Source organism: Prochlorococcus sp. MIT2304 (assembly GCF_059772405.1).
The window spans coordinates 1,006,924-1,064,594 of record NZ_CM186286.1 but is presented as its reverse complement, the minus strand read 5'-3'; the positions used below and the strand labels follow the sequence as shown (position 1 = coordinate 1,064,594).

Genomic DNA, 57,671 nt, shown 5'->3' with positions numbered 1-57,671 from the left:
ATAAGATCTTCGACTTTTGCTACACCAACTTGACTCATCAATTGTCTTACCTCCTCAGCTACGAAGATAAAGAAGTTCACCACATGTTCTGGTAAACCTGGGAATCTTTTTCTTAAGCCTTCTTTTTGAGTTGCAACACCGACTGGACATTTATTTGTATGGCAAATCCTCGCCATGATGCAACCCTCGGCGATCATTGCGATTGTTCCAAAACCATATTCTTCTGCTCCAAGTAAAGCCGCAATCAGGACATCCCATCCTGTTTTTAAACCTCCATCTGCTCTTAACAAAACCCTTTTGCGCAGACCATTTTCTAATAAAGATCTATGAACCTCAGTTAATCCAAGTTCCCATGGCAAACCAGCGTGTTTAATTGAACTCAGTGGCGAGGCACCCGTTCCGCCATCATGTCCTGAAATCTGGATTACATCAGCATTTGCTTTGGCTACTCCCCCTGCAATTGTGCCAATACCTATTTCGGCAACTAATTTTACACTCACTTTTGCAGTTGGATTTATTTGATGTAGGTCGTGAATAAGTTGAGCCAGGTCTTCTATGGAGTAAATATCATGATGAGGAGGAGGTGAAATAAGAGCTACACCTGGCTTGCTATTGCGAAGCTTGGCTATGTATTCATCAACCTTTGCTCCAGGTAATTGTCCACCTTCTCCAGGTTTTGCTCCTTGGGCTACTTTGATTTCTAATTGCTTTCCGCTAGTTAAATATTCAGGGGTTACACCAAATCGGCCAGACGCAATTTGTTTAATTGCAGAACAAGCTGTATCTCCATTTAAAAGTCCTTTGATATTGGGTAAGGTTTTTGACTGATTATTTTCATCAACATCTTCAAGGATATTGAATCTAGCGGGATCTTCTCCTCCTTCACCACTATTACTTTTGCCTCCAATTCTGTTCATTGCTATTGCAAGAACTTCATGGGCTTCCCTTGATAGTGCGCCAAGACTCATGCCACCGGTGCAAAATCTTTGACAAATACTCTCAACACTCTCTATTTGATCGAGAGGTAAAGGCTGTGCAGCTTTTTTAAGAGTAAGTAGATCTCTTAGGGTTGTTGCTGGACGACTTTCTAGTAGTTGTTGATAAGTTTTGAAGTGGTCATATCCTGGCCCAGCTTTGACTGCAGCATGAAGAATTTTTGACATTTCAGGATTATTCAAATGAAATTCTCCACTATTTCGATATTGAACAAATCCATTAAAGTCAAGTTTTTTTTGCTCTAGCTCTGGAAACGCTTTTTTATGAAACGAAATTGTCTCGATTGATAATTCTCTAAGAGTGAGTCCAGCTATGCGACTTGTCGTTCCTTTGAAAGCTAAATCAATTAAATCTGCACCAATACCTATGGCTTCAAAAATTTGTGCTCCATGATAACTTGCTAAAACAGAGATTCCTATTTTTGAAAGTATTTTTCTTAATCCATCCTCCATTGCTTTCTTAACATTTTCTTGAGCAATCTCTATGGATAAATTAGACAACTTCCCATCGGAAATCAGTTTTTGAGTTTTAGGTAGTTGCCACCAATGGCGAGTAGTTTCCCATGTTAACCATGGACAAATTGCACTTGCTCCAAATCCAATTAGACAGGCTATGTGGTGGGTACTCCAGCATTGAGCTGTATCTATAATTATTGAAGTTTTTAGCCTTAGTCCCTTGCGAAGTAAGTGATGGTGAACTGACGCAACAGCTAGAAGAGGAGGAATGTATGATTTTTCTCGATTAATATTTCTATCTGAAAGGATTAGTACTTCTCCGCCATTAATTACACAATTTTCTGCTTCCTGGCATAGATATTTAATTCCTTTATCTAGGCTTAGTTCAGGGTTATCTGTAGGAATTAATGTAGATATTTTCTTGCAATTAAGACCAGATTTTGTTATTGAAGTTAATTCTTTCTCATTAATAACTGGTGATTTAATATGAACTAGTCTTGCAGATTCTGCTTTTGGAGATAATGGAGCTTTCCTAACACCAAGGTGCATTTCTAAGCTCGTAACAAGTTTTTCTCTGAGAGGGTCAATTGGAGGATTAGTTACTTGTGCAAACCTTTGTTTGAAATAGTCATAAAGAATATGTGATTTCTTGGAAAGTATGGCTAGTGGAATATCATCTCCCATGCAATAAGTTGGTTCTTTTGCATTTGCAGCCATGCTATTGATTATATAATCAAAATCTTCTGCACTAAATCCAAATGCAATTTGTTGCTGTAGTAACTCTTGCTTATTAAATTTATTATTTACTTCCCAATTTTGGTTGTTGAGATTAATACGATTTGCTTTTAACCAATCTAAGTATGGATATCTGTTTGCTGATTCTTCTTTGACATCCCAGTTTCGTAAAATCCTCTTCTTTTCTAAATCTACTGACAGCATTTGACCGGGTCCTAGCCGACCTTTTTCTTGAATTTGATTCTCATCTAATTCAACAACACCTGTTTCAGATCCCATAACAACATATCCATTTTTAGTGATGCAATAGCGAGCTGGTCTTAGACCATTTCTGTCAAGTGTTGCTCCTATGTTTCTTCCGTCAGTAAAAACTATTAATGCTGGCCCATCCCATGGCTCCTGAGTCCCTGCAGCGTATTCATAAAAAGCAGTGATTTCAGGTTTGTTTATTAACTCAGGTTGGTCTCTAAAAGCCTCAGGTATAAGTGTTAATAAGCTATCAGTTATTGGTCGGCCGCTTCGAACCAATAGCTCAAGAGTTAAATCAAGATTGGCTGAATCACTAAATAAATTATTGACAATCGGTTTTAGATCACTTGCATTGTCTTCCCATACTGAACTTATATCCGTTTCAGCTGCCTTCGCCCAATTTATATTTCCTAGCAGTGTATTTATTTCTCCATTATGACCTAAAAGTCTCATGGGTTGAGCTAATGGCCACTTTGGTAAAGTATTCGTACTAAATCTTCTGTGGTAAACCGCATATGAAACTTTAAATCTGTCGTCCTGTAGATCTTTATAAAAAGGAGCCAGTATCTCAGATCTGACCATTCCTTTATATACAATTGTTTTGTTACTTAAAGAGCATATATAGAGACCTAGTTTATCTTCTTTTAATTCTATATTTGCCCGATTGGAAATCCTTTGCTTTAGTCTGAAAAGCAAAGCTTCAAGACTAATTTCTTGATCTTGAATATCAACTATCCATTGTGTAATAAAGGGTTCATTTTCTTTTGCAAGTTTTCCTAAAACTTCATTATCAACTGGAACATCTCTCCAGCCTTTAGAAGTTAAGCCTAAATATTCAGCTTCTTGTTCACATATTTTTTTTGATATTTCCCTATTCTTTTCATCTTTAGGCATAAAAATCATCCCTATTCCTGATGATTTAGTCTCACATTCTTTAGCGGTTTGCCAAACTTGCTTTAGATATGACCATGGAATTTCGCATAAAATCCCAGCGCCATCACCTGAATCGCTATCTCCCCCGCATCCGCCTCTATGCTCCATGCAACTCAGCCCACGTAAAGCCTGAGACAAGACCCAATTGTTTTGCTTGCCCTCGACGCTCGCTATGAATCCAACTCCACAAGAATCTTTTTCCCCAGAGAAGGCATCTGGATAGGTGCTATCGCAATAAGGCCAATTTGATCTTGAGGGTCGTTGATGCATGTTTTTTAACTTACTATTTTTCTTTTCTTGCAAAAGTGCTATCGGTAAGCTTTGAAATGAATGATTAGATTGATTTGATAGTTCCTAGAGTTACATCTTAAACATTTTTGTCGACCATCAAGTTTTTTCTTCAATACTTTCTTTAAAAATTCGTCCCTTATGCTTAAACCTGAATAAAAATAAAATGTTAATTAAAAAAAAATCCTAATTTGGGTGCTTGACCGAGTAATCTAGACAATTGTTGAATCTGGTCGAACTCAGACCAAATATAAAATTAATGCCAACCATTCAACAGTTGATAAGAACAGAGCGAAAGACTCTAAAAACAAAGACCAAATCTCCTGCTTTGCGAGGTTGTCCAGAAAGGAGAGGCGTTTGTACCAGGGTTTATACCTCAACTCCCAAAAAACCTAACTCTGCTTTAAGAAAAGTTGCTCGTGTCAGATTAACCTCAGGTTTTGAAGTTACTGCTTACATAGGTGGTATCGGTCACAACCTTCAAGAACACTCTGTAGTTTTGCTGAGGGGTGGAAGAGTTAAGGATCTACCAGGTGTGAGATATCACATAGTCAGAGGAACTCTTGATACTGCTGGGGTTAAAGACCGTAGACAGTCAAGATCAAAATATGGAGCTAAATCTCCCAAGGAATAAAACTTATTTTTGATTCATTGAATTTCTCCCTTATACAAATTTAATTTCATGTCAAGAAGAAACGCAGCAGAAAAAAGACCTGTTCTCCCTGATCCTCAGTTCAATAATCGTTTGGCAAGTATGATGGTCCATCGATTGATGAAGCACGGTAAGAAATCAACAGCTCAAAGAATTCTTTCTGATGCTTTTGGTTTGATTAACGAACGAACTGGTTCGGATCCCATTGAATTGTTTGAAACAGCAGTGAAAAATGTTACTCCTCTTGTTGAAGTAAGAGCTAGAAGAGTAGGCGGAGCTACATATCAGGTTCCCATGGAGGTCCGTCAAGAAAGAGGGACTGCGATGGCCCTCAGATGGTTGGTAAATTTCTCAAGATCAAGAAATGGTAGAAGCATGGCTCAAAAACTTGCTGGGGAGCTCATGGATGCAGCTAATGAGGCTGGGAACGCAGTGAGAAAGAGGGAAGAGACGCATAAAATGGCTGAAGCAAATAAAGCTTTTGCACATTACCGCTACTGATTTTTTCAAATTTTTCTATTCAATTTCAAAAAATATTTCTTTTTTTGCATGCTGAGTTGTAGAGTCCACCAGCATTTTAAAGCCCTTTAGTCGGAGAATTTTCTGTGGCACGAGCCTTTCCTTTGGAACGAGTAAGAAATATCGGGATTGCTGCACATATTGATGCTGGTAAAACCACTTGTACTGAGAGAATTCTCTTCTACTCGGGTGTTGTACACAAAATGGGTGAAGTCCATGACGGTGCCGCAGTTACCGATTGGATGGCCCAAGAGAGAGAAAGAGGCATAACAATTACTGCAGCAGCAATTTCAACTACTTGGGATGATCACCGTATCAATATTATTGATACGCCTGGACACGTTGACTTCACAATCGAAGTCGAACGTTCGATGAGAGTACTTGATGGCGTTATTGCTGTTTTTTGTGCTGTGGGCGGCGTTCAGCCCCAATCCGAGACTGTTTGGCGACAAGCCGATAGATATTCCGTCCCAAGGATGGTTTTTGTTAATAAAATGGATAGAACAGGCGCTGATTTCCTAAAGGTCCATGGACAAATCAAAGACAGATTGAAAGCTAATGCAGTGCCAATTCAATTACCTATAGGAGCCGAGAATGATCTGAAAGGTATTATTGATCTTGTAGGTAATAAAGCATATATATATAAAGATGATTTAGGCAAAGATATTGAAGAGACTGAGGTTCCCTCCGACATGGTTGATTTAGTTTCTGATTGGCGCTCTAAATTAATGGAGTCGATAGCTGAAACTGATGAGGAATTACTGGACGCTTTTCTAGAAAATGGTGAGTTAACTGTTGATCAATTGAAGTCTGGGATAAGGGAGGGTGTTCTTAAACATGGCTTAGTTCCAATGTTATGTGGTTCAGCTTTTAAAAATAAAGGTGTTCAGTTGCTTCTTGATGCTGTTGTTAATTATCTACCCGCCCCCGTTGATGTGCCTCCTATTCAAGGTCTGCTTCCTAACGGGAAAGAAGCTGTAAGGCCCTCAGATGATTCTGCACCATTTAGCGCGCTTGCATTCAAGGTAATGGCAGACCCATACGGGAAATTAACTTTTGTACGTATGTATTCTGGCGTTCTTGAGAAAGGAAGTTATGTTCTCAATTCAACCAAGGATGCCAAAGAGAGAATATCAAGACTAATTATTTTGAAAGCTGATGACCGTGAAGAGGTAGATGAACTAAGGGCGGGGGATCTTGGAGCCGTACTAGGACTTAAAAATACAACCACTGGAGATACGTTATGTGCTTCTGATGAAGCAATTGTATTAGAAACGCTCTTTATCCCTGAACCTGTTATTTCGGTTGCTGTTGAACCTAAGACCAAAGGCGATATGGAAAAACTTGGGAAAGCTTTAACCTCACTTTCCGAAGAAGATCCAACATTCAGAGTAAGTACTGATCAAGAAACAAATCAAACTGTTATCGCTGGAATGGGTGAGCTTCATCTAGAGATTCTGGTTGATCGAATGTTGAGAGAATTCAAGGTTGAGGCAAATATTGGTGCTCCACAAGTTTCCTACCGTGAAACTATTCGAGCCAGTTCTTCAGGAGAAGGAAAGTTTGCGAGACAAACAGGGGGTAAAGGTCAATATGGACATGTAGTTATCGAAGTTGAGCCAGGTGAGCCAGGCACTGGATTTGAATTTGTCAATAAAATTGTTGGGGGATCAGTTCCAAAGGAATATATTAAACCTGCGGAATCTGGCATGAAGGAAACATGTGAATCTGGAGTGATTGCAGGCTATCCTCTTATTGATGTCAAAGTCACTTTGGTTGATGGCTCTTATCATGATGTTGATTCATCAGAAATGGCCTTCAAAATTGCTGGCTCAATGGCTTTCAAAGATGGAATCAAGAAGTGCAATCCTGTCCTTCTAGAACCTATGATGAAAGTTGAGGTAGAAGTCCCTGAGGACTTCCTAGGCTCTATAATTGGAGATCTGTCCTCTAGACGAGGCCAGGTCGAAGGTCAGTCCATCGATGATGGGCAGTCCAAAGTCCAGGCAAAAGTGCCATTAGCCGAAATGTTTGGCTATGCCACTCAACTCCGATCAATGACTCAAGGTCGGGGTATTTTCTCAATGGAGTTCAGCACTTACGAGGAAGTTCCTCGTAATGTTGCTGAAGCAATTATCTCCAAGAATCAGGGCAATTCCTGATCTCTAAAATTTACTAACCATCCCCCGATTCTTTAAAAAAAATGGCTCGCGAGAAGTTTGAGAGGAACAAACCTCACGTCAACATAGGTACTATTGGCCACGTTGACCATGGCAAAACAACCCTTACTGCTGCAATTACAAAGGTTTTAGCCAAGAAGGGTCAAGCCAAAGAACAAGACTATGCAGATATTGATGGTGCCCCAGAAGAGCGAGAGCGTGGAATCACAATCAATACTGCTCACGTTGAATACGAAACTGATGGGCGGCATTACGCTCACGTTGATTGTCCAGGCCACGCAGATTATGTAAAGAACATGATCACAGGAGCTGCCCAGATGGATGGTGCAATCCTTGTTGTAGCTGCGACTGATGGAGCAATGGCTCAAACTAAAGAACACATTCTTTTAGCTAAGCAAGTTGGTGTTCCAGCATTGGTGGTTGCACTCAACAAGTGTGACATGGTCGATGATGAAGAAATGATCGAACTTGTCGAAATGGAGATTCGTGAACTCCTTACAAGTTATGATTTCCCTGGTGACGATATACCTGTTATTCAAGTTTCAGGATTGAAGGCTATAGAAGGCGAAACTGATTGGGAGACAAAAATAGATGAGTTGATGACTGCTGTTGATGCTTCAATACCTGAGCCAGAACGTGAAGTTGATAAGCCATTCTTAATGGCGGTTGAAGACGTCTTTTCAATTACTGGTCGTGGAACAGTCGCTACAGGTCGAATTGAAAGAGGAAAAGTAACTGTAGGTGAGGAGGTTGAAATTGTAGGAATTAGAGATACAAGACTCACAACTGTTACCGGTGTTGAGATGTTTAGAAAGCTTCTTGATGAAGGTATGGCAGGAGATAACGTTGGTCTTTTATTACGCGGTGTTCAGAAAGAAGATATTGAAAGAGGAATGGTTCTTGTTAAGAAAGGATCGATTACGCCTCATACTAAATTTGAAGGTGAGGTATATGTATTAAAAAAAGAAGAAGGTGGTCGCCATACCCCTTTCTTTGCTGGTTATCGTCCTCAGTTTTATATCCGTACTACTGACGTAACAGGTCAAATTACTGCATTTACATCTGATGATGGAAGCAATGTTGAAATGGTTATGCCTGGTGACAGAATAAAAATGACAGGGGAATTGATTGCACCTGTGGCTATAGAGCAAGGCATGAGATTCGCAATTCGCGAAGGTGGACGTACTATTGGTGCTGGAGTAGTTTCTAAAATTATTGAGTGATAGCTCTGAGGATGACTTGTAATTTATTCAGGTCATCCTCTAGATTAATTAATCAAATGAACTAATCAGTTCATATTTTAAAGAACCTCGAAAACCTAATTAGCTTTTGGTAATTCAATTATGTCAACTGCAATTGCACAGCAAAAAATACGCATACGCCTCAAGGCTTTTGATCGAAGAATGCTTGACTTGTCTTGTGAAAAAATAATAGAGACTGCAGATACAACAGCTGCTTCTGCAATAGGGCCTATTCCTCTACCTACAAAACGAAAAATTTACTGTGTTCTGCGTTCCCCACATGTTGATAAAGATTCCAGAGAGCATTTTGAAACACGAACACATAGACGCCTTATTGATATTTACAGCCCTTCAGCAAAGACTATAGATGCTCTAATGAAGTTGGACCTCCCAAGTGGAGTTGATATAGAAGTTAAGCTCTAGATCTTTTTCTCTCAAACAAGAGATTGATTATCTAGGATATGTTTAATTAGGAATACCCATTTGAGCGAACTTTCAGTTAGGGAGCTACCACTTTTCCCATTGCCTGAGGTTGTGCTTTTTCCTCAGGAGTACTTGCCTCTTCATATTTTTGAGACTCGATATAGGGTTATGCTTCAATCTGTTTTGAAGTCAGACAGCCGTTTTGGAGTAGTTAGATGGGATCCAATCGCGAAAAAAATGGCTGATGTTGGTTGTTGTGCTGAGATCATTAAGCATCAAACTTCACAAGATGGAAGAAGCAATATTGTTACTATTGGACAACAAAGATTTCGAATCCTAGAAATCATTACTGAAACGCCTTTTATTAACGCCTTAGTTAGTTGGGTTGATGATGATCAAACTTCAGATCAAAAAAAACTTTTAGAACTTAAGAATTCCGTCTCTATTGCCCTTAGGGATGTCGTTTCGCTAACCTCAAAATTAACTGAATCAGAGAAAGAGCTCCCTGATTCTTTGCCGGATATCCCCAGAGAATTGTCTTTTTGGATCGCAGCTCATCTTGGAGGTCCCGTAGCGAGTGAACAGCAAAATTTATTAGAATTAACAAATACTTATCACAGACTGGAAAGAGAATATGAACTTCTTGATCACACTAGAAGGCAACTGGCTGCAAGAACAGCTTTAAAAGATACTTTCTCAAACGCAGATCAAGCCAACAATTAATTATGCAATGGATATTATTTTTTATATTTAGCCTTTTCTTTATACTAACTTTAAGTACTCAATGGCTCAGGGGAAGTCGTAAATATGAGTCTGTTAGTACTGTTGCATCCTCATATGATTCTTGGACTAATGACCGTTTACTAGAAAATCTCTGGGGGGAGCATATTCATTTAGGCTTTTACGAAAAACCAAGATCAAAAAAGGATTTTAGAAAAGCGAAGGTTGATTTTGTTCACGAATTAGTGCGTTGGAGTGGTTTGGATAAATTACCAAAAGGATCAAGAATATTAGATGTGGGATGCGGGATAGGGGGAAGTTCAAGAATATTATCTAATGATTATGGATTTGATGTTGTTGGTATTTCTATTAGTGAGGCACAAATTAGAAGAGCAAATGAGTTAACTACCAATAATGACTTTTGTCGCTTTGAAGTGATGAATGCTCTTGACTTGAAGTTTGAGAAAGGAAGCTTTGACGGTGTTTGGAGCGTTGAAGCGGGGCCTCATATTGTTGATAAACAAACTTATGCAGATGAGATGCTAAGAGTACTTAGACCTGGTGGCATTTTGGCAATAGCAGATTGGAATCAAAGAGATTCAATAAAGAATCCATTAAATTTCTTGGAAAAGTTCATTATGCATCAACTTTTAGTTCAATGGACACATCCTGAATTTTCAAGTATTGAAGGATTCCAAAAAAATTTATTAAATAGTCCTTATTGTGGAGGCTCTGTAGAAACCTCTAATTGGACGAAATATACAATTCAATCTTGGAATGAATCAATATATGAAGGGTTTAGAAGACCTTCATCTATATTGAAATTAGGCTTTAGATCTTTACTAAAAGCATTCAGAGAAATACCAACAATTTTAATGATGAGATGGTCTTTCTCAACAGGTTTGATGAAATTTGGAGTTTTCAAGTCAAGAGGATAAATTACTCAGCTTCTGAACTGAAATAACATCCAAAATTGATTATTTGATTGCAAAGTGGAGATAACTCTTCAGTTATTTTCGTAAAGTCTTTTTCACTAGAATTATTTAAATCAAGGTCTATGAAAAAGACATACTCGCCTAGTTCTCTTTTAGAGGGACGAGATTCAATTCGACTCATGTTGAGACCCAGATTTGCTATGCAATTTAATGCTTTAAGTAATGCACCTGGACTATTTGACTTAAGAGAAAAAGCTATGCTTGCCTTATTGCCATCAACTTTAATGTTCTTTTTTCTCAGAAGAATGAATCTAGTGCAATTGCCTTCAATATCATTAATAGGATAAGCAAGAATATTGAGTTCCTCATTTGCATCTTTGGATCCTATTGCTGCTCTAAATGAGCTTCCTTTGACCATCCTTATTGCTTCTGCTGTTGAATTAGTTGGCAAATGAACTGCATTTGGAAGATTGTCATTTAGCCACTGGCTGCATTGAGCTAATGCCTGAGGATGAGAGAGGACTTCTGAAATAGTTGATAATGATCCGCTGCTCATTAATGAGTGTTTGATGGGAAGTACTAAGGCTCTATGAATAAATAAATTTTTATGTATCCATAGAGAATCTAATGTTGTAGTAACGCCACCTTCTACTGAATTTTCAATTGGTACTACGGCTGCTTCACAAAGATTGTTTGCAAGATTTTCCACAACAGATCTTAATCCTTTGCATGGAGCGAACTGTGGTGAGTCAATATTTTCTAAGGCTGCTAGGGCTTTTGCGGCCTTCTCAGCGTATGTTCCTTTGGGTCCAAGGTAAGCCACTCGAGTTGACATTAGAATAAAAAAAAGGGGTAAATGCCGATAAGATCAAACTGAGCAAGTTTTTGATAATGGCTCTTGCCTTTACAGCACGACAAAAAATTGATCTAGTTGTTCAAGAAAATGAGGAGCAACTATCTGATTATCTCTTACAACAGGAAAGAGTTGTAGGAGCAATGCTTGATCCAAAAAAATTGACTCCTTTGGGGCCAGGGAGCTTTAAGTACGAAGTCACAAGTTTTAAGGTTTTTCAACTTCAGATAAATCCAGTGGTATCAATAGGAGTAGAAAATAGTGATAGAAAAATAAGAATGTATGTCACTGAAAGTCATCTAGAAGGCTTAGGGTTTGTTGATGATTTTGATTTAACCTTAGATGCAACTTTGGAGGCAAAACCATCAAGTCTTGAAGGGGAAGCGCTTTTAGGCGTAACAGTTAGTCAGCCTCAACTATTGAGATTAATTCCTCCCAAAATGCTCGAGACCACTGGGCACTCGATATTGAATGGAATATTATTAGGAATAAAGAGCAGAGTTCAGAAGCAGTTAATTGCTGACTTTAAAAATTGGTGTAATGAAAATTAGTTACCAAAATTAATCCATTTTCAGTCTGGAGAGAAAACTTTTTCGATGGAGTCTTGTTGCGCCTGAATGGATTAATTGTTTTCTATGGAATGCAGTTCCATAACCCTTATTTTTTTCTAGTCCATAAAAACTGTATAAAGGAGCTAGTCGTTTCATTAATTCATCTCTTGCTTCTTTTGCTAAAACGCTGGCAGCGGCAATTGAAGGGAAATGACTCTCTCCTCGAACTTGTGTTTTCTGTTTTCCTGCCCACAGGCGAATGGGTAGTATTCCGTCTACCAGAAGTAAGTCTGGTGGGGAAGAAAATTTTTCTAATGCTCTTACCATTGCTTTTTCAGTAGCCTCACGGATGCCGAAACTATCAATCTCTCTTGCTGAAGCTTGGCCTATTGACCAGGCTATTGAGTTCTCTTTGATTAAAGGAACTAATTTATATCTTTGCCTGGGGCTTAATTTTTTGCTGTCCTTTAAACCATGAGATAAGAGTTTTGATTCGTTTTCTTTGCTTAATATCACAGCCCCTGCAAAAATAGGGCCAAATAAGCAACCTCTGCCTACTTCATCAACACCCGCAATCAGATATTTATAATTACACATGCTCAAGAAGAAGCTGATGATCTTCTTCTCTTTCGTCTTGGATCCTCAGTAACTTCTTTTGATTCACAAGAGTTTAAATCAATTGTTTCTTCATCAAAGGAAACATTAATATCTTTTCCTTCGGTATGTTCTTTTTCTTCAGAGGTAATTAGATCTTTCTCAATGGTGTTATTTACTTTAAGAGGAATCATATCTTCATAATTATTTTTAGTATCAGATTGAACAAGGTTTTTTTGTTGATCGTCCTCAAGAATCTTATTAATCTCTTTTCCACTTTCCTGATTTCCAGGACGAATTATATTAACCGTATAATTTTTATATAATGGAGGCTCATCTAAAATTAAGATGGGGTTAAATCCCATTGAGCTATATACAATCTCCTCATGCTCATTCATATTTATATTTATTAATTTATTTTCTTGTTTTTTATTTTTGATCTCTTTAGAAATATCATCTCCAATGTTCTCTTTGGAGAAAGATTTCGAATTGTCTATTGATAGTTTGTTTTCTTCGTTGATTAGATTTGTGTCTATATCTTTTGTCTTATTTATACGCCTCTTTTTTAAATTATTCTCTTGTGAAGGTTGGATTTCTTCACTTGATATTAAAGTTGAATCGATCACACCCGCTTCTGATGAGGTTGTCGGATTTATGTCTTGAATAGTGATATTTGGAAGATGAGCTTGACCTTGGGAATGAGTTGAGTTTTTCCCAAATAGTTCGTATATATTTTGACCTTGTCTTTTTCTCGTTAGCTCAACAAGTCCAAGCTCTGTTAGCGAAGCAATTTGTGGCCTAGCTGAATCTCCATTTATGGCAGATGTGAAATGTTCCAATAATTGCAGTTGATCTCTTCTCGTATCCATATCTATAAAATCAATAATAATAACCCCACCAATATTTCTTAATTTTAATTGTCTTGCTATTTCTATGGCTGCTTCACAATTAGTCCATAAAACTGTTTCTCTAGAATTTGCAGATCGTGTAAATGAGCCTGAGTTAACATCTATAACCGTTAATGCTTCTGTTGGTTCTATTATTATATACCCGCCAGAGGGGAGCTCAACTCTAGGTTTTAGTGCATCATTAATTGCAGAAATAACTCTATATTTTTCTAAGATATTTTGTGAATCACTATGCAACTCTATTGCTAATTCTTTATTATCCTTGCCAAGGAAGTTCTTAACTCGACCAATTGCTTCAGTATTATCTACTACAATTTGAGTTACATTTTGGCCGATATTATCTCTAAGAATTCTTTGAATAAAGTCTTCATCTCTATTTAAAAGAATTGGTGGGGTACAACTCTCAGAGGCTTGTTGAATAAGCTCCCAATGCTTGAGAAGATTTTCAAGATCATCAATTAAAAATTCCTCAGAAATATCTTCTGCTTCTGTTCTTATTAAAAGCCCAGTACTAGGAGGCTTGACCAATACTCCCAATGCTCTAAGTCGATTTCTTTCACTTTCTGTACTTATTCTTCTAGAAATATTTACACCTTGCCCATAAGGCTGGAGTACGAGATATCTTCCAGGTAGAGCGATGTTCCCAGTCAATCTTGGTCCTTTTGATCCAGTAGGTTCTTTCATTACTTGAACCAAAACCTTTTGCCTTGGTTCGAGAAGCTCTGTTATTCCTGAAGTTGCTTTTTTTAACCTAAGTGGACCTAAATCATTAACATGAATAAAACCATTTTTTTCTGTCTCACCAATATTGACAAAAGCAGCATCTATCCCTGGAAGAACATTTTCAACTGTCCCTAAGAAAATATCTCCGATTTGGTAGCTACCTTGAGCCACGATTAATTCATCTATTTTCTCATCAGTGAGCAGAGCGGCAATTCGCAAATGCTCAGCAATCACAATTTGCTGGGGCATATACAATGTTGAGCTTTTTCAAGCTATTAAAAAATTGATTAGCAGAAAAACTGCAAGTAGAACATTTTGATAGTTATGACGCCAAGCCTAATTAAAGAGATTTTTGAATACTGTTCGGAATTGGAATTAAATATAGTCCGGTTGAAAATGCTGGAGTTGCCAGCGTTTAATTTAGGTGTCCCTTTAAGAAAATCTGGCGTTAATTAAGAACATTAAGGGCTTAAACCCTTTTCTTTGCTCTAAAAATATACTAACACAAGATCACTTTTTGGTTAATAATTTAAGGATCTGATCTTCTTAAAAAATTAGTTCTTAATTATGGAATAAACTATGTTTGGAGATTTAAAGGTGTTTCAGGGATTATCCTTGAATTAAATCTTACCGATTTTCCAGTGGTACAAGTTAATGCTGATTACCTGAAATTAAAAGCAGGCTATCTTTTCCCAGAGATTTCTAGAAGAATTAAAGACTTTAACTCTAAGAATCCCAATATTGATTTAATCCGGCTCGGAATCGGTGATGTTACTGAGCCTCTGCCTTTGGCTTGTCGTGAAGCGATGAAAGCAGCTATTGAAGAAATGGGAACCTTGGAGGGCTTCAAGGGCTATGGACCAGAGCAGGGTTATCAATGGCTTCGCGAAAGTATCTCTGAGAATGATTATTTATCTAGGGGTTGCGAAATTTCACCAGAGGAAATTTTTATTTCAGATGGCTCCAAATGTGATAGCAGCAATATCTTGGATATTCTTGGTAAGGCTAATAAAATAGCCGTAACTGATCCTGTTTATCCAGTATACGTTGACACAAATGTCATGACGGGAAGGACAGGAGAAGCAAACTCATTTGGAGAATATAAAGGTTTAAGTTATATCCCAATTAATTCAGAGAATGGATTTGTGGCAGAAATACCAAAAGAAAAATTTGATTTAATTTATCTTTGTTTCCCTAACAACCCAACTGGGGCAGTAGCAACAAGAGAACAATTAGTTTCATGGGTTGAATATGCAAGAGAAAACGATTCTTTGATTCTTTTTGATGCTGCTTATGAGGCTTTTATTAAAGATGACTCAATTCCGCATTCGATTTTTGAAATTGAGGGATCTAAAGAATGTGCAATTGAGTTTCGTTCTTTTTCAAAAAATGCAGGATTCACAGGGACAAGATGTGCTTTTACAGTTATTCCAAAGTCTTTAGAAGGTAAAGCAGGTGATGAAAAAGTTGATTTGTGGTCCTTATGGAATCGTCGACAAAGTACCAAATTCAATGGAGTCAGTTATATTGTTCAAAGAGGTGCGGAAGCCGTTTATTCTGAAGAAGGGCAAATTCAAATCAAAAAATTAGTAAGTTTTTATATGGATAATGCTCAAATAATCAAAGCCAATTTGACTTCCGCAGGATTTGAAGTTTTTGGCGCAATCAATGCCCCGTATGCATGGATTAAAACTCCTAATAACTTGAGCTCATGGGATTTCTTTGATTTATTACTAGAAAATGCAAATATCGTTGGCACACCAGGAAGTGGCTTTGGAGCTGCTGGGGAAGGATATTTTCGATTGTCCGCCTTCAACAGTAGAGAAAATGTCGAAAAAGCTATGCAAAAGATCGTAAAACTTTAATGCGTAATCTCATGGTATGTTCCTTCTTAAAAAGTGCTGTTCATCCCGGCAGTTTAATTATGGTTGATTCTACAAATAAAACAGATGGTGATACTGCAGTTATTGATAGGGAAGTTCAGCGAGTTCGAAAATTATCACCCAAGTATAAGGTTTTACTTCACAATGATCCAGTCAATACAATGGATTATGTTGTTGAAACTTTAAGGCAGGTTGTCCCACAATTAAGTGAACAGGATGCCTTGAGTATTATGTTGGAAACGCATAAAACTGGTATAGGACTTGTTATAGTCTGTGACTTAGAACCTGCTGAATTTTATTCTGAATCTTTAAAGTCAAAAGGCCTAACAAGTTCTATAGAAATAGAAAGCTGAAATCATCAATTAAAAGGTTTTGGAATAGTTGGTTGCATCAAAAGATGCAATGGATACCAACATTTTCTCTTTTTTTGTTTCTATATCCTGCAGGATGGTTTATTAGTCAATTTTTTTCCTTTTTTTATAGAGATATTACTTCCAATAAGTTAAGTATAATAGGCACCATAATTACATTCATTTTATTTCTAAGTCTTTTACCAAGTTGGGGAAAAATTAGATGGAAAACTGATCACTTATGGCTATCTATAGGATTAGATTTTAAAAATAAATTTGCATCATTAAAACTATTTCTCAGTGGATTTATATTTTCAATTTTTTTAATAATTATTCTTTTTCTGTTTTTGCTATTATGTGGTTGGATTGATAGAATTGACTATATCAAGTTTGATCAACTAATAAATGCAACATTATTAATAGCTGGTATTGTTTTTGCTGAAGAAATAATTTTTCGTGGATGGTTAATGGAGGAAATGGTTCTTCTGTATGGTTTTAGAAGAGGAATGATTTTTCAATCTGTAATTTTTAGTTTTGCGCATTATAGATCTGATATTGGTTTATTAGCTTTAATTCCTTTTTTGAGTGGTCTATTTTTATTTGGAATAGTTCTAACTTTAAGACGAACTATTGATAGAGGTTCGTTATGGGGATGTGTAGGTTTGCATGGAGGGTTGGTTAGTATTTGGTATCTTATTGATTCAGGAATGGTAAGTTTTTCTATTGATACTCCTTATTTTTTAATAGGACCAAGCAAAAGTATGGTGAATCCGATTGGAAGTGTCTTTGGGATAATAGTTTTGTTAATTACTATATTCTTTCAACGAAGACTTTTTTCTAGAACCGGCCGGTTTTTAGCTTCGACAGTTAATGCTTCGTCTAACGAAGAAACCCCATAATCTCTTTCTAACAAGTCCATAACAGTTCTACCGAAATCATTTGGATTTTTATCAAAGGCCTCCAAGCAAATTCTTCCAAATTCTTTGCCCATTGGTTCTGGATTCCAGAGAAGTTTCCTTGCTGTCCAAGGCATTAAACTCATGGGGTTATACCCAGGTTTTAATAAACCTTTTTTTAGTCCATACTCCTCGAGTAGAGTATGTGGCTGAAGTCCTATAAAAAATATAGAAGGCTCAACAATATCAGCACCAAAAATCTTCTCTAATTCTCTATGGTAAGCAACTGTTTGTCTTATTGTTTCTGGACGCTCGTCTATAACATTGAATGAATAATTTACTGAAACCTGTGAATTAAAACCGGCTTTTGCTAAAAGTTCACAATTTTTCAGAACTGTTTTTAAGTTGTATCCCATTCTCATTTTTCTGACAAGTTCTTGAGATCCAGAAGTTATTCCAATTTCGAAATAGCTCATACCTGTTTTAACCATTAACTCTGTTAATTCTTCATCTAAATTGTCAGCTCTTATGTATGCGGCCCAATGAATATCATTCAACCCTTCATCACATATAGCTTGAAGAATATCTTTGGCGTTTTGAATATGTCCTCTGGAAGGTATGAATTGGGCATCAGTAAACCAAAAGCCGCGAACACCTAGGTTGTAAAGTTGTTTGATTTCTTTAATAACCTCACTTACTGGGTTGATTCTTACTTTTTTACCTTCAATAACTGTGTAGATACAATAACAACAATTATGTGGACATCCTCTTTTTGTTTGTACTCCAATATAGAAGTCGCCACCATCTAAATACCATTTAAATTCAGGCCAGATAGATTGAATATAGTCATAATCGCATGCTGTTTTAATGATGTTATTTGGCTTCTCATGAATCAATTTGTCTCTTGGAGACTCGCCAACGATAAAACATCTTTCATCAATTATTGAGTCATTTCTTATTAATTTTTCTATTAAAAGCTCTCCTTCTCCTAAAGAGATAATAGTACCTTTGGGAAGTGAATTTTTTAATTGATTATAAAAAACACTAACAGCACCTCCGCCTACGATTGCATTAGCATTTGGATTATATTTCTTTGCATATTTTAATCCCTTTCTAATTAATCTTTGGTTTCTCCATATCTCTCCATAATGACTTTTTAATAGTTGAAAACCACCTAAAGCACCGCGAATTTTCTTGAGAGGGTTTCGAGCGTAAAAAACTTCAAATGAATTTTGTAATGGATTTCCACCTCTTCCATCTACAGGTGCATAAATTTGTATATCTCTCCATGAAAAAACTAGTAGTGTTGGTTGAAATTTTTTAATACTACTTATCAATATTCTTTCGACATCTAAAATTGGTAATGAAGCTAAATCTATAATTAGTTGTTGAATTTTCGGAAAGCATTTATGTACATGATCTGCTAGATAAATTGGTCCGATGGGGAAAATAGGATTACAAGGGAGTCTGACGTACAATACCTTTGCCCTTGGTTTAGGTCCAAGAAGTTTTAACTCAGTAGTCAGATTTGCTTTCATCAGGACATCTATTGACAACGAAAAATAATCATTTTACGACAAACACTAACAATTTATTGACCTTTTTGAATGAAAATTAGAGTAATGGTTAGAAGCAAAAAAACTCAAGCCCATTTAAAATTTAGGCAAAACTTAGTTATGGAGGCGTTTTTATATTTTTTTCAATTTTGATGATCTACAACTAATTTAAAGGAAAAGTTTTTATTGACGCTTTTTTAATTGATATTGATCAATTGATTGAAAAAACAAAAAATAGACCAGACTAAATTTATTGCTTTAACGATTGGATTATGAATCCTCCAATGACTTTGATTATATACATGCTCAGTGGCGCTGCTCTTGGAAGTTTGATGCTTCTAACTGGCATCCCTGCGGCTCCTCTTCTGGGCTCGATTTTGGCGGCAGGATGCTTAAGCATAAGTGGTCAATTTGAGCCTGCTCAATGGCCGATGGGTACCAAAACTTTGCTTGGAATTGGTGTGGGCACAGTTATTGGCACTGGAATTAATCGAGATACTCTTTCAGAGCTACAAACTCTTTGGAAGCCAGCTATGGTAATTACTTTTACTTTGATTCTTACAGGTCTCTTGGTTGGGTTTTTGGTAGTACGTTTGTTTGGAGTTGATCCATTGATAGCTTTGTTGGGTTCTGCTCCTGGAGGGACCCTCGGAATGAGTCTAGTCGGAGCAGATCTTGGAGTAGGAGCTGCCGTAGCAGCAATCCATGCATTTAGATTGATAGCTGTTTTATTAATCACTCCAGCTGTTGTTAAGTATCTAGCTCCTCTTTTTGGTGTGAACCTGAATTAGAGTTTAGTAAAAAAGTTTGAGATGATTCATGAATTTATAAAATTTTCCAAACAGAATTTTCAGGTATCTTTGGTCCTATTGTTTTATCTGGGGGCTCTGTAGTGCTAATTCTCCAGTCAGGTACTCGACATTGTACATATCCTGGATTTTGAATAAGCACTCCAGGATTACAATCTTTTTGATAAGTGAATCCTCCCTTCCATATCCCTCCATCTTTGATTGAACCTTTGAACCAAACCCAACAGTTTTCTCTTTGCATTTGATTTCCTAGGTAGAACTTTCTAATTTTATTTATCTTCTTCTACTTCTACGTCTTTGTTGCAATTTACGCTTATATTTTTCAACAGGAGTCTCATGATGACGCAGGCGCTTTAATTCTCCAAAGATGCCGGCCTTGGAAACTTGACGCTTAAAGCGGCGAAGTGCTGATTCGATGCCTTCGTTTTCTCCAACAGTTACTTGAGTCAAAAAGATAAAAAATTCTATTAGATAATTTTACAGGACGATAAAGCATATTTTTGTTTTGTCCTTTTTGGGAGAAAAAGATCTAGAGTCATAACTGAATTATCCAAATAGCTTTCTTCAAGTTTTGCTTATTAGCCAAATCATTGAGGTTTTCCCCTTTTCGGACCATTCATTATTTCTTCATAGGTCCGTTACCCAATGACTATTTACATAGGGAATCTCTCATTTGATGCTGAGATCGAAGATATTGTTGGTGTTTTTAGCAGTTATGGTGAAGTTACTAATTGTAAGCTGCCATTAGAAAGGGAAACAGGAAGAAAAAGAGGGTTCGCTTTTGTTGATATGGGCGATGATGCTCAAGAACAAAAAGCAATCGATGATCTTCAAGATGTTGAATGGATGGGTAGAGCTATTAGGGTTACAAAGGCTAGACCTAAAAATAGTTAACCTGAATTTTTCATGCCACTCAAAATAAAGCTGTCTGCAACTCGATTAATTGTATTTTTTGAATTTTAATTAGTTTTAGATTTCAGTCTATTAGCGAATTAAGCATTTTCTCAAATTAATGCTGTAATGATAAGCAGTTCAGAGCAATGCCTTTTTTAATGGTTTACTCAACAATTCCTTTTTCAACAATCACATTTGGCGGGTTTAATCCTTTAGCTGCAATAGCAGGTTTGGTTATCTTTTTTCAGATTTCTCAAATTTATTATTATGGATTACCTGAGAATGAACCATCAGTTGAGCTTTCTGAAACTGGTTCATATAAATATCTTCAAAAACAATTTATTGGTGTTCAAGTAGTAACTGCTCTTATTGCTGCTTCAGTCATGCTTGCAGGCCCTGATAAGATATTTTTCCCGTTTAAATATTTCTAAGTTAAAAATAGACAAAATTAATTTTTTACCTAAAAAAGACAGCTAATTGCTGTCTTTTTTAGGTATGAGGAATTAAACTTGAATTAATAACTGATTTTGAAAAATAGTTTTAGAAAGTTAATTTTTCTGATTGGATAATTTTCGTTGGAAAATCATTACTTTGTTCATTACGGACATCAATTTATGAATTTACTGTTTTTAATAGTTTAGTCAAATTATTTTTTATGCAATTTAATCAAAACAAGACTGATTATTCTCAAGATATTGTTAATGAATATGAAAAGGTGATTACAAGCGAAACTATTGAAAATCTTAATTACTTTTATCCCAATGGGGATCGTATTACTCATCAAATGAGATGGTTTAAAGGCAGCAATAATAGGGGCTTAAGAAGTCATAAAGCTGCATAAAAGAGAAAATTATGCTCAATTTTTACCGATAACTTTTATATAAAAAAAACTAAAAGACATGAAAAAAAGAAATCTTTCTGACCCATATGAAGATTTTGTGAGAATAGAGAAACTCGATGCTTATGAAGCGCAAATCAAATCCAATCAAATTAGATCAAATTCAAGAAAAAAGAAAAAACCTCTTGAATAATATTAGTTATTATTATTTATTAAAAGTCTGAAATTTGTTTTCTATATATTAAAAGCCTCCTGATTCAACAGGAGGCTTTTGTCTAACTTTGCAGGGTTAGAAGCTAAATGCAGTTTCAACAACAACACCAGAATCATCATCACCAGTACTTGTATCTTCTACTGTGAAGAAACCAGGAGTGATAGATACATTGTCGTTCAATGCATAAGTGTAAGAAACTTCAAATCCTGTTGAATCTAAAGAATCACTACCATCAACATCAGTTGTGTTGTAAGCAGCACTTAATGTTCCAGGACCAACTTCGTAGTCAACACCGATGAACAAATCAGTTGAATCAGCACCAGTTTCTGGATCATTTGTGTCATAAGCCACGCTGAATGTTGCATCAATTGACTCTGGGCTGTAGTAGATACCACCACCAAATGTGTCGTATCCAGCGCCAGCATCGCCGTCGTTAGAAGCGATTACTAGACCGCCACCAAAGCCGTCTCCGTTGTAGCCAAGAGTGAAAGTTGAAACATCATCAGCATCATCAGCATTGATACCTTTGGTTGCGTCAGTACCACCAAGAGAGATGAAGCTAGCAGAAGCAACTACGCCGTTGTCGTTAGAGTAAGCAACAGCAACACCAGGACCAGTTTCGTTACCAGCTAAAGAGTAAGGCATAGCACCTAGTCTAAAAGCATCTGAGTAAGCAGATGGTGTTGCAGCAACAACATCATCCTGATCAACCAAAGGACCAGCAGTTACTTCTAGATCGCCAACTGGGAATGCATAAAATAAAGACTGAACATCTAGATCGCCTGTCTCAGCACTATCCATGCTTGCGAGTGGGCCACTAGCATTACCAGCTACGATACCTGCGTAGAAAAGATCTTCGCCTGTGAAGCTAGAAGATACATCAAGGCTGTATGCATATTGCATATAAAGCTCTTCTTCAGTGTCTGTTGTTCCGCCGTCAGAAACAGAACCAACAGTGAAATAAGCACCACCAGAAAGAGATGTGGTAGATGAGAATGCAGTATCTGCGTTAACTGCAGCAGGAGCCATTAGGCCCAAGGCAGCAGGAGCTACTAATAAACGTTGAAAAAGCTTCATTGTGTCCTCACAAAATTAAGATCAATTTATTTTCGTTATTAACAATTAAATAAGATGTATTTTTAATAACACTATTAAAAAATATTTAGTAACGACGAATACAATTTTGATTTGTATGAATATTTGGCCTTTTAATTTAAAATTAGTTTATCGAATTCTATAAAGAAATTTTTGGATAGCATTTTCTTGCAAGAAACAGAAAATAATTATTTAATGGAATACCCATTTTTGGGTCGGAGTAGTCTAATTAATGAAAAGGTTGAAAAATTAAGCTGCTTGACTCTAATGATTAATCATTATCTATAGAGTTAGCCTCAGGACCTAAAGAAGCTGTAACCCATTACGATACGACATAAGAGATACTGGATAATTTAGTTAGAAAAATTCGCTCTTCTAAAATAACTGATTGATCACTTTCTAGTTTTTTCAGTATGTTTTGAATTCGAATTCTTGTTGTGGTGGAGAGCATGAATTTTTTTCTTTTTGTAGCTAACCGGCCCTAAAGGGTTGGTTCTTGGCGGATTTTTTTGATTTTATTTTATACTTTAATCTTTGTTTTTGGTATAAAAAAGTACAAATACTTTTATATTTATTTGTTTTAATTTCGCCAAATAATAGTACGTTATGGTTGATTTCTCATACAAAAATCTTAGCTCTAGTATGGTCATATTGAAATGCATTGGACCAGATAGATTTTTTATAGAAAGAGCTATTTTCCCCCAAGAAATTTTTTCTTCTATGGCACCAGAAGGTTCTAATTTAGAAATTTGGGGTATAGAGTCTTATGGGCCAAATTTAGAGCAACGACTCAGAGTATCTGCTTCTAAAAAAGAAGGCCCAGTTGCAGGTTAATTTCTGTGAGTATTTAATTATTCAAAGCAATAGATATCTTGCAAAGTTAAGCAAGTTTTTTTGACTTATTATCTAACCCATTTCGGCTTTCATGGCTTCATGGATTCTCTTGCTCATGATTTCATGACCACAATATTGCAAATGCAATTCTTGTCCCCTTTTGTCGGATTTAGTTTGTGTGTACTTAAGTCCTCTGTAAGTTAGCTCAGCCATTAAATTGATGTGCATTGTTCAAGTCCCCGTTCCATGGCTTGAATCTAACTGCGACTCAAGTCGAGTCGAACGTTGTTAGATGATACACAACATATTCCCAATCTGTTGAAGCTTCTTTAAAAATTATTATCAATTTAGATCGAAACTCGTGATTTATTAAACGAATAAAATAACTAATTTACTAGCGAGCTAGTCTAGAAATGTATGAATCTCTTGAACCAGCATTGATCCAACCTGTCGCAATAGTTTTTGGATGAGTCTTATTGACACGACCTCTATGTATATGTGTAAGCCCAGCGGGAAAAAAAAACTAGTTTTCCTCGTTCAGCAGTCTCATGATATTCCTGCCAATGAAACTCTGTTCCTCCTGAATCGACATCATTACAATACAAAATCCATGCTAAGACTCTGTTAACTGGTTCGGTCGCTTCTTCGCTTATAGTCCAGTCACAGTGCCATTTCTTAAAACCTTCCCCAGGAGCATAACGTTGTAAGTTAAAAATGGGATTAACAAAGAGAGATTTTTCTGGAGCACATTCGCTAAAAAGTGGTCGTTCTTGAAGGTATTTTTGAAGTCCAGCATTGACTCCTCTTACTATTACTTCAGACAAAGCAAATGATTCTGGATCAGATCTATCTATTGCTACAAGGCTGATATCAGTAGAAATCTTTGCAGGATCTGAATCATTATTTGCTCCATTACCGAAGGCGATTCCATTGTGATGCAAGTCAGTGCGACGATCGAAAAACGACATCACACCATCTGCAACAGATTCAAAACCTTTATTTCTATAACTAGCTATTAAATTCATTCGATTTTTTTTAAATTTTTTGATCTTGGAATAATCTAAATCGCTTGAAAGTATCAATTTTATAAAATTTTGGTATGGACTTTTCCCTTCTTGATTGACTAGCAGTTGTGTTGACTTAGTTGAATTGATTTTAGTAAAAAGGCTATAAATTAAGCATTAGTTTTTTCTTTGAGCGATCTTAAATATCTCTTTCTCTGACCGCTACCTTCTACTTCAAAATACCAAGTGGGTTTTTTGTTGTCAGTTTTTTTTAAGTTAACGCAAGGATTGCCAGTGCTTAACTTCTTCTTAATCGGTGCATTCATTAAAGTATTAAAGCACATTTTCTAATTCTTTTGGTTCGGTCGTTACTTATTCTTCTGGTAAATAGGGAATAAAAAAGAGGCCCATTTGGACCTCTCTTCGAAATTAAAAAAAAAACCTAGGCCTTTCCTTACGCAATTCCTCGGTTTTTATATGGGTCGTCTCTGAAGGGCTGTGCCTCAAAACTTGGAGGTGAGTTATCTCTATAAGGATGAAATAGAGCATTACCCATTGAAATGAGTAGTTCTTGAAGCCAAAGAATTGTTTTTTTCATTGAGTCCTCTGATGGCATATAAACATATATAAGTTATGTGGAATATTTATACATCAGTAAAAACTCCTCTTGTTGAATCATTGATTTTCTAGCCAAGTAATTGAGCACTTTTGGTTTATCTCTTGGAAATAAGAAATTTTGACCCTATCCGAATCCTTGAGGTGCCGTTTTTGTCCGAACCTTAAAATCCCAAACCTTAACTCCTCCGTTTGCATTTATTGCAGCCAAGGCAGTGTCATCAGGATGCCAAGCAATTTGGCTTACAAGGTCCCCTACAAATGCACCACCAACTGGATCACCCTGACCATCTTTTTGGAGAAACCAAGAAAAAACTGAACCATCACGTGCGCCAGAAGCTAAAAGCATTCCGTTGTGTGAGAAAGCAAGGCAGGAAATGGGTTCAGTATGAAGAATTAACTCTCCTGGCACAGTGCCCTCGGGGCCATCGCCTTGAAAACTCCAAACTGTCACGCGATCACTACCTCCGGTAGCAAGAACTGTGCCAGTTTGATCAAAAGCTAGGTGGCTTGGTTTACCTGGATAGCCTGTCATCTCTGAATCTTGATCAGTTGAACGACGCCAGAAATGAACAGAATTATCCTGACTACCGCATGCCACTATGTCTCCATCTGGACTAAGCACCATTGATACCAGTGAACCTTGCCATTCCAATTTTTGATTGACCTTGTTGCTAACTACATCAAAAAAAGTTACCTGGCCGTAGCATGCTGTTGCTAATTCATTTGAATTAGACCAAGCAATCGCGCTTACAGTGCTGGGATGTGCTTTTGATCTCCAGTGCTCTTTACCTTTTTCATCAAAAATATAGACGTATTTAGTAAAAACTACTGCTAAAAATTTTCCGTCTGGGGACCACTTGATGTGCTCAACCCATCCTTTCCCAAGTTCCAAATTGTTAGTTGACTTACCCTCATGACTTTCCCATAAATACACATGTCCATCCTGGCCAGCAGTAGCAAAAGCATTTCCATCTGGATGAATAGACATTGCTAGTAAGCCACCTTTATGTGTGTTTCTTGTTTGCCAAATGAGCTTTCCAGATTTTCCCTCAAATGCGTAAAGCCCACCAGCGACATCACCTACTAAAAAGATTTGACCTCCTAACGCCCATCCACAGACAATTGCATAGTCGTCAACTTGAGCAGACCAACCTTCGTGCAGCATTCCCTTGGGACTAAATGCTTCTATACCAGACATTTATCAAACTCCCTGCTCATTTCTGCTTCATCAAGATTTCTACCGATGAATACAAGTTGATTGCGGCGAGGTTCATTGCCCCATTCTTTATCAGGTTGAGCTGTGAAGAGCATGTGTACTCCTTGAAAAACTATTCGCCTCGATTCACCCGCATAACTAATAAATCCTTTCGTGCGGAATATATCGACACCTTTCTCTGATAAGAGTCGACTTAGCCACCTATTTAGTTTCTCTGGCTCTACATCACCTACTCGCTCGATAGCGAAAGAACCTACTTCATCATCGTGTTCGTGTTCTGCTACCCAAACTCTCTCAGCAATTGGAGAGATGATGGAGGTGTTTTGAGCATTATTTTTATCGTCAGCAGTTGAGGACCTTCCTTTCGTTATTTTTAAATTGAATTCCTCGGCAGTATGTTGAGTGAATAGACCTATATCCCTTGACTTGTCAATGTCTATTAGGAAGGACTTAGTACCTTCTGATTGAAGTTGAAGGCTTACGTGCTTCCCCACGGGGACTATGTCGCCAGGATGTAAAGGTTGTTCTTGTTCGGCATAGAGTCTTACGCATGATTCAGCACCTGTGTTTAGAGATGACTCATCCTTGCCTTGGTCTAATAACAGGACAAGAGACATGGTAGGGTCTGGACCTTCTTCGAGCGTAAGCGCATAACGACCCTCTTCAAGTGAAAACACACCTGTCCACTCAAATGGATACTCTGGTTCTAGAAAAGTTGGACGTCGCTGAAGTACTTGATCCAGGTCAAAAGCATTGAGATTTAGAACAGTATCAATTGAGACGTCTGCTTGTTTACTACGTATTACACGAGCCATACGATTCATATCGCGTAGCCGGGACTCTAAGTTGTCGAGTGATTCATCTGAAACTAGATCAGTTTTATTTAGAACAAGGACGTCAGCGAAGGCAACTTGCTCGGAACTTTCATCACTTCGACCAAGTTGTTGTTCAATGTGAGCTGCATCAACAAGTGTGACTATGCCGTCAAGTGAAAACTCATCACGGATTTCATCGTCCATGAAAAATGTCTGAGCTACTGGGCCAGGATCAGCAAGACCAGTAGTTTCAACTAATACATAGTCAAACTTGTCTCGTCTCTTCATGAGGTTTCCTAGTACACGAATAAGATCTCCCCGGACGGTGCAGCAGATGCAACCATTCGACATCTCGAAGACCTCTTCATCCGCATTGATTACTAATCCTTGATCAATACCAACTTCACCATATTCATTTTCAATAACTGCTATTTTTTTACCGTGCTCTTCGCTCAGAATTCGATTAAGTAGTGTCGTTTTGCCTGATCCAAGGAAACCAGTCAGTATTGTCACTGGTACTTTTTGCTTGTTGCTCATTTTCTTTAATTAACGATCGGAACAATGTGAGCTATCAAGAGAAATATCGGTTAGCAAATGCTCTTTGATACCCAATAATTCAAGTGATTTTGATTCAAAGCTTTCAACTTCTTGATAATTGTAAGGAACTTTTAATCTTGATAAATAATGTTTCCTATCCTTTTTTTGAGCGAATGATTTGAAAATTGAAGTTCTTTTAGATTTGAATCGTAATCAGTTAAAATAGTAAGTCTTAATACCTTATTTTGATCCCATGGTGATTGATCCAAGGCTGCCTGGTCTTCCCAGTATTGCTTGTAAGCTTTGTATCCTTTGCCTGTCAATTTAGATTTAAGAATGTCTATCTTTCTAAAATTAGACATTCTTAAATCTTTAAAAGTTAAGGACTCGTTAAGGAATCCCATTTCCCCTCAAGTTCATTGCCCTCTTTCTGATCACATTCTCCACCAAGCGAATCAACAATTGTGCATGTGTTGTGTACTGCTACTGAAATAGTGTTCCCTTTAAGCATTAGACCATCAACAAAGATTTGATTTCTTGCGATAGGAGTGGAAGTTTGTCTGCTTAAGTTTTTCAATAGCTTGGAAGGAGGCTTTTGCTCCGCGAATAACACGTTCACGTTTTCTTCTTTGAGCTCAGCTATTACAGTTGAAATAGTCTCTGGTCTAAGGCTGGAAGAGTCTCCAAGGACATCTAATAGACTCAAAGTTTTTAAGCCAAATGCATCTCCGTAATATTCCATTGCTTTGTGCTTAGAAACGATTGTCTTTCGATCAGTAGGAATTGTGGCAACTTGTTTTTGAATCCATAAGTCGAGATCTTCTAAAATAGAATTAACTGCTTTAGTTCTTTCTTCTAAAACTTTTTTTGTTTCTCTGTCAAAGAAGGAAATTTTCTTGTTGATATTTTTAGAAATGACATTTCCCATCTTGATGATGTTATGAGGGTCATGCCAGATATGAGGATCTAGCCCACCATGGTGATGGTGATGATGATCACCTTCATCTGGGACTTGAGCTATTGGTTCAACATCGTCACCAGAAACATCCTTAAAGAAATGTTCGTCGGCTTCAAACTCAAAAGGCATATGCTCCGTAAAGAATGCATATTTACCAGCTTTTTTGATCTCTACAGTAAATGTTGTGACGTCTTTCTTCTCATTAAATGAGAGAAAATATGCTTTTTCCTGCGCAAAAAGTTTGTCATTATTTCGTTTGACTTCAGAATCTTTGGATCCTATTAAGTCTTTAGCAAGGTTTTCTGATGCCTCAATATTACCTGATTTGAGAATAACCATTTTCATTGCAGGATCAGCATACTGTCCATCGACTTTGGCGAATGACCAGGTGTAGCTCCCTGCTGAAAGATCAAAAACACCCCCCCATTCAAAGGCTCCATCTGAATGACTATCTCCATGGTCATCGTGGTCATCATGATCGTCATGCTTTGCAGCTGAGTGATCGTCATGGTCGTCATGCTTATCAGCTGAGTGATCGTCATGATCGTCATGATCGTCATGATGATCATCTATTTCTATTGCATTTACGCCAACGACAACAGTTAAGGGATTACCTAACCATTTCTTGATTGCAGGTGTCATCTCTGAACCAAGAGTAAAGACTTGCTTGGCACTTTTTAGAGTTTGGGCCTGTCTTGGAGTGATCTTGACATCGTGAACATCTTGTTTCCTGTCGATTAAACAGGTCACAGGTGTTGAAGGTGGTGCAATTGCGGAGACAACATCACAGACTAATGGCTCTACAGCAACAATTGATTTTGAATTTGCTAGTGCACTTTGATCAGCATCGATTGCAAAAAGAAAACCTGCAGAAAGAGAACCACCAAGAAAAAACTTCGCAACCGATCCTTTTGCTGAGTCAGATTTCAAAAGACCTCTAAACATTCAGAATTTATGAATGAAACCTAATTACTATAATGGAAATGATTATCGTTTTGCTACATGTCAGGGAATGCTTTGAAAGGTGAAGTAGCTTGGATTAATTCGTGTGCTCTAGTAGTGAGTTAATCCTCAATTGCAAATTCATGATTGAGCAAATCAAAGCAATAAGCTTCTGCCTAATGGGCAGAAGCTTATTGCACAGTCTTAAATCTAGACTTTTTATTTGATTAGAAGCTAAATGCAGTTTCAACAACAACACCAGAATCATCATCACCAGTACTTGTATCTTCTACTGTGAAGAAACCAGGAGTGATAGATACATTGTCGTTCAATGCATAAGTGTAAGAAACTTCAAATCCTGTTGAATCTAAAGAATCACTACCATCAACATCAGTTGTGTTGTAAGCAGCACTTAATGTTCCAGGACCAACTTCGTAGTCAACACCGATGAACAAATCAGTTGAATCAGCACCAGTTTCTGGATCATTTGTGTCATAAGCCACGCTGAATGTTGCATCAATTGACTCTGGGCTGTAGTAGATACCACCACCAAATGTGTCGTATCCAGCGCCAGCATCGCCGTCGTTAGAAGCGATTACTAGACCGCCACCAAAGCCGTCTCCGTTGTAGCCAAGAGTGAAAGTTGAAACATCATCAGCATCATCAGCATTGATACCTTTGGTTGCGTCAGTACCACCAAGAGAGATGAAGCTAGCAGAAGCAACTACGCCGTTGTCGTTAGAGTAAGCAACAGCAACACCAGGACCAGTTTCGTTGCCAGCTTCAGAGAAAGGCATTGCGCCCAACCTGAAACTTCCTGAGTATGCTGAAGTTGTGGCAGCAAGAACGTCATCCTGGGCAACCACAGGTCCAGTAGTTACTTCTAGATCTCCTACGGGAAAAGCATAGAAAAGGGAAGATATTTTTAGAGTTGCACCGTCTTCTACAGCACTATCCATGCTTGCGAGTGGACCACTAGCATTACCTGCTTCAATACCTGCGGAAAGTAGATCTTCACCAGTAAAACTAGAGCTGATTTCTAACTCATATGCATATTGCATATAAAGCTCTTCTTCAGTGTCTGTTGTTCCGCCGTCAGAAACAGAACCAACAGTGAAATAAGCACCACCAGAAAGAGATGTGGTAGATGAGAATGCAGTATCTGCGTTAACTGCAGCAGGAGCCATTAGGCCCAAGGCAGCAGGAGCCACCAGCAAACGCTGAAAAAGTTTCAAAGTGTCCTCACACAAAAATACTTGAAAATGATAATCGTTTTAGTTTTACCCTGACAAGTATATAATAACTTTTTGTCAGCAAATCCTCTAACTGATGCCTTGTTTGATTGCTGAAAATCTTACATATTCTTATTCAACTCAAATCCCACCTGCTTTAAATAAAGTTTCTCTTAAGCTGGAACCAGGAACTTTGACTGCTCTTGTTGGCCCTAATGGTGCAGGCAAGTCCACATTATTAAGCTTGCTGCAAGGAAGCAGCAGACCAGATCAAGGAGAAATCACGGTTGGTGGAAAACCATTAATTAATAATCGAGCTCAAGTTGCTTTAATGCCTCAAAGGGGAAAGTTAAATTGGAGTTTTCCCATAACTGTTGAAGGATTAGTTTCTTTGGGTCGAGTGAATCATTCGAAATCCACTTGTTGTGAGCTTGAGGCTGCCCTCCAACGTGTTGGAATATCTCACCTAGCGAAGAGAAGGCTAGATGCTTTATCAGGTGGTCAGCAACAAAGAGCATTACTTGCTAAAACCTTGATGAATCCAGCCACTATTTTTTTACTTGATGAACCTTGTTCTGCGCTTGATCCACCGGCAAAAGAAGATTTCCTGATAATTATTCGTCAGTTAGCCGATTCTGGTTTGACAGTTTTTGTCAGTAGCCACGATTGGGGTACATCTTTGAATGCTTATGACAAGGTTATTGTTCTCGATAAGATTATCTTGGCCTCTGGTAACCCTCAAGAAGTTCAAGAAAAACTTAGTTCAATTAATTATCTGAGGTGGAAAATATAATTGTGATAAATAATCATTTAAGCTTATCAAGCATTCAATTCTCTAGAACAATTCTGGCAGATTCCAAAATATTCAAGGGTATGAAATAACAGTTCAAATTTATTAGACACTTTTTTCGATATATCTACTGTTTTGACAGGACATCCCTGTAATCGAGTAGTTTCTCCACAACTTACACAAGTCAAATGATGAATATCTCTTTCAACTGGAGCATAAAGCACCTCACCATTAGGAAGATGTCTCGATCTGATCAAACCTTGCTTGACTAGTGCTTGCAGGTTTCTATAGACAGTGGTCAGACCCATTGCCTTTTCACCATTATGAAGTTTTCTATGCAGTTCTTGTCCGCTCAGTTCATCGGTACATCTCCTAAGTTCATTGAGCAGTTGTTCTTGTCGCTTGGAGATCTCAGGCTTTTTGGTACTCATTATCAAGATCTTAATTTGATCTTTCTACCTGACCATACTGAATCATTTGCTTAATGTCTTTTGTCAATACAAATTGGTGGATAATTCCTCTTTTGATAACTTCCTTTTCAGGAGTGCTGTGTCCTGCTATGGGGAGTGTATTAATTACTCATAAAAGGCTGCTTCAAGTTAATTTAATTTCACATTGTGTTCTGCCTGGACTTGCCTTGGCTATGGCGCTAGGTATGGATCCATCTATCGGTGGTGTCATCAGTGGCTTAGTAGGAGCTATTGCAGCAGAAAGTTTGACAAATAAAAAAAATCAAAATTATGAAGCTGTGATGAATACAATTCTTGCTGGCTCCATGGGACTTGGTGTTCTTCTTATACCTCTACTTGGGATCAGGATTGATTTGGAGGCTGTTTTATTTGGAGATTTATTAACTGCAAATTTTAGTGATTTATTGAGAACTTTGATTGCTTTTTTGGCATTTATTTCCTTATTGGTTTTTGGTTACGATAAACTTGTTCATATTGGTTTAGACCCTGAAGGCGCTGCTTCAAGTGGAGTTAATGTATCTTGTTTAAATTTAGCTCTTGGTTTTACAACTGCACTTGTCATTGTCAGCTCAATGTCAGCAGTGGGAGTCATTCTCGTTATTGCTTTACTTTCAACCCCAACTTTGTTGGGACTACAGAAAGCGAAATCTCTGTGGATTGCGATGGTTCGATCTTCAATATTTGGATTAGTTTTATCACTAATAGGTTTTTCGCTCGCTATGGTATTGAATCTGCCTCCTGGCCCTCTAATTAGTGTTCTTTGTGTGATTTCATTGATTGTGCTGCCAAGGAATAGATAGATTTATGTTTAAATATTTTTAGCCAGAAAAGTATACTTTCTTGAGAGAGTTGAAAACAATTGGCTTAAATCAAGAAATTTGAAAATACTAACGATTTTGTTTTGAATTCAATACTATAATTTGATGGGATTAATACAACCCACCTCTAATTGATTAACTCATGAAGAGAACTCAACTCAATGTAAGTATTGACCCAAAACTCTTAGAGAGGATTAAAGAGAGTGCCAGGGTCTCAGGCAAATCATTAGTTGGTTATGTCTCTGATTGTTTTGTTAATCAAATTGAGAATAACCCTGTTGAATCGATAGATTCTCGATTCCAAATGATTGAACAAAGGCTTCAAGCTATAGAAAAAAATATTGAATTGCTAAATCCTCAAATTCAAAAAACTCCATCTTTCACATCTACAGAGGTGAAAAATTTTAATGAATTTATTAAGGCTGTTTTTAAAAAAGAGACGAAAAGGAAAGGATATAAATCAATAAAAGAAGCATGGAATGATTTTATTAATCACATAAATTGTTTTGACCAATGGGATGAGAAATGTTCTTTTAGGCTTAAAGAATCTCTTTTTTTTGAACATGGCGATCCATTAACAAGCGATGAAATCAATCATCTCAAAGAGGGAGATATATGTCCTCAACCAATAAGAACAGGAATAATTAATTGGATAAATAATTCATCTAGAGGTCAGTGTTGCTGTTCAGTGAAAGATTTTCCCTCACAGCAACAAATCTGCGAAAAGGGTCAAATCCTTGTACAAGACATATATTCTTAAGTGAAATTTTGTCGTTTTTTGTATAGAAACAAAACCTAAAGCCCTAACCTAAAAGCTCAAGATTTAACAGTCTGAACATTAGTCAGGATTGATATGGGTTGCACAGGGCATCCATAATTGACCCATCTTATGAACACCAATGCATCCGATCTTTTTTGCTTCGATTTCTGCCTGATATCTAGTTGGATAAGCGTATATGTTTTTTGAAGAAGGAGAATATGAACGATTAATTAACTCCTGAATTGCATTATTTTCTGGACTCCATACCTTTAGACCCATAGTTGTTATTCCTGCTGAAAATATTCCCATTCCCACTATTGAGGCATTCAAGACTCCCATAGCGACTACGCCTATGGAAGCTACCCCCATGGGCACAATACCAATACTAATAATTCCCATTGGAACAATCCCAATGGATATAAATCCAAGCGGTGCAATCCCAAATGCAATTTTTTTGGGCTTGCTTCCGCAATGCGAAAGCCATTCTTGATTTTCCTGATCGGTGTTATTTGGATTTTTCATTATCTGAAAATACTAGTGGTGATGACCATTATGAGAATCATGTTTTTCTGTGTCTTTATGATCTGCATGATTTTTGCAAGGCATCCATTTATTTCCCATTTTATGCGCTCCGGTGCAATTGAAATCTTTTGCTGCTTTTTCAGCTTCTGCTTTCGTTTCAAAAAGTGCAGGAGTTCTGTATTTATGTGAATTACCAGAGCATCCCATCAGAAAAAATGATGAGGAAATAATTATGGTAGTTATAGTACTCCTAAGATTATTCATCTTTCTAGGTTTGCCTAGTTCATCTAGCTTTAGACTAATTAAATTGTGATTATTGTCATTAAAAACTCTTCAAACTGAAGAGATGAAAAATATTCAAAAAGTAATAAGATTGCATTTTTTCAGCCTCATACTTAGGCTCTGACACGAAGTTTTTTATTTATCGGCCGACAAAGCCAAATATCTCCAATAGTTATGTAAAAAAATACTCAGACATATACTCAAAAGCACATAGTAATTGTGAGAAGGCATGTTTCTCTCGGCTTTCGAGGGTTCTTGAGGTTATGCCTTGCCAGAACTTAGCTTTGCTAGTTTAGCTAGTATTTTTTGAGAACTATGAGCCCTTTGTCGCGATTACTTCAGCCTGCTTTCTTTTTGGCTCTCCTTGCTCCAATGGCTGTTGAAGCAGTAGGTGAAAATCACAAAGGTCATCTTGAGCACCTTAGTGGGCGCATGAATATGAGTGATTCATATCCTTCAACTATGTTCATGGGTAAAACGACTTTTGTTTTGGGTGGAGTAGATGGAGTGAGTGATTCTGGAATGGGTGGAATGTCTATGTCTGAGGACAAGAATGGAACAGTTTTTCATTACGATACAAAGTTAGTGTTTATGACCAGTTTCACTGGTCAAGAAATGCTTAAAACAGCTGTTCGTGCAGGTAATTTTGGCATGATGGAACCCTTTGGAATGAAGGGTGAGGCAAAATTAGATACGGCTTTCAGTAGTAGTGATTCGTTGGAACTTCATAAGGCTTATTATCAGTTCCCTATTAGAGATGGTATTCAAGTAACTTTTGGTCCGAAGCTTCGCCAAGTTGATTTACTCGGAGTCTGGCCTAATTATTACAAAAGTGATGGAGTTTTATTTGTATTAAATCAGGCAGGTGCTAATGATACTTATTCCAAAAAAGATGGGGGCGGGCTCTCGAATTCCTTGGTCCCATAAAAAATTAATTGCCTCTGCACTTTTCGTTTCGGAATACGCATCAAATTCTTCGATCGGCTTTTTAGCTGATGAAGGTAAAGATCACATAACAACTCAGATGGCATGGGTTGAAGAAAAATTTACTTTTTCAACTGCCTACACACATGCCAGTAATGGGAACACTGACAATTCTGCTGACATTGACGACACTCATCCTTTGGGTTAGTGGTAGCTATAAATTTGGGAATGACTATAGCTTGAGTGCAGGAATGGGATGGAAAAATCCTGATAATGAGGATCGTACTGATAATGCAATGAATAAGGTGGAGGATAGCAATACATGGTTCGTTAAATTCTTATGGCATTATGCGTTTGTTGAGGGGAATAAGCTTGGCTTTGGTCTTGGAACAGCCGAAACTCATAGAGATGACAGTAGTTATGACGATCTTTTAGCTTGGGAAGCTTTTTATGAACCCAGAGTGAAGGATAGTATGATCGTTACTCAAGCTATCTTTGTTATTGATAAAGATGGTAAAGAGGATGTTAATGGGGGTTTGGTGAAAACTACTTTCAAGTTCTAGTTTTTGCCTTTCTAAAATACTGCCTGGTTCTCTATCTGGATAAGGCGGATTTTTTTACTCTAATTACTTTGATTTTTGATGCCGATGAGTGGAATTGAACCACCGACCTACTGGTTACGAATCAGTTGCTCTACCCCTGAGCTACACCGGCACTAGAATAAAGTTATCATCTTTAATTTTATTTTTGAGCAACTCTAATAAGCCTGAATCCAATCTTGATCCTAATTTAAGAGCTCGTTTATTGAAAGAGACTAAAAATCCCTATCGGGGATTGAGAAGAGCTGTTTGGATAGCACTTTTTGGATCAGCGGCCTTAGGCTTTTTTATCATGCTTACCAATCTGATTGCGGGCGATAGTGTCTCTCTTAATGATCTTGCAATTCAAAGCTCAGCATTAGTTATTCTTGGATTTTTGTTGTTTAAGGATAGGAGTAAAGAGGACGTAAATTAGTTGTCTTGCTTTTGTTAATTATATTTTTTCAGATTTTGGGTCCAACTAATAAGCGAAGCTAATTGGTCAATTTTCTTCTTTGAGTAACAAGCTTGAAGGCTTCTATTTGATCTCCTTCTTCCCAGTTTGCAAAGCGATCACAACCTATCCCGCATTCGAACCCTGTTGATACTTCTTTTACATCATCTTTATTTCTTTTTAGTGAATCCAGATCGCCTTCAAAAACGATTTGCTTTCCTCTTTTGACCCTGGCTCGGCAATTCCGTTGTATTTTCCCATTGGTTACATAGCAACCAGCAACTGCACTTTTGCCAATTGAAAATATCGCTCTAACCTCTGCTACACCCAAAGCTTCTTCTATCATTTCGGGTTCTAAGAGACCCTCCATTGCTAATTGAATATCCTCTAAAAGTTTATAAATAACCTCGTAATCTCTTACGTCAACACCATTCGCATCAGCTGCGCGCTTTGCGCCCGATGCCATTGAAGTGTTGAATCCAACTATGACTGCTCCAGAGGCCGCTGCTAAGTCAACATCAGTCTCAGTAATTTCGCCTGGAGCTGATAGCAATACTCTCACTTGGACTTCGTCTTTTGGAAGCTGTTCAAGAGAACCAAGTATTGCTTCTAAACTTCCTTGAACGTCAGCTTTGAGAATAATATTTAATTCTTTAAGTTCACCCTCACTTGCTTGTCCAGACATAGATGAAAGTGAAACTCGCCTGGAAGCCATTTGCTGCGCAAGTCTTGCGGCCCTTGCGTCCGTGGCCCGTTCTCCAACCACTGCCCTTGCGGCCTTCTCATCTGGGTAAACCTCGAACTCATCACCTGCTGTTGGTACTTCACTGAATCCAAGAGCTTCGACAGGACAAGATGGGCCTGCTTCTTTAATCCGGGATCCATTTTCATCTACCATTGCTCTAACTTTGCCAAGCACTGGACCAGCAGCGACTACATCTCCTGATTGAAGGGTACCGTTTTGAACTAGTAATGTCGCAACAGGCCCTTTTGCTTTGTCTAAGTGGGCTTCAATCACAGTACCTTTAGCCAATCTGTTTGGGTTTGCTTGTAAATCTTCAACCTCAGTTACGAGCAAAACCATCTCTAAAAGTTTGTCTATGTTTTCGCCCTTAATGGCACTAACGGGGACCATAACTACGTCTCCTCCCCATTCTTCTGACAATAGATCCTGCTCTGACAACTCTTGTTTTACACGGTCGGGAGAGGATCCTTCTTTATCAATTTTGTTAATTGCTACTACAATTGGCACTTTTGCTGCTCTTGCATGGGAAATAGCTTCAAGGGTTTGAGGCCTAACTCCGTCATCAGCAGCAACAACTAAAATTGCTACATCTGTAACTCTGGTTCCTCTGGCTCTCATTGCAGTAAAAGCTTCGTGTCCAGGAGTGTCAAGGAAGGTTAGTTTCTTCGTTGATCCATCATGTTGAGTTTCGATTTGATAAGCACCAATGTGTTGAGTTATCCCCCCAGCTTCTCCTGCTGCAACTCTCGCTTTTCTTATGGCGTCGAGTAAAGATGTTTTTCCATGATCAACGTGACCCATCACAGTAACGACTGGAGGCCTTCTTATTAAATGTTTTAAATCGCCCTCCTCAATCATTTCAACTGTTTTCTTCGCAGCCTCTTCAACATCATCTTGAAGAACCGGTACTCCGAATTCCTCGGCAACAGTTTCGATCGTTGCCAGGTCAAGTGATTGAGTGACGGTTGCAGTAATCCCTTTGAAAAATAATGATTTAATGATTTCAGAACTTTCAACACTCAGCATGTCAGCAAGTTCTTGAACTGTGAGATTGTCCTCTGGGACAACAATCATTTCAGGTCTTACAAGCTTTGCCTCTCTAGCGGCTCTTAGTTCCATTGCACGTCTTCTTTGCCTTTGACGAGTTGTTTCTTTTTTACGTTTTTTAAGAGCAGTTAAAGGCTTGCCATTATTTCTCTTGCCAGATTTCGGCTTCGATGGTCGAGCCAAGCTTGCTGAGAGAACGACTGCTTGTTGCTCTCCTGCAAATCCACTTGTCTCAGCAGTTAGAGCATCATCATTTTCTCCAATAATGTGGACTTTTTGCCGCTGTTTTTGAGGCGATTTATTTCTTAAGGCATCTAACTTTGCGCTGTCATCCCAATCAGGCCTGCCTGTCCTTCTGGGAGGAGCTGCAGTGCCACCTGGCCTATGAGCGGGCTTCTTAGGAGCGGATGGGGTTGGCCTATTAACTGGTGGCCTGGCTCCAGTTTGGTTCTCTCGTTTGGGTTTAGGACTGGTTGAAGAATCAGATTTCCTTTGAGGAGCACTTGGCCTCGCTTGAGGCTTTTGCAGTTGCATTAACTCACTTGGTGCAACTGGCTTTCTCATCCCAGATGGAACACCTGGACGATTGTTAGATCGGTTTGAAACACCAGCTACTCTAGTAGGAACTCCAGGTCTATTTTGCATACCGCCTCGATTTGGAGTTCCAGGACGGACTGGTCCTCCAGATCGATTATTAGATCCTGGACGATTTTGACCTTGCATAGGTCGATTTGCTACTCCACCTCGATTAGGACTTTGCCTGTTTTGCGAACCAGGCCGACTTGCTCCTCCTCCACCTGCTCTGTTATTGGAAATAGGTCGATTTGATAATCCTTGACGATTTAAAGAGACTGGCGGTTTTGGCGCTCCAGGTCTTGTTGGAATTATTGGTTTAATCCTTGCCTCGTTAGTCTGAGGTTTATTTGTAGGTTTTTCTCTTCGTATGGGGGCTCCTACAAGTTCAAGAGTATTCCCTTTGGTTGGAGGCTGTGGCTTTCTTGAGGGGGAAGCCTGTTTGTTTTGACTTTTGATTCTTTGTAAATTTCCTGGGGCAACTTTCTGAGGAGAAATACCACTTTGATTGAGTCTGGCTTTTGTCTTGTAGTTGTTAGGTTCTGATTGTTTTTTATCTTGAATATTTATCTTTGGTCTGCTTGGTGCTATGGGCCTCTTAGGTTCCTGTCTGAAAGTTTGTTTTGATTGGATAATTGGCTTTTTAGCTGATTCAGGCTTTTTTGCTTGATTTACGTTTTTGTTTTCTTTCTTTAGTTCATTAAGAGGGATTTCCCTTTCAGCGTGAGTTAAGGGCTTAGAAATAGTTTGTTTAATTTCTTGTCTTGGCCTAGGAGGTAGTGGTTTATTTGGTTTAGAAGGTGCTGTTATTTTCTTTTGTTGACCGGGAAATTTATTTTTTAAATTTTTTGAATTGTCGGATTTAGTTAATTCATGAGTTTTTACTGAAGGTTGACTTGGCTTTAAAGGTACATTTATCTTCTTTTCTGAACTAATTGATGGCTCAGGGGAATTTTGTTTAAGTTCAGGCTTCTGAGTCTTTTGAGTTTTGACAGGACTTTTTTTAACGGAAAGAATTTCTTTTTCTAATTTTTTACTAGGTTCAATAATTATTTTTTCTCTGTTGCCTTTTTTTAGAAAATCTTTGATTTGATTTGCTTCAACACTGCTTATAGAACTGCTATGGCTCTTAGCTGCTATGGCAAGTTTACGAGCTGCGTCCAGCACATCTTTATTGTCAAGGCTTAAATCCTTGGACAATTCATAAATTCTGATTTTGCCGCTACTGGTCATTAATGTTGTGCTTGAACTTTAGATTTGGTTTTTTTGAGTTGATTGAGTTCTCTTAATGAACATCATGCCTCAGTATCTGAATCAATGCAGGTATTAAGTTGTTTTTGGAGCATATTGAAAACGCTTGAGTGTATGTCACATCTCAAAGCTTTTTGTAATCGTTTACGCTTCAAAGCCTCTTCAAAACATGACTCAGATCGACAGAGATAGGCTGATCTTCCCATCCCGTCTGAGAGAACCACTCCATTCTGAAAATCTCTGGTAACTTTTAAAAGAAACTTGCGATCAAGAATTTTTTTGCAAGCTACACACCTACGCAGAATGGGGCTTTGACTCACCGGGTTCCTTCCTCTTCTGAAATCATTTTATCTTCGTCTGTAACCTCCTCTTCGTTTGTTTTTTCAATATCACTTTCATCATTCTCAGTTTCTGAGCCATCAGAATCGATACTTGAATTAGTTTCAGAGGATTCTGTTTCTGCTTCGTTGCTATCAATAACTGATAATTGGTTATCTTGAAAGTCCTCTTCGTCTTCTGGTAGAGGGTAAAGCTCTCTTAATCGTGCATCTTCCTCTGCTCTAGCTGCTTGCTCTGCCTCTAATCTCTGCTCAGCTTCTCTCTGTAAAGATTCTTCTTCTTCTCTTTGAGAAATTAATTCTGCGACCTCGGAATCTTCAGTGGCTTGATCATATTCTTGTGAATTTTTGATATCAATTTTCCATCCTGTAAGCCTTGCCGCAAGTCTTACATTTTGTCCTTCTCTTCCAATTGCGAGGCTAAGTTGATCTGGAGGAACAAGGACATGGGCATGCTGACCTTCTGGATCCACAAGCCTTACCACTTCAACTCTTGCAGGACTTAATGAATTACAGATGTATTGAACGGGGTCCGAAGACCAACGAATTACATCTATTTTTTCTCCACGAAGTTCATTAACTACTTGTTGAATTCGAGCCCCTCTAGCACCAATACATGCTCCAACAGGATCAACCTCTCTTTCAATACTGTCAACAGCTACTTTTGTTCTGGGACCTACTGCTCTTGAAGGTGGATTTGCCTCACGAGCAACAGCAACAATTCGTACTGAACCCTCTTGAATTTCAGGCACTTCGTTTTCAAATAAATATACGACCAAGCCAGCATTGGATCTGCTCACAAAAAGTTGAGGCCCTCTTCTGGGTATTTCACTAACTTCTTTTAGAAATACTTTAAATGTTGCGTTTGCTCGATAATTATCATTTGGCAATTGATCTCTTCTTGGAAGCTCTGCTTCTACTTCTGGCCTGCCTAAACCAGAGCTAACTGCCATGATTACTGACTGCCTCTCAAATCTAATGACTCTCGCAGTTAGCACTGGATCTTCTAGGTCAGCAAATTCCTCTTGAATCATTCTTCTTTGCTGATCTCTTAACTTTTGGGCTAAGACTTGCTTGGTAGTGGCTGCAGCCATTCTTCCAAAATCTTCTTTTTCTGGAGTCACATCTAGGACAACAGTGTCCCCAACTTGGGCATCATCAGCAACTTGCATAACCTCAGCTATAGCTATTTGATGATCATCACTCTCAACTTCTTCAACTATTATCTTACTTGCTAAAACTCGATAACCTTCATCATCTAGGTCCAAGCCAACATCAAAGTTACTAAAATAGTCTTCCTCAAAAGGATCTTCGCTGATACCCAAATAAAGAGTTCTTCGATATCGCTCATAACCTTTTAGAAGTGCTTCTCTCAAAGCAGCTTCGACAACTTGTGAGGGAAGTTTTTTTTCCTCACTAATGTCTTCAATTAAGTTGTTTAGGCCTGGGAGTAGAACAAGAGCCATCGATGATGGGATATAAAGATGAGAAAGATTGGGTTAGATAAATTGATATCTAGATTTTAACCAGAGGGTGTTGTGAGTCGGACTTGGATAACGTCCTCGACTGGGATTCTGTGAGTTTTCCCCTTTTGATTTATTTGTAAATCATTATCTGTCCTTTTTAGAAGCAAACCATTTGTTTGTTGCTCAATTTTTTTTAAATCCTGATAAGTAACTTCAATTGGGAAACCTTTGAAAACCTGAAAATCTTTTTCCTCAGTCAAGATTTCACCAACTCCCTCGCTACTGATTTCCAGTGTGAAAGGTCGATTAAGGATTGCAGAACCATGAATAGCTTCATCAATATGTTGATTAAGGTTTGAACAGTCATCAATAGTGACTTTCTTGTCAGGATTTTTGTGTCGGATACTTATTTGAATCGACAAGGGATTTAGATGAGTGAAAATCTTGAAATCGGTTACATCAAAGCCATAATTTGTTGCTGACTTTGTTGTAAGAACTTTCAATTCTGTAACGGTTTGATTAGGCAAAAGGCAGCGTCGAGATCGGGCAGGAAGCCCGAGCGGTTTAAGTATTTGACCCGCCTCTGTTTAAAGAGGTACCGTCAGGCATTTAAATATTACTAGATAAAGGTTTCGGTTACCTCTAAAATCAACTTCTTCTTATTTTGCATTGATCTATTTTATTGTCTCTAGATATAATGACTCGTTATGCTTAGTCCCAGAAAGTTAGAAATTATGAGGAGATTTAGTAGTCTATTTTTATTTTGCTCCATAATTTTTTGCTTTTTGTTCGGACCATTATCTGTATTTGCATTAGAAAATTTTCAATTAGGAGAATCACATAGTTTTGTTGCTGATGTGGCCAGTAGGGTTTCACCATCAGTAGTCAGGATTGATATTGAAAGAGAATATGAAACAGATGAGTTTGAAGATGATTTATTAGACCCTTTGTTAAGAGATCTTTTAGGCGATTTGAGTACTTTCCCAAAAAAAGAAAGAGGGCAAGGTTCTGGAGTCATAATTGATGATTCTGGATTGGTTCTTACAAATGCTCATGTAGTGGAAAGAGTTGATCGTGTGATAGTTACTCTTCAAAATGGAAATCAAGTGGATGGCACAATCGTTGGAACCGATCAAGTCACTGACTTAGCTCTTGTGAAAATCAAAGCATTTCCTGGTTTAGAAAGTGCAAAATTGGGAGATTCAGAAGATATTCAAGTTGGGGATTGGGCAATTGCCCTTGGAACTCCTTACGGCCTTGAAAGTACTGTCACTTTGGGCATAGTAAGTAGTCTTCATAGAGACATTAATACTCTTGGATTCTCTGACAAAAGATTGGATTTGATTCAAACGGACGCAGCAATAAATCCAGGAAATTCAGGCGGACCATTGATGAATTCAAATGGAGAAGTTATTGGAATAAACACTTTGGTCAGGTCAGGTCCAGGGGCTGGGCTTGGATTTGCAATCCCTATCAATCTTGCTTCAAAAGTTACCAATCAATTACTCGCTAATGGTGAAGTTATTCATCCTTACCTAGGAGCTCAGTTAGTTTTGTTAAATGAAAGAATAGCAAAAGAGCATAATCAAGATCCCAATGCATTGATTGTTTTACCTGAAAGATCTGGTGCACTTGTTCAATCTGTTATCCCTCAAAGTCCGGCAGAGGAGGGAGGCTTAAGAAGAGGTGATCTTGTCATAGTTGCAGCAGGGAATGAAATTAATGATCCCAGATCCCTGCTCATGCAAGTTGAGAATGCCCAAATAGGAAAACCATTTGAATTGGAAGTCGTTCGAAACAACAAAGAGATTAACCTTTCTATTAAGCCTGCTGCTTTACCAGGAATTAGCTGAAAATTTGCTACTGTCTTTTCGCAAAGCTATTACTAAATGGATCTTCAAAATCAGATGAAGCTAGCAGTTGCTCAAGCTGCAGTAGATCAAATTCAAGACGGTATGATTCTTGGTCTTGGTTCTGGATCTACAGCAGCTTTAATGATTGAAGCACTTGCTCATAAAATTAAATCGAGAGAAATCAAAGACATCGTAGGTGTGACTACATCTTTTCAGGGCGAGGTTCTTGCCTCCGAATTAGGAATACCGCTTAAATCTCTTTCTTCAGTCTCAGAAATTGATCTTGCAATTGATGGCGCCGATGAGGTTGATCCCAAATTTCAACTAATTAAAGGAGGAGGCGCTTGTCATGTGCAGGAAAAACTTGTGGCTGCTTTGGCTAGAAAATTCATTGTTGTTGTTGATTCGACAAAATTAGTTAAAAAATTGAATCTCGATTTCAAATTACCAGTAGAGGTTCTTCCATCTGCCTGGAAACAAGTACAAAAAACATTAATAAATCTTGGAGGAGAAGGGAGTCTAAGGATGGCTCAGAAAAAGGCTGGACCCATAGTTACTGATCAGGGAAACTTAATACTTGATTTCACGTTTATTAATGGCATTGACGAGCCAGAACTATTGGAGAGTCAAATTAATAATATTCCTGGTGTTCTTGAAAACGGACTTTTTGTAAACCTCACAGATGAAGTACTAGTTGGAAAAGTAGAAAATGAGATAGTGGGTGTCGAATCTCTTAAGAGGGTTTAGAATCTCTAATTTTTATTGATTCTGCGTGACTATGTAATCCCTCACTATTGGCTAAATGCACAACTGCATTTTTATTCTTATGAAAGGCTTCTTTTGAAAAATCTATAAGTGAAGTATTTTTCATGAAAGTTTCAACTCCAAGAGCACCAGCAAATCTTGCTGTCCCAGAAGTGGGCAAAGTGTGATTAGGACCTCCAAGATAATCTCCAATAGCCTCTGGGCTCCATGCCCCCATAAATATTGCCCCTGCATTTTTGATGCTTTTAGATAATTCTTCTGGCTCCTCTACAAGCAATTCAAGGTGTTCTGGGGCAAAAGTATCACTTAACTTTGCACAAGTTTCTAAATTATCGCAAAGAACTATTAACCCCCATTTTGTAATTGATTCTTGGCATATTTTTAATCTTGGATGATTAATTAATTGTCGTTCAATTTCTGCTGGTAATTTTTCAGCTAATTTTTTATTAGTAGTTATTAGTATCGCTGAAGCCAAAGGATCATGTTCTGATTGAGCTAACATATCTGATGCAACGTGTTCCAACTTTGCTGATTTATCGGCAATGATTAAGATCTCACTTGGGCCAGCTAAAGAATCAATTCCTACTTTTCCGTAAACTTTCTTCTTTGCCAAAGTTACATAAATATTTCCTGGTCCAGTTATCACATCTACTTTTGGAATTGATTCAGTTCCAATAGCAAGCGCACCAATAGCTTGAGCGCCTCCAACACGAAATACTTTGTTGATACCTGTAATATGGGCTGCAGCAAGTACGGTTTGGTTTAACTCCCCTTTAGAGTTAGGGGGAGAAACCATTATGGTTTGATTGACTCCTGCAACATATGCAGGAATAGCATTCATCAATACTGTGCTTGGATAGGCTGCTCTCCCTCCTGGCACATATATTCCGGCTTTTTCAACAGGACTCCATCTTCGTCCTAGTGATTCTCCATGGGGGCCTATGTAAGTGATATTTTTTGGAATTTGAAGACTATGAAATTTTTCAATTCTTTTTTTTGCTAACAAAAGTGAATCTTGTAATTCCCTTGGAGTCTCTTCCCAAGCTTTAAGTATTAAATCTGATGAAACTTGAAAATTTTCCGCGAAAAATCCATCAAAGCGAGAAGTGTATTCTTTAAGAGCCTCGTCACCCCTTTTACTAACGTTTTCAATAATATCGTCAACTACCTGTATAGCTTGTTCTTGAGCGGATCCAGCTGTTCTTTCAGTAATTGCCTTGAGCTCAAGCTGAGCCTGGTCAATATTAACAGTTGTTTTTATGGTCAGTTTTTTTGAAGGGGGTTTTTGTACCTCTTCTTTATTAATTATTTGCGTCATGAACTTTTGGCTATTGGTTCAATTTGATTATCTTATGCCTTAATTTTGATTTATGTAGATCTTCTTCATGGTCTTGAGGTAGTGTGGAATAACATTAAGACTAAATCACTAAGCCTCCGTGGCAAATACCAACTCAGCTAAAAAGCGAATTCAAATAGCGGAACGCAACCGCCTTGAAAACAAAAATTACAAATCTACAGTTCGTACCTTAATGAAGAGGTGCTTCCTTGCTTGTGGAATATTTGAAAAAGAGCCTAGCGATGAATCTAAGGCAGACCTTCAAAAAACATTTAATCTAGCCTTTAGCAAAATTGATAAAGCAGTTAAAAAAGGTGTTTTGCATAAAAATACAGGAGCTAATCAGAAATCCAGACTAAGCATTGCGCTAAAAAAAGTTTTGAAATGAGTTTTTTGAGAATAAATAATCTAAGATTTAATATTGAAATAAGAGTTTATTTTGCATCTTGAGCGATTCTAAAAATTCAATAATTGATAGTCACTGCCATATAGCTTTTTCTAATTTTAATGAAGATAGAGAAAAAGTTGCAGAGAGATGGAGATTACAGGGTGTTAAAGCTTTATTACATGCATGTGTAGAGCCCTCTGAAATCCCTGCAATTAAATCAATAGCAGATCAATTTCATGAGATCAGATATTCAGTAGGAGTTCACCCCTTGGATGTGCATCATTGGGGCTCTAAAACTTTAAGCATTTTAAAAAAAGCAGCTCTTGATGATAGTCGAGTGGTCGCTATTGGAGAATTAGGACTTGATCTTTTTAAAGCAGAGAACTTGAGTGAGCAGCTTTCAATTTTAATGCCGCAATTAAACTTGGCCTTTGAATTGAATTTGCCAGTAATTGTTCATTGCAGAGATGCCGCTAAAGAAATGTTAGAAGTTTTTTCTAAGCTTTCTGAGAATGGTCACTGTCCAAAAGGAGTTATGCATTGCTGGAGTGGCAATGCGAAAGAGATGAGAGGGTTTCTTGATCTAGGCTTTTACATAAGCTTCAGTGGAAATGTCACTTTCAAAAATGCGATTGATATCCATGAATGCGCTAAAAAAGTTCCCGAAAGTAGATTTCTAGTAGAAACTGATAGTCCTTTCTTATCACCCGTTCCTCATAGAGGAAAAAGGAATGAACCTTCTTATGTAAAGCACGTTGTAGATAAAATTTCAGAAATCAGAGGTGAAAGCTTCGCAGAAATTGCAGAAAGAACCACTCAAAATGCAAGGGAATTGTTTGCGTTGCCTTAAATATGATCATTTCCTCTAGTTAATTCTCAGATTTGAGTGTAGAGTTATTTATTGTCTTGCTTAGGCGTGGTATCTGCGCTTAAACCCTTAGGGATCTTCCTTTTTGAGTTAGTTTGTTCGTTAATTAACTAAATTCAATTTCAAATCTCAGCCTTATTGGGGATTGTTTTTGTTTTTTTAGTAAAGATCATTTTTCGAACTCTAGGACAAGACATCAACCCCGTCCTCTACATATAAACGCAGGTTCTCGAATGAGCAGAAGCGCGATTCAGGTAGCCAAAGCAGCTACATATCTGCCTGATCTAGTTGAGGTGCAAAGATCAAGTTTTAAGTGGTTCTTGGATAAAGGCTTAATTGAAGAATTAGACAATTTTTCTCCCATTACTGACTATACCGGTAAGCTTGAACTTCATTTTATAGGATCAGAATATAAGCTTAAGCGTCCTAGGCATGATGTAGAGGAGGCAAAAAGAAGAGATGCAACGTTTGCTTCTCAAATGTATGTTACTTGTCGTCTAGTTAACAAAGAAACAGGAGAAATTAAAGAACAAGAAGTTTTTATCGGTGAATTGCCTTTAATGACTGAGCGTGGAACTTTTATAATTAATGGTGCTGAAAGAGTAATAGTAAATCAAATCGTTAGAAGTCCAGGAGTTTATTTTAAAGATGAGCAAGATAAAAATGGTAGAAGAACTTACAATGCAAGCGTTATACCTAACCGCGGAGCATGGTTAAAGTTTGAAACTGATAAAAACGATTTGCTGCATGTTCGTGTAGATAAAACACGAAAAATTAATGCTCATGTCTTGATGAGGGCAATGGGTTTGTCAGATAATGATGTGATAGATAAATTACGACATCCTGAGTTTTATAAGAAGTCAATTGATGCGGCAAACGAAGAAGGCATAAGTTCAGAAGACCAAGCTTTGTTAGAGCTTTATAAAAAGTTAAGGCCAGGTGAGCCTCCCTCTGTAAGTGGAGGTCAACAGCTACTCCAAACAAGATTTTTTGATCCAAAACGATATGACTTAGGAAGAGTTGGTAGATATAAAATAAATAAGAAATTACGCTTAACTATTCCTGATAATGTAAGAACACTAACAAATGAAGATGTTCTCTCTACTTTAGATTATTTAATCAATTTAGAGTTAGATGTTGGTGGTGCAACTCTTGATGATATTGATCATTTAGGTAATAGGAGAGTGAGGTCAGTCGGTGAACTTTTACAAAATCAAGTTCGAGTTGGATTGAATAGACTTGAAAGGATAATCAAGGAGAGAATGACAGTTGGGGAAACTGACTCACTTACTCCAGCGCAACTCGTAAATCCAAAACCTTTAGTTGCAGCCATAAAAGAATTTTTTGGTTCAAGTCAACTAAGTCAATTTATGGATCAAACCAATCCATTAGCTGAATTAACTCATAAAAGACGTATATCTGCTTTAGGTCCTGGAGGTTTAACTCGTGAAAGGGCTGGTTTTGCAGTGAGGGATATTCATCCTTCTCATTACGGAAGACTTTGTCCTATTGAAACTCCTGAAGGGCCCAATGCAGGTCTCATTAATTCTTTGGCAACGCACGCGCGCGTTAATGAATATGGATTTATTGAGACACCATTTTGGAAGGTTGAAAATGGACGATTAATTAAACAAGGAGATCCTATTTACTTGTCTGCAGATTTAGAAGATGAGTGTAGGGTCGCTCCTGGAGATGTAGCCACGGACGAAGAAGGAAAAATATTGGCAGAACTTGTTCCCGTTAGATACAGGCAAGATTTTGAAACGGTTTCTCCTGAACAAGTTGATTATGTTCAACTATCACCAGTTCAGGTAATTTCTGTGGCTGCATCGTTAATACCATTTTTGGAACACGATGATGCTAATAGAGCCTTGATGGGTTCAAATATGCAAAGACAAGCAGTTCCTCTTTTGCGTCCAGAAAGACCTTTGGTTGGGACTGGTTTAGAGACTCAAGTTGCTAGAGACTCTGGAATGGTTCCAATCTCAAAAGTAAATGGAACAGTGACTTATGTAGACGCTAATACAATTGTTGTTACTGATGAGGAAGGCAATGACCATGCCCATTACTTGCAAAAATATCAAAGATCTAATCAAGATACTTGTTTAAACCATAGACCTATAGTTTTTAATGGTGACCCGGTAATTGTGGGGCAGGTCTTAGCTGATGGTTCAGCCTGTGAGGGAGGGGAAATAGCTCTTGGTCAGAATGTTTTAATTGCTTATATGCCGTGGGAGGGTTACAACTATGAAGATGCAATTCTAGTAAGTGAAAGGTTAGTTAAAGATGATCTATATACTTCTGTCCATATCGAAAAATATGAAATAGAAGCTCGTCAAACGAAACTAGGCCCTGAAGAAATAACAAGAGAAATTCCAAATGTATCAGAGGAAAGTCTTGGTAATTTGGATGAAATGGGGATTATTCGAATTGGAGCTTTCGTAGAGAGTGGAGACATTCTGGTTGGGAAGGTTACCCCCAAAGGAGAATCAGATCAACCGCCTGAAGAAAAACTTTTAAGAGCTATTTTTGGAGAGAAAGCAAGAGATGTAAGAGATAATTCTCTTAGAGTCCCTTCAACTGAGAGAGGGCGAGTGGTTGATGTCAGAATTTATACACGAGAACAAGGTGATGAGCTGCCACCTGGAGCGAACATGGTGGTGAGAGTCTATGTTGCCCAACGTAGAAAGATTCAAGTTGGAGATAAAATGGCTGGTAGGCATGGTAATAAAGGGATTATCAGTAGGATATTGCCAAGAGAGGATATGCCCTACCTTCCTGATGGCACACCTGTAGATATATGCCTTAATCCATTAGGAGTCCCAAGTCGAATGAATGTAGGGCAGGTTTTTGAGCTCCTCATGGGTTGGGCAGCATCTAATTTGGATTGTCGAGTTAAAATTGTACCTTTTGATGAGATGTATGGGGCAGAGATGTCTAATCAGACAGTTCAAGCCTACTTGAAAGAGGCGGCAAAGCAGCCAGGCAAATCATGGGTTTACAACCCTGAAGATCCTGGAAAGTTACTTCTTAAAGATGGTCGAACTGGTGAACCTTTTGATCAACCCGTTGCTGTTGGCTACGCCCATTTCCTTAAACTTGTACATTTAGTAGACGATAAAATTCATGCTCGATCCACTGGCCCATACTCTTTGGTGACTCAACAACCTCTTGGTGGAAAGGCTCAGCAAGGTGGACAGAGATTAGGCGAAATGGAAGTATGGGCACTAGAGGCGTATGGAGCTGCATACACTTTGCAAGAACTGTTAACCGTGAAGTCTGATGACATGCAAGGCCGCAATGAAGCGCTCAATTCCATTGTGAAAGGAAAACCAATTCCAAGGCCTGGCACTCCAGAATCTTTCAAAGTTTTAATGAGAGAACTTCAGTCATTGGGATTAGATATCGGAGTATATACAGATGATGGTAAAGAGGTTGATCTTATGCAAGATGTAAATCCTCGTAGAAGCACGCCTAGCAGACCCACCTATGAATCATTAGGTAAAGAATACGAAGAGTAATCAACTCAATAGAAACAAATCATCTAAACACCCTTAATTCTCATGACTAATAGCAATCTACGTACTGAAAACCATTTTGATTACGTCAAAATTAAATTAGCCTCTCCTGAAAGAGTAATGGAATGGGGTCAAAGAACTTTGCCCAATGGCCAGGTTGTAGGGGAAGTGACTAAGCCTGAAACAATAAATTATCGAACACTTAAGCCTGAGATGGATGGATTGTTTTGCGAAAAGATATTTGGCCCATCTAAAGATTGGGAATGTCACTGTGGGAAATATAAGAGGGTTAGGCATCGTGGAATTGTTTGCGAAAGATGCGGTGTTGAAGTAACCGAAAGTCGCGTAAGAAGGCATAGAATGGGATTTATTAAATTGGCAGCCCCTGTATCGCATGTTTGGTATCTAAAAGGTATTCCTAGCTATGTCGCTATTTTGTTAGACATGCCTCTCAGAGATGTTGAGCAAATTGTTTATTTTAACTGTTATGTTGTTTTAGATATAGGAGATAGTAAGGATCTTAAGTATAAGCAGCTATTAACAGAGGATGAATGGCTTGAGATCGAAGATGAAATTTATGCTGAGGATTCGACTATTGAGAATGAACCCATAGTTGGGATAGGTGCGGAGGCCTTAAAGCAATTGCTTGAAGATTTAAATCTTAAAGAAGTTGCAGAGCAATTGAGAGAAGAAATTGCAACAAGCAAAGGTCAGAAAAGGGCTAAACTGATAAAAAGACTAAGAGTTATAGATAATTTTATTGCTACAAGTGCAAGCCCAGAGTGGATGGTTTTAGATGCCATACCTGTTATACCTCCTGATTTGAGACCTATGGTGCAATTGGATGGCGGTAGATTCGCTACTTCAGATTTAAATGACTTATATAGAAGAGTAATAAATAGGAACAATCGACTTGCTCGTCTTCAGGAAATATTAGCCCCAGAGATAATAGTTAGAAATGAAAAAAGGATGTTACAAGAGGCTGTAGATGCACTTATTGATAATGGTAGAAGAGGAAGAACTGTTGTTGGTGCAAATAATCGAGCCTTGAAATCATTAAGTGATATTATTGAGGGTAAGCAAGGTCGATTTAGACAGAATTTACTTGGTAAAAGAGTTGATTATTCAGGTCGTTCAGTAATAGTAGTTGGCCCTAAGTTGAAAATGCATCAATGTGGACTGCCAAAGGAAATGGCAATAGAGCTCTTTCAACCTTTTGTAATTCATAGATTGATTCGTCAGAATATTGTAAATAACATCAAAGCTGCAAAGAAACTGATACAGAAAGCCGACGATGAAGTTATGCAGGTATTACAAGAAGTTATAGATGGTCACCCTATACTTCTCAATCGTGCCCCAACTTTACACCGATTAGGTATTCAAGCTTTTGAGCCTAAATTAGTTGCTGGAAGAGCCATACAGCTACATCCATTGGTATGCCCAGCTTTTAACGCTGACTTTGATGGAGACCAAATGGCTGTTCATGTGCCCTTGGCTATTGAGGCGCAAACGGAAGCAAGAATGCTAATGCTTGCAAGTAACAACATCCTTTCCCCTGCAACTGGGGATCCAATTGTTACTCCATCTCAAGATATGGTTTTAGGGTCTTACTACCTAACAGCAATTCAGCCGGAAGCAAATCAGCCTAAATTTGGGGATCATGCACATACATACGCATCACTTGAAGATGTTTTACAAGCTCTTGAAGATAAAAGAATAGATTTACATGATTGGGTTTGGGTACGATTCTCTGGAGAAATTGAGGATGATGAGGAGCTTCAGAAACCGCGTAATTTGGAGACTTTGAAAGATGGTACTCGGATTGAAGAATGGACATATCGACGAGATCGATTAGATGAAGATGGAAGTTTAATTAGCCGTTACATTTTGACTACTGTCGGTCGCGTAGTCATGAATCATACAATTATTGATGCTGTAGCAGCCACCTCATAACTCTAAAGAACACATCCTCCCTTTTTAAAATATTTTTTCCATGACTTCCTCTTCTCCTAAAACTCGTAAAACCTCTTCTAAATCAAAAGCAAAAAGAGGTTCTAAAGCAAAAAAAGCAGCAGAGATGAACGCTGTCCCAAAACTTTCTAAAACTCCTCCACCTTTTAGAAATAAAGTAGTCGACAAAAAAGGTTTGAAAAATTTAGTTGCATGGGCATTTAAACATCATGGAACCGCTGCAACTGCTGCCATGGCAGATAACTTAAAAGATTTAGGTTTTAGATATGCAACCCAGGCAGCTGTATCAATTTCTGTTGATGATTTAAAGGTCCCTGAGGCTAAACAAGATCTGCTTGGTCAGGCTGAAGAACTAATAACCGCTACTGAGGAATGTTATCGATTAGGGGAAATTACTGAAGTCGAGAGGCACACAAAAGTTATCGACACTTGGACTGAAACTAATGAAAGATTAGTGGATGCAGTTAAAAAGAATTTCAATCAAAACGATCCATTGAATTCAGTCTGGATGATGGCTAATTCTGGAGCTCGTGGAAACATGTCTCAGGTTCGTCAACTTGTTGGTATGAGAGGATTAATGGCTAATCCTCAAGGTGAGATTATTGACTTACCAATTCGAACTAATTTTAGAGAAGGTCTAACAGTAACTGAATATGTCATCTCTTCTTATGGAGCTCGTAAAGGTCTTGTTGATACAGCCCTAAGAACTGCTGATTCTGGATATCTAACTAGACGCTTGGTTGATGTCGCTCAAGATGTAATTGTTAGGGAAGAGGATTGTGGTACGACAAGGTCTATTTCAATAAGTACAGAGGATGAAAAGTTTGGCAATAGGCTTGTTGGACGCTTGACAGCTGAACAGGTTGTGAACTCAGACAAGGAAATTTTAGCTGAAAGAGATACTCCTATTGACCCTCAGCTATCTAAGAAATTTGAACAATCACATGTTCAAGGGGTAAGGGTTCGATCTCCTCTTACATGTGAGGCGACTAGATCAGTTTGTCGTAAATGTTATGGTTGGGCGCTAGCGCATAACCAATTAGTTGACTTAGGCGAGGCAGTAGGTATTGTTGCTGCTCAATCTATTGGAGAGCCGGGCACTCAGTTGACAATGAGAACTTTTCATACTGGCGGGGTCTCAACAGCAGAAACTGGTGTTGTACGTTCAACCATTTCAGGAAAAGTTGAATTTGGTTCAAAGGCGCGAGTGAGAGGCTACAGAACGCCACATGGTGTTGAAGCTCAGCAAGCAGAGGTTGATTTTAACCTTAGTATTATTCCTTCTAGTGGTGGTAAGCCTCAAAAAATTGACATACCCATAGGATCTTTACTTTTTGTAGACAATGCTCAAGAAATTGATGTCGATGTGACTGTTGCTCAGATCGCTAGTGGAACTGTACAAAAAAGTGTTGAAAAGGCTACTAAAGATGTTATTTGTGATTTAGCGGGACAAGTTAGGTATGAATCAATTATTCAACCTAGAGAAGTTACAGATAGACAAGGTAATATTACTCTCAAAGCTCAACGACTTGGTCGGCTTTGGGTACTAGCAGGAGACGTATATAACTTACCCCCTAATGCAATGCCAGTTGTCTCTGGCAATGTTTCAGTAAATGAGGGACAAGTTTTAGCCGAAGCCAGCCAGGCTAGTGAGTTTGGAGGTGAAGTAAGACTAAGAGACTCTATTGGTGATTCTAGAGAAGTTCAAATAGTAACAACGTCGATGACATTAAAAGATTTTAAATTACTAGAAGAGTCGACTCATTCAGGAGAGATATGGCATCTTGAAGCAAAGGATGATACTCGTTATAGATTGAATACAATTCCTGGAAGCAAGATAGGAAATAATGAGGTAATTGCTGAGTTAGCAGACGATAGATTTAAAACTGAAACAGGTGGGCTTGTTAAATATGCCCCTGGTTTAACAATTAAGAAAGCTCGCTCTGCAAAGAATGGTTACGAAGTTAGTAAAGGTGGCACCCTTTTGTGGATTCCTCAGGAAACTCATGAAATTAATAAAGATATTTCATTGTTGATGATTAAAGATCGTCAATGGATAGAGGCAGGCACAGAGGTTGTTAAAGATATTTTCAGTCAAACTGCTGGAATAGTTACGGTTACTCAGAAAAATGACATTCTTCGTGAAATTATAGTTAGGAGTGGCACTTTTAAACTATGCAAAGAAAGTAAAGTGCTTGATAGGTTCGAAGGTGACGGGCAAATAGTTAATCCTGGAGAAACTATTGCAAAAGGTATTAAGACTGATGCGATGGTAATGGTTCAATCAGTCGAAACCCCAGAAGGCAAGGGGCTTCTGTTAAGACCGGTTGAGGAATTTACTATTCCTGATCAAGCACAGCTACCTGAATTAGAGCATGTTAAACAACCCAAGGGCCCATCACTAGGGATAAAAGCCTCTCAGCGACTTGCCTTTAAGGATGGTGAGCTTATTAAATCTGTAGAGGGTATTGAGTTACTTAAAACCCAATTGATGCTTGAGACGTTTGACACGACTCCGCAGATGACAGTAGACGTAGAAGTCGTAAAAGACTTGAATTCAAGCAGTATTGATAGATTGAAGTTAGTTATCCTTGAAAGTATTTTAGTTAGAAGAGACACTACATCGGATTCTAGTCATGGTTCAACACACACTGAATTGCAAATAGAAAATGCTCAAATAGTTTCAGCCGGAGACGTAGTGGCGACAACCCAGATTTTATGTAAGCAAGAAGGAATTGTTCAACTCCCTGATGCCATTGATGGTGACCCGGTTCGCCGACTTATTGTTGAAAGGGATGAAGATACAATAAGAATTGAATCTAAAGGAACTACTCTTTTGAAAGTTGGACAAAGAGTTGTAGATGGAGACTTCGTTTCAAAAGATCAAACAATAGGTGCTTGTGGGGAAATAGAGGAGATTGATGGAAAGAAAGTTAAATTGCGTCTTGGTAGACCTTATATGGTCTCACCAGATTCAGTCCTTCATGTTCGCGATGGAGATTTGGTGCAAAGAGGCGATGGCTTGGCTTTATTGGTTTTTGAAAGACAAAAAACAGGAGATATTGTTCAAGGTTTGCCAAGGATCGAAGAATTGCTTGAAGCTCGTAGGCCTAGGGATTCAGCTATTTTGTGTAAAAAGTCTGGAACAGTAGATATCAAGAAAGGAGATGATGATGATTCTATAGTTGTTTCTATTATTGAGGACAATGATGTAATTACTGAATATCCGATTCTTTTAGGCCGTAATGTAATGGTTAGGAATAGTCAACAAGTTGTCGCTGGTGAATTCTTGACTGATGGCCCAGTGAATCCTCATGAGCTTTTGGAGTGTTTCTTTACAGACTTGCGAGACAAAAAGCCTTTAATGGATGCTGCTCAGGAGGCAATAGCTAAGCTTCAGCACAGAATGGTAAGTGAAGTACAGAATGTTTACAAGTCACAGGGAGTAGCTATAGACGATAAACATATTGAGGTAATAGTTCGTCAGATGACTAGTAAGGTAAGAATAGAGGATGCAGGAGATACAACATTCTTACCAGGAGAATTGATCGAACTTAGGCAGGTTGAAGATACTAATCAGGCTATTTCTATTACTGGAGGGGCTCCCTCGGAGTTTACTCCAGTTTTACTTGGAATTACAAAGGCATCATTAAATACTGATAGCTTTATATCAGCTGCTTCATTCCAAGAAACAACTAGAGTCCTTACCGAAGCGGCTATTGAAGGTAAGTCTGATTGGCTTCGCGGACTTAAAGAAAATGTAATTATTGGCCGACTGATACCTGCAGGTACAGGTTTTAGTGGCTTTGTTGAAGAGTTAAATGCTGAAGCAGGTCCTCACCCAGATATTCTTGCAGAAGATCCTGCAGGTTATCGAAGGATTCAAAATCTTAGACCTGACTATACTGTTGATATGCCTTCTTCACCAGTAGCAAAGAATACTTCTGTTTTGGATGATCCTAGTGATGAGGACTTAGAGGCAACGAGAAGTAGGCATGGGATTGACCCTACAACTAGTAACTTTGCAGCTTTTGCACGTCCAACAGGTGACGACGATTTACCTGAAGACCAAATGCCAGATCCTGCTGCGTTGGAGGGCTTGCAAGAAGAAGGTTTACTCTCAGATGAATAAATCAATTTTTCTACATAACTCTTTTAAATTTTCTAATATTTAGTTTTCCACTGATAAAGACTATCGATGATTGATCCTCCAGTAGTTCCAAAGCGTAAATTGCCTCGCTATGGCTTTCACACACACACTGAACGTATTAACGGTAGATGGGCAATGATAGGTTTTGTTGCTCTAGTGCTTTTGGAATTTAAGTTAGGACATGGACTAATGAATTGGTGACAAAATTTCTTCAACTATCAAGTAATTCATCCTTGCTTGGCTTAAGTTCTGAAGACCTTGAAGAATTTGCGCGTCAGGAAGGTGAGAAAGCTTTTCGTGGGAGGCAAATTCATGAGTGGATTTATCAAAGAGGAGCAAAAAAACTAGATTCAATAACTGTTCTTCCAAAGAAATGGAGAGATTCACTCAAAAACAAAGGAATAAAGGTTGGAAGACTTGATGAAATTGACAGAGTTTTAGCAGAAGATGAGACGTTGAAATTATTAATGGGGACTTATGATGGTGAGATTATAGAAACCGTAGGGATACCAACAGATAAAAGACTTACTGTTTGTGTTTCAAGTCAAATTGGTTGTCCTATGGGATGTAAGTTTTGTGCGACTGGGAAGGGGGGACTTAATAGATCTCTTAATGTAAATGAGATAGTTGATCAGGTAATTAGTATTAGAGAAAGAATGAACAGGAGGCCCACTCATGTCGTCTTTATGGGGATGGGCGAGCCACTTCTTAACATACGCAATGTTTTAGATTCTATTGAATGTCTTACGAATGATATTGGAATTGGTCAAAGGAAAATAACTGTTAGTACTGTTGGTATACCGGACACGCTCCCATATCTAGCAAAAACAGCTCAAGAGCGCTTGGGAAGAGTTAAATTTACCCTCGCAGTTAGTCTTCATGCCCCTAATCAGATGTTGCGTGAATTAATAATTCCTTCGGCGAAGTCTTATCCAATCAAGTCATTACTCAAAGACTGTAAAACATATTTAGAACTTACTGGAAGACGGGTAAGCTTTGAGTATATTCTTCTTGGGGGATTGAATGACAAAGATATTCATGCAGAGCAGTTAACTGATCTGATGAGAGGTTTTCAGAGCCATGTTAATTTGATAGCCTATAATCCCATCGCTGAAGAGAACTTTAAACGACCAAGTCAAATCAGAGTGAATAGGTTTA

General features: G+C 38.1%; 56 protein-coding genes, 1 tRNA gene and 2 pseudogenes (2 of these 59 only partly in view). 33 read left to right on the top strand and 26 right to left on the bottom strand.

Annotated elements, in window-relative coordinates; all coding sequences use genetic code 11:
- Nucleotides 1–3,638: the 5' portion of a glutamate synthase large subunit gene (gltB, locus tag AC6EIY_RS06365; RefSeq protein WP_498506134.1), read on the bottom strand. It extends 952 nt beyond the left edge of the window; only the first 3,638 of its 4,590 coding nucleotides appear in the window; it begins with the start codon at nt 3,636–3,638; its stop codon lies off the left edge, out of view.
- Nucleotides 3,639–3,915: 277 nt separating this feature from the next.
- Between gltB and rpsL the strand changes: the two genes are divergently transcribed.
- From rpsL to AC6EIY_RS06330, 7 genes are all read left to right on the top strand, one after another.
- A complete protein-coding gene (rpsL, locus tag AC6EIY_RS06360; protein WP_011824478.1) occupies nt 3,916–4,290 on the top strand; it encodes a 30S ribosomal protein S12 in 375 nt (124 codons plus the stop codon).
- Nucleotides 4,291–4,338: 48 nt separating this feature from the next.
- Nucleotides 4,339–4,809 carry a 30S ribosomal protein S7 gene (gene rpsG, locus AC6EIY_RS06355; protein ID WP_498461533.1) on the top strand — a complete coding sequence of 157 codons (471 nt, stop codon included), beginning with the start codon at nt 4,339–4,341 and terminating at the stop codon, nt 4,807–4,809.
- A 104-nt stretch (nt 4,810–4,913) separates the two neighbouring features.
- The gene (gene fusA / locus AC6EIY_RS06350) at nt 4,914–6,989 is read left to right on the top strand and encodes an elongation factor G (RefSeq protein ID WP_498506133.1); all 2,076 of its coding nucleotides are present in this window, start codon (nt 4,914–4,916) and stop codon (nt 6,987–6,989) included.
- A gap of 41 nt (nt 6,990–7,030) precedes the next feature.
- Nucleotides 7,031–8,230 (top strand): elongation factor Tu, encoded by a 1,200-nt coding sequence (tuf, locus tag AC6EIY_RS06345; protein WP_498506132.1) that lies wholly within the window; start codon nt 7,031–7,033, stop codon nt 8,228–8,230.
- Nucleotides 8,231–8,350: 120 nt separating this feature from the next.
- Nucleotides 8,351–8,671, top strand: coding sequence for a 30S ribosomal protein S10 (rpsJ, locus tag AC6EIY_RS06340; protein ID WP_498461530.1), 321 nt, complete (start codon nt 8,351–8,353; stop codon nt 8,669–8,671).
- Between the two features lie 60 nt (nt 8,672–8,731).
- Nucleotides 8,732–9,394 carry an LON peptidase substrate-binding domain-containing protein gene (locus tag AC6EIY_RS06335; protein WP_498506131.1) on the top strand — a complete coding sequence of 221 codons (663 nt, stop codon included), beginning with the start codon at nt 8,732–8,734 and terminating at the stop codon, nt 9,392–9,394.
- Nucleotides 9,395–9,396: 2 nt separating this feature from the next.
- Complete coding sequence (locus tag AC6EIY_RS06330; protein ID WP_498506130.1) at nt 9,397–10,329, top strand: methyltransferase domain-containing protein; 933 nt, start codon at nt 9,397–9,399, stop codon at nt 10,327–10,329.
- Nucleotide 10,330: 1 nt separating this feature from the next.
- Here AC6EIY_RS06330 and pheA read toward each other — a convergent pair whose 3' ends face one another.
- Nucleotides 10,331–11,161 carry a prephenate dehydratase gene (gene pheA, locus AC6EIY_RS06325; RefSeq protein ID WP_498506129.1) on the bottom strand — a complete coding sequence of 277 codons (831 nt, stop codon included), beginning with the start codon at nt 11,159–11,161 and terminating at the stop codon, nt 10,331–10,333.
- A gap of 56 nt (nt 11,162–11,217) precedes the next feature.
- On the opposite strand from pheA, the gene AC6EIY_RS06320 reads away from it, so the two are divergent.
- On the top strand, nt 11,218–11,730 hold the full coding sequence (locus tag AC6EIY_RS06320; RefSeq protein ID WP_498506128.1) for a DUF1997 domain-containing protein: 513 nt from the start codon (nt 11,218–11,220) through the stop codon (nt 11,728–11,730).
- Nucleotides 11,731–11,739: 9 nt separating this feature from the next.
- On the opposite strand, the gene AC6EIY_RS06315 is transcribed toward AC6EIY_RS06320, so the two are convergent.
- Together AC6EIY_RS06315 and AC6EIY_RS06310 are read right to left on the bottom strand one after the other, a co-directional pair.
- Nucleotides 11,740–12,327, bottom strand: a complete 588-nt coding sequence (locus AC6EIY_RS06315) for a ribonuclease HII (RefSeq protein WP_498506127.1) — start codon at nt 12,325–12,327, stop codon at nt 11,740–11,742.
- A gap of 2 nt (nt 12,328–12,329) precedes the next feature.
- Entirely contained in the window at nt 12,330–14,204 is a 1,875-nt protein-coding gene (locus tag AC6EIY_RS06310) for an Rne/Rng family ribonuclease (RefSeq protein ID WP_498506126.1), read from the bottom strand.
- Nucleotides 14,205–14,596: 392 nt separating this feature from the next.
- Here AC6EIY_RS06310 and AC6EIY_RS06305 point away from each other — a divergent pair, with 392 nt between their 5' ends.
- From AC6EIY_RS06305 to AC6EIY_RS06295, 3 genes are read left to right on the top strand one after another with little or no spacing between them, the layout of a single operon-like run.
- Nucleotides 14,597–15,820: an LL-diaminopimelate aminotransferase gene (locus tag AC6EIY_RS06305; RefSeq protein ID WP_498506125.1), complete on the top strand. Its 1,224-nt coding sequence runs from the start codon at nt 14,597–14,599 to the stop codon at nt 15,818–15,820.
- 59 nt (nt 15,821–15,879) lie between these two features.
- Complete coding sequence (gene clpS / locus AC6EIY_RS06300) at nt 15,880–16,191, top strand: ATP-dependent Clp protease adapter ClpS (protein WP_498508163.1); 312 nt, start codon at nt 15,880–15,882, stop codon at nt 16,189–16,191.
- A 44-nt stretch (nt 16,192–16,235) separates the two neighbouring features.
- The gene (locus tag AC6EIY_RS06295) at nt 16,236–17,087 is read left to right on the top strand and encodes a CPBP family intramembrane glutamic endopeptidase (protein ID WP_498506124.1); all 852 of its coding nucleotides are present in this window, start codon (nt 16,236–16,238) and stop codon (nt 17,085–17,087) included.
- Here AC6EIY_RS06295 and AC6EIY_RS06290 read toward each other — a convergent pair.
- Nucleotides 17,009–18,622 carry a photosystem II high light acclimation radical SAM protein gene (locus AC6EIY_RS06290; RefSeq protein ID WP_498506123.1) on the bottom strand — a complete coding sequence of 538 codons (1,614 nt, stop codon included), beginning with the start codon at nt 18,620–18,622 and terminating at the stop codon, nt 17,009–17,011. The genes AC6EIY_RS06295 and AC6EIY_RS06290 overlap by 79 nt on opposite strands.
- Nucleotides 18,623–18,912: 290 nt before the next feature.
- On the opposite strand from AC6EIY_RS06290, the gene AC6EIY_RS06285 reads away from it, so the two are divergent.
- Nucleotides 18,913–19,431 carry an AbrB family transcriptional regulator gene (locus AC6EIY_RS06285; RefSeq protein ID WP_498506122.1) on the top strand — a complete coding sequence of 173 codons (519 nt, stop codon included), beginning with the start codon at nt 18,913–18,915 and terminating at the stop codon, nt 19,429–19,431.
- Nucleotides 19,432–19,465: 34 nt separating this feature from the next.
- On the opposite strand, the gene AC6EIY_RS06280 is transcribed toward AC6EIY_RS06285, so the two are convergent.
- On the bottom strand, nt 19,466–19,690 hold the full coding sequence (locus AC6EIY_RS06280; protein WP_498506121.1) for a hypothetical protein: 225 nt from the start codon (nt 19,688–19,690) through the stop codon (nt 19,466–19,468).
- Between the two features lie 32 nt (nt 19,691–19,722).
- Complete coding sequence (gene rpsU, locus AC6EIY_RS06275) at nt 19,723–19,899, bottom strand: 30S ribosomal protein S21 (RefSeq protein ID WP_011295405.1); 177 nt, start codon at nt 19,897–19,899, stop codon at nt 19,723–19,725.
- A gap of 195 nt (nt 19,900–20,094) precedes the next feature.
- Between rpsU and rbp the strand changes: the two genes are divergently transcribed.
- The 4 genes from rbp (at nt 20,095) to AC6EIY_RS06255 (ending at nt 21,374) form a co-directional block, all read left to right on the top strand.
- Nucleotides 20,095–20,343 (top strand): RNA-binding regulator, encoded by a 249-nt coding sequence (gene rbp, locus AC6EIY_RS06270; RefSeq protein WP_498461518.1) that lies wholly within the window; start codon nt 20,095–20,097, stop codon nt 20,341–20,343.
- Between the two features lie 158 nt (nt 20,344–20,501).
- Entirely contained in the window at nt 20,502–20,774 is a 273-nt protein-coding gene (locus AC6EIY_RS06265) for a hypothetical protein (protein ID WP_498506120.1), read from the top strand.
- A gap of 224 nt (nt 20,775–20,998) precedes the next feature.
- On the top strand, nt 20,999–21,184 hold the full coding sequence (locus tag AC6EIY_RS06260) for a hypothetical protein (protein ID WP_498506119.1): 186 nt from the start codon (nt 20,999–21,001) through the stop codon (nt 21,182–21,184).
- A 58-nt stretch (nt 21,185–21,242) separates the two neighbouring features.
- The gene (locus AC6EIY_RS06255; RefSeq protein ID WP_498506118.1) at nt 21,243–21,374 is read left to right on the top strand and encodes a hypothetical protein; all 132 of its coding nucleotides are present in this window, start codon (nt 21,243–21,245) and stop codon (nt 21,372–21,374) included.
- A gap of 96 nt (nt 21,375–21,470) precedes the next feature.
- Here AC6EIY_RS06255 and AC6EIY_RS06250 read toward each other — a convergent pair whose 3' ends face one another.
- On the bottom strand, nt 21,471–22,472 hold the full coding sequence (locus tag AC6EIY_RS06250) for a porin (protein ID WP_498506117.1): 1,002 nt from the start codon (nt 22,470–22,472) through the stop codon (nt 21,471–21,473).
- A 340-nt stretch (nt 22,473–22,812) separates the two neighbouring features.
- Nucleotides 22,813–22,941, bottom strand: a complete 129-nt coding sequence (locus tag AC6EIY_RS06245) for a DUF8638 family protein (protein ID WP_498506116.1) — start codon at nt 22,939–22,941, stop codon at nt 22,813–22,815.
- Between the two features lie 191 nt (nt 22,942–23,132).
- Between AC6EIY_RS06245 and AC6EIY_RS06240 the strand changes: the two genes are divergently transcribed.
- Nucleotides 23,133–23,324: a DUF1830 domain-containing protein gene (locus AC6EIY_RS06240; protein ID WP_498506115.1), complete on the top strand. Its 192-nt coding sequence runs from the start codon at nt 23,133–23,135 to the stop codon at nt 23,322–23,324.
- A gap of 72 nt (nt 23,325–23,396) precedes the next feature.
- Here AC6EIY_RS06240 and AC6EIY_RS06235 read toward each other — a convergent pair whose 3' ends face one another.
- The 8 genes and pseudogenes from AC6EIY_RS06235 to AC6EIY_RS06200 all read right to left on the bottom strand — a co-directional run bounded on the left by AC6EIY_RS06235 (nt 23,397) and on the right by AC6EIY_RS06200 (nt 30,649).
- Complete coding sequence (locus AC6EIY_RS06235; RefSeq protein ID WP_498506114.1) at nt 23,397–23,552, bottom strand: hypothetical protein; 156 nt, start codon at nt 23,550–23,552, stop codon at nt 23,397–23,399.
- Between the two features lie 166 nt (nt 23,553–23,718).
- A pseudogene (locus AC6EIY_RS06230) lies at nt 23,719–24,349 on the bottom strand (2OG-Fe(II) oxygenase).
- 433 nt (nt 24,350–24,782) lie between these two features.
- On the bottom strand, nt 24,783–24,944 hold the full coding sequence (locus AC6EIY_RS06225) for a hypothetical protein (protein WP_498506113.1): 162 nt from the start codon (nt 24,942–24,944) through the stop codon (nt 24,783–24,785).
- Nucleotides 24,945–25,070: 126 nt separating this feature from the next.
- Complete coding sequence (locus AC6EIY_RS06220; protein ID WP_498506112.1) at nt 25,071–26,144, bottom strand: WD40 repeat domain-containing protein; 1,074 nt, start codon at nt 26,142–26,144, stop codon at nt 25,071–25,073.
- Nucleotides 26,132–27,514, bottom strand: a complete 1,383-nt coding sequence (locus AC6EIY_RS06215) for a CobW family GTP-binding protein (protein ID WP_498506111.1) — start codon at nt 27,512–27,514, stop codon at nt 26,132–26,134. Before AC6EIY_RS06215 ends, AC6EIY_RS06220 begins: the two co-directional genes overlap by 13 nt.
- Before the next feature lie 131 nt (nt 27,515–27,645).
- Nucleotides 27,646–27,876, bottom strand: coding sequence for a hypothetical protein (locus AC6EIY_RS06210; protein WP_498506110.1), 231 nt, complete (start codon nt 27,874–27,876; stop codon nt 27,646–27,648).
- Between the two features lie 17 nt (nt 27,877–27,893).
- Entirely contained in the window at nt 27,894–29,417 is a 1,524-nt protein-coding gene (locus tag AC6EIY_RS06205) for a metal ABC transporter substrate-binding protein (RefSeq protein WP_498506109.1), read from the bottom strand.
- 224 nt (nt 29,418–29,641) lie between these two features.
- Nucleotides 29,642–30,649 (bottom strand): porin, encoded by a 1,008-nt coding sequence (locus tag AC6EIY_RS06200; protein ID WP_498506108.1) that lies wholly within the window; start codon nt 30,647–30,649, stop codon nt 29,642–29,644.
- Nucleotides 30,650–30,833: 184 nt separating this feature from the next.
- Here AC6EIY_RS06200 and AC6EIY_RS06195 point away from each other — a divergent pair.
- Nucleotides 30,834–31,439, top strand: a pseudogene (locus AC6EIY_RS06195) (ABC transporter ATP-binding protein); the annotation flags it as partial.
- A 26-nt stretch (nt 31,440–31,465) separates the two neighbouring features.
- Here the strand turns inward: AC6EIY_RS06195 and AC6EIY_RS06190 are convergent.
- The gene (locus AC6EIY_RS06190; protein ID WP_498506107.1) at nt 31,466–31,867 is read right to left on the bottom strand and encodes a Fur family transcriptional regulator; all 402 of its coding nucleotides are present in this window, start codon (nt 31,865–31,867) and stop codon (nt 31,466–31,468) included.
- 53 nt (nt 31,868–31,920) lie between these two features.
- On the opposite strand from AC6EIY_RS06190, the gene AC6EIY_RS06185 reads away from it, so the two are divergent.
- Both AC6EIY_RS06185 and AC6EIY_RS06180 read left to right on the top strand, forming a co-directional pair.
- Entirely contained in the window at nt 31,921–32,706 is a 786-nt protein-coding gene (locus AC6EIY_RS06185; RefSeq protein ID WP_498506106.1) for a metal ABC transporter permease, read from the top strand.
- Nucleotides 32,707–32,866: 160 nt separating this feature from the next.
- Entirely contained in the window at nt 32,867–33,484 is a 618-nt protein-coding gene (locus AC6EIY_RS06180) for a hypothetical protein (RefSeq protein WP_498506105.1), read from the top strand.
- 78 nt (nt 33,485–33,562) lie between these two features.
- Here AC6EIY_RS06180 and AC6EIY_RS06175 read toward each other — a convergent pair whose 3' ends face one another.
- Both AC6EIY_RS06175 and AC6EIY_RS06170 read right to left on the bottom strand, forming a co-directional pair.
- Nucleotides 33,563–34,006, bottom strand: coding sequence for a DUF3721 domain-containing protein (locus AC6EIY_RS06175; protein ID WP_498506104.1), 444 nt, complete (start codon nt 34,004–34,006; stop codon nt 33,563–33,565).
- A gap of 12 nt (nt 34,007–34,018) precedes the next feature.
- Complete coding sequence (locus AC6EIY_RS06170; protein WP_498506103.1) at nt 34,019–34,270, bottom strand: DUF3721 domain-containing protein; 252 nt, start codon at nt 34,268–34,270, stop codon at nt 34,019–34,021.
- A 333-nt stretch (nt 34,271–34,603) separates the two neighbouring features.
- Between AC6EIY_RS06170 and AC6EIY_RS06165 the strand changes: the two genes are divergently transcribed.
- The 3 genes from AC6EIY_RS06165 to AC6EIY_RS06155 are packed head-to-tail and all read left to right on the top strand — an operon-like array spanning nt 34,604 to nt 35,775.
- Complete coding sequence (locus AC6EIY_RS06165) at nt 34,604–35,215, top strand: hypothetical protein (RefSeq protein ID WP_498506102.1); 612 nt, start codon at nt 34,604–34,606, stop codon at nt 35,213–35,215.
- Nucleotides 35,181–35,420, top strand: coding sequence for a hypothetical protein (locus tag AC6EIY_RS06160; RefSeq protein WP_498506101.1), 240 nt, complete (start codon nt 35,181–35,183; stop codon nt 35,418–35,420). The genes AC6EIY_RS06165 and AC6EIY_RS06160 overlap by 35 nt, the downstream gene beginning before the upstream one ends.
- Entirely contained in the window at nt 35,395–35,775 is a 381-nt protein-coding gene (locus tag AC6EIY_RS06155; protein ID WP_498506100.1) for a hypothetical protein, read from the top strand. Before AC6EIY_RS06160 ends, AC6EIY_RS06155 begins: the two co-directional genes overlap by 26 nt.
- Nucleotides 35,776–35,854: 79 nt before the next feature.
- Here AC6EIY_RS06155 and AC6EIY_RS06150 read toward each other — a convergent pair.
- A tRNA-Thr gene (locus AC6EIY_RS06150) sits at nt 35,855–35,926 on the bottom strand.
- 33 nt (nt 35,927–35,959) lie between these two features.
- Here AC6EIY_RS06150 and AC6EIY_RS06145 point away from each other — a divergent pair.
- Nucleotides 35,960–36,226, top strand: a complete 267-nt coding sequence (locus AC6EIY_RS06145; protein ID WP_498506099.1) for a DUF3493 domain-containing protein — start codon at nt 35,960–35,962, stop codon at nt 36,224–36,226.
- Between the two features lie 58 nt (nt 36,227–36,284).
- On the opposite strand, the gene infB is transcribed toward AC6EIY_RS06145, so the two are convergent.
- The 4 genes from infB to AC6EIY_RS06125 all read right to left on the bottom strand — a co-directional run bounded on the left by infB (nt 36,285) and on the right by AC6EIY_RS06125 (nt 42,191).
- A complete protein-coding gene (gene infB / locus AC6EIY_RS06140) occupies nt 36,285–39,842 on the bottom strand; it encodes a translation initiation factor IF-2 (RefSeq protein ID WP_498506098.1) in 3,558 nt (1,185 codons plus the stop codon).
- A 62-nt stretch (nt 39,843–39,904) separates the two neighbouring features.
- Entirely contained in the window at nt 39,905–40,180 is a 276-nt protein-coding gene (locus AC6EIY_RS06135) for a YlxR family protein (RefSeq protein WP_498461497.1), read from the bottom strand.
- Nucleotides 40,177–41,664, bottom strand: coding sequence for a transcription termination factor NusA (gene nusA / locus AC6EIY_RS06130; protein ID WP_498506097.1), 1,488 nt, complete (start codon nt 41,662–41,664; stop codon nt 40,177–40,179). Before nusA ends, AC6EIY_RS06135 begins: the two co-directional genes overlap by 4 nt.
- 56 nt (nt 41,665–41,720) lie before the next feature.
- Nucleotides 41,721–42,191, bottom strand: coding sequence for an LSm family protein (locus AC6EIY_RS06125; protein WP_498506096.1), 471 nt, complete (start codon nt 42,189–42,191; stop codon nt 41,721–41,723).
- A gap of 207 nt (nt 42,192–42,398) precedes the next feature.
- Between AC6EIY_RS06125 and AC6EIY_RS06120 the strand changes: the two genes are divergently transcribed.
- The gene (locus AC6EIY_RS06120; protein WP_498506095.1) at nt 42,399–43,517 is read left to right on the top strand and encodes a trypsin-like peptidase domain-containing protein; all 1,119 of its coding nucleotides are present in this window, start codon (nt 42,399–42,401) and stop codon (nt 43,515–43,517) included.
- Nucleotides 43,518–43,553: 36 nt separating this feature from the next.
- Nucleotides 43,554–44,264 (top strand): ribose-5-phosphate isomerase RpiA, encoded by a 711-nt coding sequence (gene rpiA / locus AC6EIY_RS06115; protein WP_498506094.1) that lies wholly within the window; start codon nt 43,554–43,556, stop codon nt 44,262–44,264.
- Here rpiA and hisD read toward each other — a convergent pair.
- A complete protein-coding gene (gene hisD / locus AC6EIY_RS06110) occupies nt 44,251–45,600 on the bottom strand; it encodes a histidinol dehydrogenase (RefSeq protein WP_498506093.1) in 1,350 nt (449 codons plus the stop codon). The genes rpiA and hisD overlap by 14 nt on opposite strands.
- A 118-nt stretch (nt 45,601–45,718) precedes the next feature.
- On the opposite strand from hisD, the gene rpsT reads away from it, so the two are divergent.
- From rpsT to rlmN, 7 genes are all read left to right on the top strand, one after another.
- The gene (gene rpsT, locus AC6EIY_RS06105) at nt 45,719–46,006 is read left to right on the top strand and encodes a 30S ribosomal protein S20 (RefSeq protein ID WP_498506092.1); all 288 of its coding nucleotides are present in this window, start codon (nt 45,719–45,721) and stop codon (nt 46,004–46,006) included.
- Between the two features lie 58 nt (nt 46,007–46,064).
- Complete coding sequence (locus tag AC6EIY_RS06100; RefSeq protein ID WP_498506091.1) at nt 46,065–46,856, top strand: TatD family hydrolase; 792 nt, start codon at nt 46,065–46,067, stop codon at nt 46,854–46,856.
- A 251-nt stretch (nt 46,857–47,107) separates the two neighbouring features.
- Nucleotides 47,108–50,395, top strand: coding sequence for a DNA-directed RNA polymerase subunit beta (gene rpoB / locus AC6EIY_RS06095; protein ID WP_498506090.1), 3,288 nt, complete (start codon nt 47,108–47,110; stop codon nt 50,393–50,395).
- A gap of 42 nt (nt 50,396–50,437) precedes the next feature.
- The gene (locus AC6EIY_RS06090) at nt 50,438–52,345 is read left to right on the top strand and encodes a DNA-directed RNA polymerase subunit gamma (RefSeq protein WP_498506089.1); all 1,908 of its coding nucleotides are present in this window, start codon (nt 50,438–50,440) and stop codon (nt 52,343–52,345) included.
- A gap of 40 nt (nt 52,346–52,385) precedes the next feature.
- Entirely contained in the window at nt 52,386–56,495 is a 4,110-nt protein-coding gene (locus tag AC6EIY_RS06085) for a DNA-directed RNA polymerase subunit beta' (protein WP_498506088.1), read from the top strand.
- A gap of 66 nt (nt 56,496–56,561) precedes the next feature.
- A complete protein-coding gene (locus tag AC6EIY_RS06080) occupies nt 56,562–56,714 on the top strand; it encodes a CAB/ELIP/HLIP family chlorophyll-binding protein (protein ID WP_498506087.1) in 153 nt (50 codons plus the stop codon).
- Nucleotides 56,711–57,671 carry the 5' portion of a dual-specificity RNA methyltransferase RlmN gene (rlmN, locus tag AC6EIY_RS06075; protein ID WP_498506086.1) on the top strand. It continues 131 nt past the right edge of the window, so the window shows 961 of its 1,092 coding nt (coding positions 1–961); the start codon lies at nt 56,711–56,713; its stop codon lies off the right edge, out of view. Before AC6EIY_RS06080 ends, rlmN begins: the two co-directional genes overlap by 4 nt.

Excerpts from the sequence above, each read along its gene's own strand:
- AC6EIY_RS06280 (WP_498506121.1), bottom strand. The coding sequence starts at position 19,690 with ATGCAAAGAGAAAACTGTTGGGTTTGGTTCAAAGGTTCAATCAAAGAT.
- hisD (WP_498506093.1), bottom strand. The coding sequence starts at position 45,600 with ATGACGCAAATAATTAATAAAGAAGAGGTACAAAAACCCCCTTCAAAA.
- AC6EIY_RS06245 (WP_498506116.1), bottom strand. The coding sequence starts at position 22,941 with ATGCTCTCCACCACAACAAGAATTCGAATTCAAAACATACTGAAAAAA.
- AC6EIY_RS06260 (WP_498506119.1), top strand. The coding sequence starts at position 20,999 with ATGCAATTTAATCAAAACAAGACTGATTATTCTCAAGATATTGTTAAT.
- AC6EIY_RS06290 (WP_498506123.1), bottom strand. The coding sequence starts at position 18,622 with ATGAAAGCAAATCTGACTACTGAGTTAAAACTTCTTGGACCTAAACCA.
- rpiA (WP_498506094.1), top strand. The coding sequence starts at position 43,554 with ATGGATCTTCAAAATCAGATGAAGCTAGCAGTTGCTCAAGCTGCAGTA.
- clpS (WP_498508163.1), top strand. The coding sequence starts at position 15,880 with ATGGTTGATTCTACAAATAAAACAGATGGTGATACTGCAGTTATTGAT.
- AC6EIY_RS06120 (WP_498506095.1), top strand. The coding sequence starts at position 42,399 with ATGAGGAGATTTAGTAGTCTATTTTTATTTTGCTCCATAATTTTTTGC.
- AC6EIY_RS06180 (WP_498506105.1), top strand. The coding sequence starts at position 32,867 with ATGAAGAGAACTCAACTCAATGTAAGTATTGACCCAAAACTCTTAGAG.
- AC6EIY_RS06315 (WP_498506127.1), bottom strand. The coding sequence starts at position 12,327 with ATGTGTAATTATAAATATCTGATTGCGGGTGTTGATGAAGTAGGCAGA.
- AC6EIY_RS06250 (WP_498506117.1), bottom strand. The coding sequence starts at position 22,472 with ATGAAGCTTTTTCAACGTTTATTAGTAGCTCCTGCTGCCTTGGGCCTA.
- AC6EIY_RS06220 (WP_498506112.1), bottom strand. The coding sequence starts at position 26,144 with ATGTCTGGTATAGAAGCATTTAGTCCCAAGGGAATGCTGCACGAAGGT.
- AC6EIY_RS06090 (WP_498506089.1), top strand. The coding sequence starts at position 50,438 with ATGACTAATAGCAATCTACGTACTGAAAACCATTTTGATTACGTCAAA.
- AC6EIY_RS06225 (WP_498506113.1), bottom strand. The coding sequence starts at position 24,944 with ATGCCATCAGAGGACTCAATGAAAAAAACAATTCTTTGGCTTCAAGAA.
- rpoB (WP_498506090.1), top strand. The coding sequence starts at position 47,108 with ATGAGCAGAAGCGCGATTCAGGTAGCCAAAGCAGCTACATATCTGCCT.
- AC6EIY_RS06085 (WP_498506088.1), top strand. The coding sequence starts at position 52,386 with ATGACTTCCTCTTCTCCTAAAACTCGTAAAACCTCTTCTAAATCAAAA.
- tuf (WP_498506132.1), top strand. The coding sequence starts at position 7,031 with ATGGCTCGCGAGAAGTTTGAGAGGAACAAACCTCACGTCAACATAGGT.
- AC6EIY_RS06255 (WP_498506118.1), top strand. The coding sequence starts at position 21,243 with ATGAAAAAAAGAAATCTTTCTGACCCATATGAAGATTTTGTGAGAATA.
- AC6EIY_RS06210 (WP_498506110.1), bottom strand. The coding sequence starts at position 27,876 with ATGTCTAATTTTAGAAAGATAGACATTCTTAAATCTAAATTGACAGGC.
- AC6EIY_RS06190 (WP_498506107.1), bottom strand. The coding sequence starts at position 31,867 with ATGAGTACCAAAAAGCCTGAGATCTCCAAGCGACAAGAACAACTGCTC.
- rpsJ (WP_498461530.1), top strand. The coding sequence starts at position 8,351 with ATGTCAACTGCAATTGCACAGCAAAAAATACGCATACGCCTCAAGGCT.
- infB (WP_498506098.1), bottom strand. The coding sequence starts at position 39,842 with ATGACCAGTAGCGGCAAAATCAGAATTTATGAATTGTCCAAGGATTTA.
- rpsG (WP_498461533.1), top strand. The coding sequence starts at position 4,339 with ATGTCAAGAAGAAACGCAGCAGAAAAAAGACCTGTTCTCCCTGATCCT.
- AC6EIY_RS06160 (WP_498506101.1), top strand. The coding sequence starts at position 35,181 with ATGGGGGCGGGCTCTCGAATTCCTTGGTCCCATAAAAAATTAATTGCC.
- AC6EIY_RS06080 (WP_498506087.1), top strand. The coding sequence starts at position 56,562 with ATGATTGATCCTCCAGTAGTTCCAAAGCGTAAATTGCCTCGCTATGGC.
- AC6EIY_RS06175 (WP_498506104.1), bottom strand. The coding sequence starts at position 34,006 with ATGAAAAATCCAAATAACACCGATCAGGAAAATCAAGAATGGCTTTCG.
- nusA (WP_498506097.1), bottom strand. The coding sequence starts at position 41,664 with ATGGCTCTTGTTCTACTCCCAGGCCTAAACAACTTAATTGAAGACATT.
- AC6EIY_RS06165 (WP_498506102.1), top strand. The coding sequence starts at position 34,604 with ATGAGCCCTTTGTCGCGATTACTTCAGCCTGCTTTCTTTTTGGCTCTC.
- rpsL (WP_011824478.1), top strand. The coding sequence starts at position 3,916 with ATGCCAACCATTCAACAGTTGATAAGAACAGAGCGAAAGACTCTAAAA.
- AC6EIY_RS06265 (WP_498506120.1), top strand. The coding sequence starts at position 20,502 with ATGGTTTACTCAACAATTCCTTTTTCAACAATCACATTTGGCGGGTTT.
- AC6EIY_RS06170 (WP_498506103.1), bottom strand. The coding sequence starts at position 34,270 with ATGAATAATCTTAGGAGTACTATAACTACCATAATTATTTCCTCATCA.
- AC6EIY_RS06310 (WP_498506126.1), bottom strand. The coding sequence starts at position 14,204 with ATGCCCCAGCAAATTGTGATTGCTGAGCATTTGCGAATTGCCGCTCTG.
- AC6EIY_RS06285 (WP_498506122.1), top strand. The coding sequence starts at position 18,913 with ATGAATCCTCCAATGACTTTGATTATATACATGCTCAGTGGCGCTGCT.
- AC6EIY_RS06185 (WP_498506106.1), top strand. The coding sequence starts at position 31,921 with ATGTCTTTTGTCAATACAAATTGGTGGATAATTCCTCTTTTGATAACT.
- AC6EIY_RS06215 (WP_498506111.1), bottom strand. The coding sequence starts at position 27,514 with ATGAGCAACAAGCAAAAAGTACCAGTGACAATACTGACTGGTTTCCTT.
- pheA (WP_498506129.1), bottom strand. The coding sequence starts at position 11,161 with ATGTCAACTCGAGTGGCTTACCTTGGACCCAAAGGAACATACGCTGAG.
- AC6EIY_RS06235 (WP_498506114.1), bottom strand. The coding sequence starts at position 23,552 with ATGCACATCAATTTAATGGCTGAGCTAACTTACAGAGGACTTAAGTAC.
- AC6EIY_RS06320 (WP_498506128.1), top strand. The coding sequence starts at position 11,218 with ATGGCTCTTGCCTTTACAGCACGACAAAAAATTGATCTAGTTGTTCAA.
- rbp (WP_498461518.1), top strand. The coding sequence starts at position 20,095 with ATGACTATTTACATAGGGAATCTCTCATTTGATGCTGAGATCGAAGAT.
- AC6EIY_RS06295 (WP_498506124.1), top strand. The coding sequence starts at position 16,236 with ATGCAATGGATACCAACATTTTCTCTTTTTTTGTTTCTATATCCTGCA.
- AC6EIY_RS06240 (WP_498506115.1), top strand. The coding sequence starts at position 23,133 with ATGGTCATATTGAAATGCATTGGACCAGATAGATTTTTTATAGAAAGA.
- AC6EIY_RS06330 (WP_498506130.1), top strand. The coding sequence starts at position 9,397 with ATGCAATGGATATTATTTTTTATATTTAGCCTTTTCTTTATACTAACT.
- AC6EIY_RS06205 (WP_498506109.1), bottom strand. The coding sequence starts at position 29,417 with ATGTTTAGAGGTCTTTTGAAATCTGACTCAGCAAAAGGATCGGTTGCG.